This window comes from Bradyrhizobium sp. USDA3516 (assembly GCF_057651995.1).
On sequence record NZ_JBYGYN010000009.1, the window covers coordinates 54,021 to 109,999 of the forward strand.

The 55,979-nt window shown below is 64.9% G+C and carries 53 protein-coding genes, 1 tRNA gene and 1 riboswitch (1 of these 55 only partly in view); of the genes, 27 read left to right on the forward strand and 27 right to left on the reverse strand.

All coding sequences use genetic code 11. The annotated features are described in order from the left end of the window. Positions 1 to 64 precede the first annotated feature (64 nt). The 4 genes from AC24YW_RS26040 (at position 65) to AC24YW_RS26055 (ending at position 5,492) form a co-directional block, all read left to right on the forward strand. Positions 65 to 1,795: a cation:proton antiporter domain-containing protein gene (locus AC24YW_RS26040; protein ID WP_487485405.1), complete on the forward strand. Its 1,731-nt coding sequence runs from the start codon at positions 65 to 67 to the stop codon at positions 1,793 to 1,795. Between the two features lie 187 nt (positions 1,796 to 1,982). Further along, complete coding sequence (gene ribB / locus AC24YW_RS26045; protein ID WP_487485406.1) at positions 1,983 to 3,059, forward strand: 3,4-dihydroxy-2-butanone-4-phosphate synthase; 1,077 nt, start codon at positions 1,983 to 1,985, stop codon at positions 3,057 to 3,059. Between the two features lie 144 nt (positions 3,060 to 3,203). Next, complete coding sequence (locus tag AC24YW_RS26050) at positions 3,204 to 4,418, forward strand: acyl-CoA dehydrogenase (protein WP_025034627.1); 1,215 nt, start codon at positions 3,204 to 3,206, stop codon at positions 4,416 to 4,418. A 150-nt stretch (positions 4,419 to 4,568) separates the two neighbouring features. After that, the gene (locus tag AC24YW_RS26055; protein ID WP_487485407.1) at positions 4,569 to 5,492 is read left to right on the forward strand and encodes an MBL fold metallo-hydrolase; all 924 of its coding nucleotides are present in this window, start codon (positions 4,569 to 4,571) and stop codon (positions 5,490 to 5,492) included. Positions 5,493 to 5,586: 94 nt separating this feature from the next. On the opposite strand, the gene AC24YW_RS26060 is transcribed toward AC24YW_RS26055, so the two are convergent. Both AC24YW_RS26060 and AC24YW_RS26065 read right to left on the reverse strand, forming a co-directional pair. After that, positions 5,587 to 6,441, reverse strand: a complete 855-nt coding sequence (locus tag AC24YW_RS26060) for a DUF1499 domain-containing protein (RefSeq protein WP_487485408.1) — start codon at positions 6,439 to 6,441, stop codon at positions 5,587 to 5,589. 215 nt (positions 6,442 to 6,656) lie between these two features. Then, entirely contained in the window at positions 6,657 to 8,285 is a 1,629-nt protein-coding gene (locus AC24YW_RS26065) for a fatty-acid--CoA ligase (protein WP_487485409.1), read from the reverse strand. Positions 8,286 to 8,350: 65 nt separating this feature from the next. Between AC24YW_RS26065 and AC24YW_RS26070 the strand changes: the two genes are divergently transcribed. Beyond that, a complete protein-coding gene (locus AC24YW_RS26070) occupies positions 8,351 to 9,436 on the forward strand; it encodes an extensin family protein (RefSeq protein WP_487485410.1) in 1,086 nt (361 codons plus the stop codon). Positions 9,437 to 9,489: 53 nt separating this feature from the next. On the opposite strand, the gene AC24YW_RS26075 is transcribed toward AC24YW_RS26070, so the two are convergent. Further along, on the reverse strand, positions 9,490 to 10,170 hold the full coding sequence (locus tag AC24YW_RS26075; RefSeq protein WP_487485411.1) for a L,D-transpeptidase: 681 nt from the start codon (positions 10,168 to 10,170) through the stop codon (positions 9,490 to 9,492). A 338-nt stretch (positions 10,171 to 10,508) separates the two neighbouring features. Between AC24YW_RS26075 and AC24YW_RS26080 the strand changes: the two genes are divergently transcribed. Further along, positions 10,509 to 11,486, forward strand: a complete 978-nt coding sequence (locus tag AC24YW_RS26080) for a magnesium transporter CorA family protein (RefSeq protein WP_487485412.1) — start codon at positions 10,509 to 10,511, stop codon at positions 11,484 to 11,486. 205 nt (positions 11,487 to 11,691) lie between these two features. Then, complete coding sequence (locus AC24YW_RS26085; RefSeq protein ID WP_487485413.1) at positions 11,692 to 11,910, forward strand: hypothetical protein; 219 nt, start codon at positions 11,692 to 11,694, stop codon at positions 11,908 to 11,910. A gap of 177 nt (positions 11,911 to 12,087) precedes the next feature. Here the strand turns inward: AC24YW_RS26085 and AC24YW_RS26090 are convergent, their stop codons facing one another. Both AC24YW_RS26090 and pdxH read right to left on the reverse strand, forming a co-directional pair. Further along, on the reverse strand, positions 12,088 to 12,840 hold the full coding sequence (locus AC24YW_RS26090) for an SDR family NAD(P)-dependent oxidoreductase (protein ID WP_487485414.1): 753 nt from the start codon (positions 12,838 to 12,840) through the stop codon (positions 12,088 to 12,090). 26 nt (positions 12,841 to 12,866) lie between these two features. Further along, complete coding sequence (pdxH, locus tag AC24YW_RS26095; protein WP_487485415.1) at positions 12,867 to 13,508, reverse strand: pyridoxamine 5'-phosphate oxidase; 642 nt, start codon at positions 13,506 to 13,508, stop codon at positions 12,867 to 12,869. 113 nt (positions 13,509 to 13,621) lie between these two features. On the opposite strand from pdxH, the gene AC24YW_RS26100 reads away from it, so the two are divergent. Beyond that, complete coding sequence (locus AC24YW_RS26100; protein ID WP_487485416.1) at positions 13,622 to 14,026, forward strand: RT0821/Lpp0805 family surface protein; 405 nt, start codon at positions 13,622 to 13,624, stop codon at positions 14,024 to 14,026. A gap of 187 nt (positions 14,027 to 14,213) precedes the next feature. Beyond that, positions 14,214 to 15,176, forward strand: coding sequence for a DnaJ C-terminal domain-containing protein (locus AC24YW_RS26105; RefSeq protein WP_487485417.1), 963 nt, complete (start codon positions 14,214 to 14,216; stop codon positions 15,174 to 15,176). A 314-nt stretch (positions 15,177 to 15,490) separates the two neighbouring features. On the opposite strand, the gene AC24YW_RS26110 is transcribed toward AC24YW_RS26105, so the two are convergent. Continuing rightward, entirely contained in the window at positions 15,491 to 16,261 is a 771-nt protein-coding gene (locus AC24YW_RS26110) for an anti-sigma factor family protein (RefSeq protein ID WP_487485418.1), read from the reverse strand. Positions 16,262 to 16,367: 106 nt separating this feature from the next. Beyond that, a complete protein-coding gene (locus AC24YW_RS26115; protein ID WP_487485419.1) occupies positions 16,368 to 16,856 on the reverse strand; it encodes an RNA polymerase sigma factor in 489 nt (162 codons plus the stop codon). A 171-nt stretch (positions 16,857 to 17,027) separates the two neighbouring features. On the opposite strand from AC24YW_RS26115, the gene fabI reads away from it, so the two are divergent. From fabI to AC24YW_RS26135, 4 genes are all read left to right on the forward strand, one after another. Then, positions 17,028 to 17,837 carry an enoyl-ACP reductase FabI gene (fabI, locus tag AC24YW_RS26120; RefSeq protein WP_487485420.1) on the forward strand — a complete coding sequence of 270 codons (810 nt, stop codon included), beginning with the start codon at positions 17,028 to 17,030 and terminating at the stop codon, positions 17,835 to 17,837. 75 nt (positions 17,838 to 17,912) lie between these two features. Then, positions 17,913 to 18,512 carry a histidine phosphatase family protein gene (locus AC24YW_RS26125; RefSeq protein ID WP_487485421.1) on the forward strand — a complete coding sequence of 200 codons (600 nt, stop codon included), beginning with the start codon at positions 17,913 to 17,915 and terminating at the stop codon, positions 18,510 to 18,512. A 160-nt stretch (positions 18,513 to 18,672) separates the two neighbouring features. Further along, entirely contained in the window at positions 18,673 to 19,761 is a 1,089-nt protein-coding gene (gene aroC, locus AC24YW_RS26130; protein WP_487485422.1) for a chorismate synthase, read from the forward strand. Between the two features lie 62 nt (positions 19,762 to 19,823). Next, positions 19,824 to 21,014 carry an adenylate/guanylate cyclase domain-containing protein gene (locus AC24YW_RS26135; protein ID WP_487485423.1) on the forward strand — a complete coding sequence of 397 codons (1,191 nt, stop codon included), beginning with the start codon at positions 19,824 to 19,826 and terminating at the stop codon, positions 21,012 to 21,014. 42 nt (positions 21,015 to 21,056) lie between these two features. Here AC24YW_RS26135 and clpS read toward each other — a convergent pair whose 3' ends face one another. The 3 genes from clpS to AC24YW_RS26150 all read right to left on the reverse strand — a co-directional run bounded on the left by clpS (position 21,057) and on the right by AC24YW_RS26150 (position 23,119). Next, a complete protein-coding gene (clpS, locus tag AC24YW_RS26140) occupies positions 21,057 to 21,362 on the reverse strand; it encodes an ATP-dependent Clp protease adapter ClpS (protein WP_036004073.1) in 306 nt (101 codons plus the stop codon). A gap of 142 nt (positions 21,363 to 21,504) precedes the next feature. Beyond that, positions 21,505 to 21,888, reverse strand: a complete 384-nt coding sequence (crcB, locus tag AC24YW_RS26145) for a fluoride efflux transporter CrcB (RefSeq protein ID WP_487485424.1) — start codon at positions 21,886 to 21,888, stop codon at positions 21,505 to 21,507. Positions 21,889 to 21,916: 28 nt separating this feature from the next. Continuing rightward, positions 21,917 to 23,119: an MFS transporter gene (locus AC24YW_RS26150; RefSeq protein ID WP_487485425.1), complete on the reverse strand. Its 1,203-nt coding sequence runs from the start codon at positions 23,117 to 23,119 to the stop codon at positions 21,917 to 21,919. 117 nt (positions 23,120 to 23,236) lie between these two features. After that, a riboswitch (Fluoride riboswitch) is annotated at positions 23,237 to 23,313 on the reverse strand. A gap of 218 nt (positions 23,314 to 23,531) precedes the next feature. Between AC24YW_RS26150 and AC24YW_RS26155 the strand changes: the two genes are divergently transcribed. Then, positions 23,532 to 24,395: a DUF1194 domain-containing protein gene (locus AC24YW_RS26155; RefSeq protein WP_487485426.1), complete on the forward strand. Its 864-nt coding sequence runs from the start codon at positions 23,532 to 23,534 to the stop codon at positions 24,393 to 24,395. Between the two features lie 195 nt (positions 24,396 to 24,590). Continuing rightward, the gene (locus AC24YW_RS26160; RefSeq protein WP_487485427.1) at positions 24,591 to 25,226 is read left to right on the forward strand and encodes a hypothetical protein; all 636 of its coding nucleotides are present in this window, start codon (positions 24,591 to 24,593) and stop codon (positions 25,224 to 25,226) included. Between the two features lie 3 nt (positions 25,227 to 25,229). Here AC24YW_RS26160 and AC24YW_RS26165 read toward each other — a convergent pair whose 3' ends face one another. Continuing rightward, positions 25,230 to 26,069: a nucleotidyltransferase domain-containing protein gene (locus AC24YW_RS26165; protein WP_487485428.1), complete on the reverse strand. Its 840-nt coding sequence runs from the start codon at positions 26,067 to 26,069 to the stop codon at positions 25,230 to 25,232. A gap of 110 nt (positions 26,070 to 26,179) precedes the next feature. Here AC24YW_RS26165 and AC24YW_RS26170 point away from each other — a divergent pair, with 110 nt between their 5' ends. Continuing rightward, positions 26,180 to 26,779: a hypothetical protein gene (locus AC24YW_RS26170; RefSeq protein ID WP_487485429.1), complete on the forward strand. Its 600-nt coding sequence runs from the start codon at positions 26,180 to 26,182 to the stop codon at positions 26,777 to 26,779. Between the two features lie 75 nt (positions 26,780 to 26,854). Here the strand turns inward: AC24YW_RS26170 and AC24YW_RS26175 are convergent, their stop codons facing one another. From AC24YW_RS26175 to AC24YW_RS26215, 9 genes are all read right to left on the reverse strand, one after another. After that, positions 26,855 to 27,910: an Acg family FMN-binding oxidoreductase gene (locus tag AC24YW_RS26175; RefSeq protein ID WP_487485678.1), complete on the reverse strand. Its 1,056-nt coding sequence runs from the start codon at positions 27,908 to 27,910 to the stop codon at positions 26,855 to 26,857. A gap of 122 nt (positions 27,911 to 28,032) precedes the next feature. Next, on the reverse strand, positions 28,033 to 29,280 hold the full coding sequence (locus AC24YW_RS26180; RefSeq protein WP_487485430.1) for a class I SAM-dependent RNA methyltransferase: 1,248 nt from the start codon (positions 29,278 to 29,280) through the stop codon (positions 28,033 to 28,035). Beyond that, complete coding sequence (locus tag AC24YW_RS26185) at positions 29,273 to 30,007, reverse strand: TlyA family RNA methyltransferase (RefSeq protein ID WP_487485431.1); 735 nt, start codon at positions 30,005 to 30,007, stop codon at positions 29,273 to 29,275. The genes AC24YW_RS26180 and AC24YW_RS26185 overlap by 8 nt, the downstream gene beginning before the upstream one ends. A 25-nt stretch (positions 30,008 to 30,032) precedes the next feature. Continuing rightward, the gene (locus tag AC24YW_RS26190) at positions 30,033 to 30,587 is read right to left on the reverse strand and encodes a nucleoside 2-deoxyribosyltransferase (protein ID WP_487485432.1); all 555 of its coding nucleotides are present in this window, start codon (positions 30,585 to 30,587) and stop codon (positions 30,033 to 30,035) included. A gap of 184 nt (positions 30,588 to 30,771) precedes the next feature. Beyond that, positions 30,772 to 32,700 carry a 1-deoxy-D-xylulose-5-phosphate synthase gene (gene dxs / locus AC24YW_RS26195; RefSeq protein WP_487485433.1) on the reverse strand — a complete coding sequence of 643 codons (1,929 nt, stop codon included), beginning with the start codon at positions 32,698 to 32,700 and terminating at the stop codon, positions 30,772 to 30,774. A gap of 616 nt (positions 32,701 to 33,316) precedes the next feature. Continuing rightward, on the reverse strand, positions 33,317 to 33,568 hold the full coding sequence (locus tag AC24YW_RS26200; protein ID WP_008132970.1) for an exodeoxyribonuclease VII small subunit: 252 nt from the start codon (positions 33,566 to 33,568) through the stop codon (positions 33,317 to 33,319). Positions 33,569 to 33,641: 73 nt separating this feature from the next. Further along, positions 33,642 to 34,571, reverse strand: a complete 930-nt coding sequence (locus AC24YW_RS26205; RefSeq protein WP_487485434.1) for a histone deacetylase family protein — start codon at positions 34,569 to 34,571, stop codon at positions 33,642 to 33,644. Between the two features lie 122 nt (positions 34,572 to 34,693). Then, positions 34,694 to 36,355 (reverse strand): bifunctional metallophosphatase/5'-nucleotidase, encoded by a 1,662-nt coding sequence (locus tag AC24YW_RS26210; protein WP_487485435.1) that lies wholly within the window; start codon positions 36,353 to 36,355, stop codon positions 34,694 to 34,696. 128 nt (positions 36,356 to 36,483) lie between these two features. Beyond that, positions 36,484 to 38,262, reverse strand: coding sequence for an acyl-CoA dehydrogenase family protein (locus tag AC24YW_RS26215; protein WP_487485436.1), 1,779 nt, complete (start codon positions 38,260 to 38,262; stop codon positions 36,484 to 36,486). Between the two features lie 242 nt (positions 38,263 to 38,504). On the opposite strand from AC24YW_RS26215, the gene AC24YW_RS26220 reads away from it, so the two are divergent. Further along, positions 38,505 to 38,579 (forward strand) — tRNA-Gln (locus AC24YW_RS26220). 138 nt (positions 38,580 to 38,717) lie between these two features. On the opposite strand, the gene AC24YW_RS26225 is transcribed toward AC24YW_RS26220, so the two are convergent. Continuing rightward, a complete protein-coding gene (locus AC24YW_RS26225) occupies positions 38,718 to 38,861 on the reverse strand; it encodes a hypothetical protein (protein ID WP_487485437.1) in 144 nt (47 codons plus the stop codon). Positions 38,862 to 39,260: 399 nt separating this feature from the next. On the opposite strand from AC24YW_RS26225, the gene AC24YW_RS26230 reads away from it, so the two are divergent. Further along, on the forward strand, positions 39,261 to 40,385 hold the full coding sequence (locus AC24YW_RS26230; protein ID WP_487485438.1) for an AI-2E family transporter: 1,125 nt from the start codon (positions 39,261 to 39,263) through the stop codon (positions 40,383 to 40,385). Between the two features lie 26 nt (positions 40,386 to 40,411). Beyond that, positions 40,412 to 40,867, forward strand: a complete 456-nt coding sequence (locus AC24YW_RS26235; RefSeq protein ID WP_487485439.1) for a potassium channel family protein — start codon at positions 40,412 to 40,414, stop codon at positions 40,865 to 40,867. Positions 40,868 to 40,924: 57 nt separating this feature from the next. Here AC24YW_RS26235 and AC24YW_RS26240 read toward each other — a convergent pair whose 3' ends face one another. Then, positions 40,925 to 41,608, reverse strand: a complete 684-nt coding sequence (locus AC24YW_RS26240) for a helix-turn-helix domain-containing protein (protein WP_487485679.1) — start codon at positions 41,606 to 41,608, stop codon at positions 40,925 to 40,927. A gap of 311 nt (positions 41,609 to 41,919) precedes the next feature. Here AC24YW_RS26240 and AC24YW_RS26245 point away from each other — a divergent pair, with 311 nt between their 5' ends. Beyond that, complete coding sequence (locus AC24YW_RS26245) at positions 41,920 to 42,543, forward strand: response regulator transcription factor (protein WP_487485440.1); 624 nt, start codon at positions 41,920 to 41,922, stop codon at positions 42,541 to 42,543. A 169-nt stretch (positions 42,544 to 42,712) separates the two neighbouring features. Further along, positions 42,713 to 43,081 carry a response regulator transcription factor gene (locus AC24YW_RS26250; RefSeq protein ID WP_487485441.1) on the forward strand — a complete coding sequence of 123 codons (369 nt, stop codon included), beginning with the start codon at positions 42,713 to 42,715 and terminating at the stop codon, positions 43,079 to 43,081. 14 nt (positions 43,082 to 43,095) lie between these two features. Here the strand turns inward: AC24YW_RS26250 and AC24YW_RS26255 are convergent, their stop codons facing one another. The 3 genes from AC24YW_RS26255 to AC24YW_RS26265 are packed head-to-tail and all read right to left on the reverse strand — an operon-like array spanning position 43,096 to position 46,289. Next, positions 43,096 to 43,680, reverse strand: a complete 585-nt coding sequence (locus AC24YW_RS26255) for an invasion associated locus B family protein (RefSeq protein WP_487485442.1) — start codon at positions 43,678 to 43,680, stop codon at positions 43,096 to 43,098. Positions 43,681 to 43,704: 24 nt separating this feature from the next. Continuing rightward, entirely contained in the window at positions 43,705 to 44,589 is an 885-nt protein-coding gene (locus tag AC24YW_RS26260; RefSeq protein ID WP_487485443.1) for an alpha/beta hydrolase family protein, read from the reverse strand. Between the two features lie 11 nt (positions 44,590 to 44,600). Further along, positions 44,601 to 46,289 (reverse strand): aspartate:alanine exchanger family transporter, encoded by a 1,689-nt coding sequence (locus tag AC24YW_RS26265; RefSeq protein WP_487485444.1) that lies wholly within the window; start codon positions 46,287 to 46,289, stop codon positions 44,601 to 44,603. Between the two features lie 163 nt (positions 46,290 to 46,452). On the opposite strand from AC24YW_RS26265, the gene AC24YW_RS26270 reads away from it, so the two are divergent. The 4 genes from AC24YW_RS26270 (at position 46,453) to AC24YW_RS26285 (ending at position 53,212) form a co-directional block, all read left to right on the forward strand. Then, positions 46,453 to 48,156: a SulP family inorganic anion transporter gene (locus AC24YW_RS26270; protein WP_487485445.1), complete on the forward strand. Its 1,704-nt coding sequence runs from the start codon at positions 46,453 to 46,455 to the stop codon at positions 48,154 to 48,156. A gap of 135 nt (positions 48,157 to 48,291) precedes the next feature. Beyond that, positions 48,292 to 51,045, forward strand: coding sequence for a decarboxylase (locus AC24YW_RS26275; RefSeq protein ID WP_487485446.1), 2,754 nt, complete (start codon positions 48,292 to 48,294; stop codon positions 51,043 to 51,045). Positions 51,046 to 51,062: 17 nt separating this feature from the next. Then, positions 51,063 to 52,763, forward strand: a complete 1,701-nt coding sequence (locus AC24YW_RS26280) for an aspartate:alanine exchanger family transporter (protein WP_487485447.1) — start codon at positions 51,063 to 51,065, stop codon at positions 52,761 to 52,763. Positions 52,764 to 52,777: 14 nt separating this feature from the next. Further along, the gene (locus AC24YW_RS26285) at positions 52,778 to 53,212 is read left to right on the forward strand and encodes a hypothetical protein (RefSeq protein WP_487485448.1); all 435 of its coding nucleotides are present in this window, start codon (positions 52,778 to 52,780) and stop codon (positions 53,210 to 53,212) included. Positions 53,213 to 53,254: 42 nt separating this feature from the next. On the opposite strand, the gene ppk2 is transcribed toward AC24YW_RS26285, so the two are convergent. Further along, a complete protein-coding gene (gene ppk2 / locus AC24YW_RS26290) occupies positions 53,255 to 54,055 on the reverse strand; it encodes a polyphosphate kinase 2 (RefSeq protein WP_487485449.1) in 801 nt (266 codons plus the stop codon). An 11-nt stretch (positions 54,056 to 54,066) separates the two neighbouring features. Beyond that, complete coding sequence (locus AC24YW_RS26295; RefSeq protein ID WP_487485450.1) at positions 54,067 to 54,519, reverse strand: hypothetical protein; 453 nt, start codon at positions 54,517 to 54,519, stop codon at positions 54,067 to 54,069. A 162-nt stretch (positions 54,520 to 54,681) separates the two neighbouring features. Between AC24YW_RS26295 and AC24YW_RS26300 the strand changes: the two genes are divergently transcribed. Together AC24YW_RS26300 and AC24YW_RS26305 are read left to right on the forward strand one after the other, a co-directional pair. Further along, the gene (locus tag AC24YW_RS26300) at positions 54,682 to 55,107 is read left to right on the forward strand and encodes a hypothetical protein (RefSeq protein ID WP_487485680.1); all 426 of its coding nucleotides are present in this window, start codon (positions 54,682 to 54,684) and stop codon (positions 55,105 to 55,107) included. Beyond that, a protein-coding gene (locus AC24YW_RS26305; protein WP_487485451.1) for an HlyD family secretion protein crosses the window boundary here: on the forward strand, positions 55,100 to 55,979 show its 5' portion. The gene runs 356 nt beyond the window's last position; only the first 880 of its 1,236 coding nucleotides appear in the window; the start codon lies at positions 55,100 to 55,102; its stop codon lies off the right edge, out of view. Before AC24YW_RS26300 ends, AC24YW_RS26305 begins: the two co-directional genes overlap by 8 nt.

A 55,979-nucleotide genomic window follows, 5' to 3' on the forward strand; every position in this document is an offset into this window, starting at 1 on the left:
ACGAATTGCTCGCTTGCCGCACCGCAACCCGTCTCTAGGGTGCGGCAAAACGGACCAATTTGGCATGCACGAGCTCATTCGCGACATCACACTCTCTATCCTGTTTGCCTGGATGTTGGGCCTGCTCGCCCATTTCTCCCGGCAACCGCTGATCCTGGCCTACCTTATCGCCGGCTTCTGCATAGGTCCATTCGGCGCCGGCTGGGTCCATTCGCAGGAATCGATCAGCGTCATCTCCGAGCTCGGCCTGATCTTCATGCTGTTCATGATCGGGCTCGAGATCGACCTGAAGAAGATCGTGCGGGCCGGGCGGGTGATCCTGTTCGCGGCGGGCAGCCAGCTGCTCGGCGGCTGTCTGCTCGGGGTTCTGTTCTTCGTCGGAATCGGCCTGTCGCTCGGCGGCGGGCATTTCGATGCGGTCTATCTCTGCGTCGCCTGCGCGCTGTCGAGCACGGTCATCATCGTCAAGGTGCTCTACGAAAAGCGCGAGCTGGACACGCTGCCGGGCCGCATCACGCTCGGCGTGCTGGTGCTCCAGGACATCTTCGCCATCCTGTTCCTGGCGGTGCAGCCGAGTCTCGCCAATCTGCAGGTCGGCGTCATCCTGCTGTCGATCGGCCGCGTCGCGGTGCTGGTCGCCGCCGCGCTGCTGGTCAGCCGTTACGTGCTGCCGCGCCTGTTCCACCAGATCGCCCGGCGGCCCGAGCTGATCCTGCTCGGCGCGCTCGCCTGGTGCTTTCTCGTCGCCGAGACTGCCGAGCGGCTGTCGCTGTCGCGCGAGATGGGTGCGCTGATCGCCGGGGTCTCGCTCTCGACCTTCCCTTACGCGCTCGACGTGACCGCCAAGGTCACCACGCTGCGGGACTTCTTCATCACGCTGTTCTTCGTCGCGCTCGGCATGACCATTCCCGTGCCCGGCCTCTCGGTGATCAGCCTTGCCTTGATGATCGCAGCGTTCACGGTGGCAAGCCGCCTCGTCACGACGTTCATGCCGCTCTATCTGATGAAGCAGGGCCTGCGCGCCAGCCTGCTGCCGGCGCTCAACCTTGCGCAGATCTCCGAGTTCTCGCTGGTGGTGATCCAGACCGGCGTCAGCGCCCGCCACATCGCAGCCGAGACGGCGAATGCGGCCTCTTTCGCCTTCGTGGTGCTGGCGGTGCTCTCGACCTTCGTGATGACCCGCAGCGACGAGATCACCCGCTGGGCGATCGGCCCGTTGAAGCGGATCGGCCTGCGCGATCTTGACCACGGCGACGGCCATGCCGAGGAGGGCCACGAGGGCGGCCATGGCGAGGCCCGCCGCATCGTCATCCTCGGCTTTTTCCGTGCGGCGAGCGCGCTGTTGGCCGAGATCGAACGGCAGGCACCGGTGCTGCTGGAGCAGATCACCGTGGTCGATTTCAACCCCAATGTGTACCAAACCCTGCTTTCACGTGGTCTGCACGTGATCTATGGCGACATCAGCAGCGCCGACACGCTGCTCCATGCCGGCGTCGGCAAGTCCGAGATGATCATCCTCAGCGTGCCGGATTCGCTCTTGAAGGGCGCCACCAACGAGAAGCTGGTCCGTCACGTCCGCGCGCTCAATCCGACTGCCCTGATCGTCGCCACGGCCGACCTGTTGGCCGACGTCGGCGCGCTCTACGAGGCCGGCGCCAGCTACGTCACCGTGACCCGGCTCAGCGATGCACATGAACTGTTTACCGTGATCGAAGCCGCCCAGGCCGGCCTGCTCGCGGACAAGCGCGCCGAACTTGATCAGCGTCTCGGCGAGCGCCGCGAGGTGTTGCCCTGACGGCGTCGAGACGCCTTCCTTGCCGCCTTCCTTGCGGGCAATCTGCGCCTATATCGCTGGTATGCCCGGTGCAAGCCTGAAACCATCGGCAGGCCCGCCCTCGGGCATATGTGGTTGCGCTGGGGAGACTAGCGCCCCGCCCCAAGTCCGGCTAAGCCTCCCGGCCATAACCGATAGAGATTGGGAAATGCCCGATAGCGTTCAGGAAGTCTTGCAGGCCTTTGCCCGGGGTGAGCTCGTGGTCGTCACCGACGACGAGGACCGCGAGGGCGAGGGCGATCTGATCGTCGCCGCCTCGCTGTGCACCGCCGAGAAGATGGCCTTCATCATCCGCCATACCTCCGGCATCGTCTGCGCGCCCGTGACGACCGAGGACGCGCGCCGGCTGCGGCTCGATCCGATGGTCGCCCACAACGATTCCGCGCACACCACCGCGTTCACGGTCTCGATCGACTATAAGCCCGACGGCGGCACCGGCATCTCCGCCGAGGAGCGCGCCTCGTGCTGCCGCGCGCTCGCCAATCCCAATGTCGGCGCCAACGACTTCGCCCGGCCCGGCCACATCTTCCCGCTGATCGCCAAGGACGGCGGCGTGCTGCTTCGCTCCGGCCATACCGAGGCCGCGGTCGACCTCTGCAAGCTCTCCGGCCTGCCGCCGGTCGGCGTCATCAGCGAGCTCATGAACGACGACGGTAGCGTGATGAAGGGCGAGCAGGTCGCGCAATTCGCGGTCAGGCACAAGCTCAAGCACGTCACCATCGCGGACATGATCGCCTACCGCCAGGCGCGCGAGAAGCTGATCGAGCGGGTCTCGACGTTCGTCACCGACAGCCCGATCGGCCCCCTGCAGGGCTACGCCTACCGCTCGCCGTTCGATTCCATCGCTCACGTCGCCTTCGTCTACAACGGGGTCGGCGACGGCAAGAACGTGCTGACGCGCTTCCACAAGCCGAACATCGTCAAGGACACCTTCACCGGCCACAAGCGCATGGCCGCCGTGCTCGAGCATTTCAAGAAGACCGGCCGTGGCGTGCTGGTCTACCTGCGCGACGGCGCAGCCGGCGTGCCCGTTTCGCCGCTGCCGGACGAGACCTCGACGGAGGCCGACCGCAACCGCCAGTGGCGCGAGGTCGGCGTCGGCGCGCAGATCCTGCGCGACCTCGGCGTCACCTCGATCCGGCATCTCACCTCGTCGGTGCACGACTACAAGGGCCTGTCGGGCTTCGGCATCGAGATCGTCGCCAACGAGCAGCTCGAAAACTGACATCGTCATTCCGGGGCGGCTCTGAAAGCGCCACGCTTCGCGTCACCCCGGAATGACCGAAACCAGGATGCAATTGAACTTGTTGCCGCGGCGCCTTACTTTGTCGGGCAATTATCGACGGAACCAGACGCGAAAGGACGTTTCATGAGCGTGCGCCCTCAGGCCAAGGACAAGCCGGCTGCGGCTTCTTTCCAGTGGGACGATCCGTTCCTGCTTGACGAGCAGCTGACCGAAGACGAGCGCATGGTGCGCGACACCGCCCGCGCCTATGCGCAGGACAAGCTGCTGCCGCGCGTCTCCAAGGCCTATCTCGAGGAGAAGACCGACCGCGAGATCTTCAACGAGATGGGCGAGCTCGGCCTGATCGGCATCACGCTGCCGGAGGAATATGGCTGCGCCAATGCGAGCTACGTCGCCTATGGCCTCGTCGCGCGCGAGATCGAGCGGGTCGATTCCGGCTATCGCTCGATGAACTCGGTGCAGTCCTCGCTGGTGATGTACCCGATCTACGCCTATGGCGATGAGAACCAGCGCAAGAAGTACCTGCCCAAGCTCGCCAGCGGCGAGTGGGTCGGCTGTTTCGGCCTGACCGAGCCCGATGCCGGTTCCGATCCGGCCGGCATGAAGACCCGCGCCGAGAAGGTGTCGGACGGCTATCGCCTCACCGGCAGCAAGATGTGGATCTCGAACGCGCCGATCGCCGACGTCTTCGTGGTCTGGGCCAAGTCGGCCGCCCACGACAACCAGATCCGCGGCTTCGTGTTGGAGAAGGGCATGAAGGGCCTGTCCGCGCCGAAGATCGGCGGCAAGCTCTCGCTTCGTGCCTCCATCACCGGCGAGGTCGTGATGGACGGCGTCGTGGTCGGCGAGGACGCCCTGCTGCCCAACGTCTCTGGCCTCAAGGGCCCGTTCGGCTGCCTCAACCGCGCCCGCTACGGCATCTCGTGGGGTGCGCTTGGCGCCGCCGAGGACTGCATGCATCGCGCCCGTCAATACACGCTCGACCGCAAGCAGTTCGGCAAGCCGCTCGCCGCGACCCAGCTGGTGCAGAAGAAGCTCGCCGACATGGAGACCGAGATCGCGCTCGGCCTGCAGGGCTCGCTTCGCGTCGGCCGTCTGATGGACGAGGGCAAGTTCGCGCCCGAGATGATCTCGATCATGAAGCGCAACAATTGCGGCAAGGCCCTCGACATCGCCCGCACCGCCCGCGACATGCACGGCGGGAACGGCATCTCGATCGAGTATCACGTGATGCGCCACGTCCATAACCTCGAGACGGTCAACACCTACGAGGGCACCCACGACGTCCACGCCCTGATCCTGGGCCGCGCGATCACGGGCATTCAGGCGTTTTTCTAGCCGCCGCGATCTTCGGCTGTAGGATGCGAAGACTCTCGAATTGCGTCATGGCCGGGCTTGTCCCGGCCATCCACGTTCTAGTCGGAGAGAAGAACGTGGATGCCCGGCACAAGGCCGGGCATGACGAAGTCAGCAAGGTATAAACAAGCCATGTCCGACAACGACGACGTCCCGTTCAACCGCAACTTTCCGCTGAAGCCCGGCATCGTCGAGGAGGTCCGCCCCGGCGTGCGGCGCGTGCTCTGCAACAATCCGAGCCCGTTCACCTTCACGGGCACGGTCAGCTACATCGTCGGCAAGGGCAAGGTCGCGATCATCGATCCCGGTCCAGACGATGCGGCGCATGCGGCGGCGCTGCTCGATGCCGTGCGCGGCGAGACCGTGACGCACATCTTCGTCACCCACACCCATCGCGACCATTCGCCGAACACCGCGCGGATCAAGCAGGCGACGGCTGCGCCGGTCTATGCCGAAGGCCCGCATCGCGCCTCGCGGCCGCGATTCGAGAGCGAGAAGCACAATCCGGAATCCGGCGTCGACCGCGATTTTGCCCCGGACGTCAATCTCGCGCACGGCGACGTCGTGGAAGGCGATGGCTGGCGGCTCGAGGCCGTGGCGACGCCCGGCCACACGGCCAATCATCTGGCATTCGCCTGGCCGGAGCGGAAGTTCAACTTCGTCGGCGATCATGTGATGGGCTGGTCGACCTCGATCGTGGCGCCGCCGGACGGCTCGATGATCGACTACATGGACTCACTCGACCGGCTCGCGGCCCGCGAGGAGGAGCTCTATTTCTCGGGCCATGGCCCCGAGATCCCCGAGGGCCAGCGCTTCGTGCGCTTCCTGATCCGGCACCGCAAGGCGCGCGAGGCCTCGATCCTGCACCGCCTCGCCAAGGGCGAGACCGACATCCCGACCATGGTCCGCGCGATCTATATCGGTATCGATCCGCGCCTGACGACAGCTGCCGGCTATTCCGTGCTGGCGCATCTCGAAGACCTGGTCGCGCGCGGCGTGGTCGCGACGGATGGCGATCCCGTGATCGGCGGGACCTATCGGATGGCCGGCGCGTAGCTCTCCGCCGTCATCCGGGGCTCGCGAAGCGAGAGCTATGGTGGCAATTGCGCACCATAGTTCGTGCTTCGCACGCCCCGGAATGACAGCGAGGCTATTTCTTCACCGTCTTCGCCGGCGCCTTGGGCGGTGCCACCGGGGTCTTCTTCACCGGCTTGAGCGCGTCGGCATCGGCGGCGGTGTTGAGGTCCTCGATGAACCTCTTGACACGCGCGGCGTTGCTGCCGAGGTCGCTGTCGAAATTGCGCGACGCAGAGCGGATATCGACGCGGGAATCATCGCCATCCGGCACGACCCTGATCGAAACGTCCTCGCGGAAACCCATGATCGGCGTGCGCGCCACCGCCTCGATGCGGCCGATGCGGCGCGGCGGCTGCGGTGCGCGCTCGTCGATCACGATCCATTTGCGCTTGTGGACGAGCTGGAGCGCGATCGCATAGGCGCGGTCGGCCGAGATCTCGAGCTCGACAGGCTCGATATCGGGATAGAAGTGGCGCTGCTGCTCCGCCGAATAGAGGCCGGCATAGACCGCAGTGTTGGTGCCCTCGCCGGTGCGCAGGCGCGCCAGCGCCTCGAAGCGCGGCGGATCGATCGGATCCGTGGTGATGTCGTAGATCGACGGCAGCTTGCGATATTGAAAGGCCAGATAGGCGGGGTAGGCGAGAATCGCCCCGTCGATCAGGAAGGCGAGCAGGATGCGCGCCATGCCGCGCGAGCCGTTCTGCCAGATTGCGGCAAAGCCGGCGAGCCCGAACAGGATCGAGAGGCCGGCGATCGCGAGCCCGCCGATGAACGTCGCAAGCGCCGGCTTCGGCTCCAGGAAGTCGAAGCGGACGATGATGATCGACACCACCACCGCCAGAACCGCGAACACGGCCAGATTGCGCGCCCAGCTCGCGAGGCTGGACACGGGCTCCGACTGGTAGGGAGCGGAAAACCTGCGGGCCATCGGGTGCGCTCTGCCGGGGTTGGCGATGCCGGCCGATTTGGCGCGACGATAGGCCGTTGAGACCACGGCCGAGGGGCAAATTCAAGGGAGACCGGACTGATACTGCCGTTACAGCCCGTCATTCCGGGATGGTCCGAAGGACCAGACCCGGAATCTCGAGATTCCGGGTTCGATGCCGTTGGCATCGCCCCGGAATGAGTTTGCTTGCAGTGCCGCTACGCTGCCGCGTTCGGGAAGCGGTAATCCCTGAACTGGTCGCGCAGCGCCGTCTTCAGGATCTTGCCGGTGGCGGTGTGCGGAATGCCGTCAACGAAAGCGACGTCGTCGGGCATCCACCATTTGGCGATCTTGCCTTCCATGAACTTCAGGATGTCCTCGCGCGTGGCCTGCTGGCCCTGCTTGAGCTGCACGATCAGAAGCGGCCGCTCGTCCCATTTGGGGTGGAACACGCCGATCACGGCGGCTTCCGCCACGGCGGGGTGGCCGACCGCGAGGTTTTCGAGGTCGATCGAGGAGATCCACTCGCCGCCGGACTTGATCACGTCCTTGGAGCGGTCGGTGATCCGCATATAGCCGTCCTCATCGATGGTTGAGACGTCGCCGGTGTCGAAGAAGCCGTCCTCGTCGAGGATGTTGCTGTCGACGCGGTAATAGGCCTTGGCAACGGCGGGCCCGGAGACCTTGAGGCGGCCGAAGGTCTTGCCGTCCCAGGGCAGCTCCTTGCCGGCATCGTCCGTGATCTTCATCTGCACGGCGAACGGCGCATAACCCTGCATCTGCAGCACGTCGAGCCTGGCATCGCCGGTCGCATTCTGGAACGGCGGCTTCAGCGCCGCGACGCTGCCGATCGGGCTCATCTCAGTCATGCCCCAGGCGTGGCGGACGTTCGAGCCCATGTCGAGGAAGGCCTTGATCATCGAGCGCGGCATCGCCGAGCCGCCGCAGATCACCATCTTCAGATCCGGCAGCTTGAGATTGTTCGCCGTCATGTGCTGGAGCAGCATCAGCCACACCGTCGGCACGCCGGCGGTGTGCGTCACCTTCTCGGTCGAGAGCAGTTCGTAGACCGAGGCGCCGTCGAGCTTGGCGCCTGGCATCACCAGCTTGGTCCCCTGCGAGGGCGCGGAGAAGGCGATGCCCCAGCTGTTGGCATGGAACAGCGGAACGACCGGCAGCATTGTCTCGGACGCGCTGGTGCCGAGCGCGTCGACGTTGTTGGCCATCAGCGCGTGCAGCACGTTGGAGCGATGCGAATACAGCACACCCTTGGGATCGCCGGTCGTGCCGGAGGTGTAGCACATCGCCGCCGCCGTGTTCTCGTCAAAGTCCTTCCATTTGAATTTGCCGTCGGCCTGCGCAATCCAGTCCTCGTAGGCCACCGCGTTCTTCAGCGTGGTCTCCGGCATGTGAGCCTTGTCGGTGAGCACGATGTAGCGCTCCACGCTTGGCAGCTTGTCCGCGATCTTCTCCAGGATCGGAACGAAGGTGATGTCGGTCATCACGATGCGATCCTGCGCATGATTGATGATCCAGGCGATCTGTTCGGGGAAAAGGCGGGGATTGACGGTATGGCAGATGGCGCCGATCCCCATGATGCCGTACCAGACCTCGAGATGGCGCCAGGTGTTCCAGGCGATCGTCGCGACACGATCGCCGAGCTTGATGCCGTCGCGCTCCAGCATCTGCGAGACCTTCAGCGCGCGCTTGTGGATCTCGGCGTAAGTGGTGCGATGGATCGGTCCCTCGACCGAGCGTGTGACCACCTCCTGCTTGCCATGAATCCTGGCGGCGTGTTCGATGATCCGGTGGCAGAGCAGGGGCCAATCTTGCATCAAACCAAGCATTCCGACGTTCCTCCGAGAAGTCGCTGGGCGCGTTATCGCTCTCAGCGTTGGGCCAAAGAATTGACATGACTTTTAGCCTGCCGGAGTTTCGCCGCAAATGGTCTTGTCGTGGCTATAGGTCCGCCGGCGCGGCAATGGTTACCGCTGCGCTCGGGCTGGTGCTCGTGCCTGCGGAAACGGCAGAGGCGCGGAAATACCCTGCGCCGCTCGATATCTTCAGCCTTGGCTCGCCAAAGCCGCGTGCAGTGGTTCGGGCCGCCAGGATTCCACTGCCAAAGCCGCGCCCGGAAGAGGCCCCCAAGGCATCGGAGGAGGCCCCGCCACAGGCCGACGGCAAGCCGGCTCCTGACAAGCCGAGCGCGGACAAGCCTGCCGAGGCGGCGCCGCCGCCCGAGAAGCAGGCCTCGGCCTGCCGGCTGGCGCTGACCGAGGAGATCGCGATCGCGCCGTCCGTTCCGGATATCCGCGGTCCCGGTGCCTGCGGCGGCGAGGATCTGGTGCGGCTGGAGGCCATCGTGCTGCAGGACAAGCGCAAGGTGACCGTCAAGCCGGCGGCGGTCCTTCGCTGCACCATGGCGTCCGCGCTCGCCGATTGGGTGCGCAAGGACATGGCGCCGCTGGCGACCAGCCTCGGCTCCGCCGTCAGCGAGCTCGACAATTTCGACAGCTTCGAGTGCCGTGGCCGCAACCGCGTCGCCGGCGCGATGCTGTCCGAGCACGGCAAGGCCAATGCCATCGACATCCGCGCCCTCAAGCTCGCCAACGGGCAGTCGATCGGCCTAACCGACCGCACCACCTCGCGCGAGGTGCGCGAGCGCGTGCTGCACTCGGTCTGCACTCGCTTCTCCACCGTGCTCGGCCCGGGTTCGGACTGGTACCACGAGGACCACATCCATCTCGATCTCGCGCAGCGGCGCAACGACTACCGGATTTGCCAGTGGAACGTGTGGGATCCGCTGCCTCAGGTCGCTCCGCTGCTGCCGGCGGAACGTCCCGAGGAGGCACCGCCGCGCGAGGTCGCGGCCAAGCCCGAGGCAAAGGAGCGCGCCGACGACGGTGGGGCGGAGACGCCCCCTGCGCCTGCGGGCAAGCCGGCGGCGGATGGCAACAAAGCCCGATCGCACCAGCCGGCAACAAAAAAGCGCCGGTGAAACCGGCGCCTTTGAAAAGCCTCGGGCAAGACCTGCTTAGTAGCAAGGCCTGTTTAGTAGGATGAGTTGGAACCGCCCTGGAGCGCGAGGCGCGGCTTGTAGGGCGAATCGCCGTGCTTGGGCTCGAGCACCACGACGAGGGTGCCGAGCTTGACGCGATCATAGAGATCGATCGCGTCCTCGTTGGTCAGGCGGATACAGCCTGACGAGATCGAGGCGCCGATATATTCCGGCTGGTTGGTGCCGTGGATGCGGAACAGCGTGTCCTTGCCTCCAGAATGGAGGTATAGCGCGCGGGAGCCCATCGGATTGTCCGGTCCGGGTGCGACATAGGTCGGCACGCCCAGGCGCGAGATTTCGCCGGGGGTGGGGTGCCAGGCCGGCCACTCGGTCTTGCTGGCCACCTTGGCGATGCCCGACCAGGCCATGGCCTCTTCGCCGACGGTGATGCCGTAGCGGATCGCTTTGCCGCCCTCCAGCACGTAATAGAGGTAATGGTTGTCGGAATCGACCACGATCGAGCCCGGCGCTTCCTTGCGGTGGAAGTCGACAATGGCGCGGCGGAACGGTTCTGCGACCGCGGTATTCTCGTATTTCACCTTGGCAAGGAGTTCCTTGTCCTTTGGCTTGAACGCCTTGGTGTCCGTCGCCTCGTAACGCGTGGTGGCCTGCATGCAGCCCGACAGCATCAGGCCAGCGGCCAAAATCCCAAACATAATTTTCAGCGACGACATGGTTTGGTTCCAATCAAAACAATACCGTGCGGAAGGGCCTGAGCGTAGCGCTCAAGTTCCTCGACTCCGTTAAGGCCATTATCGTCGAAATCTGCCACAATTCCAGCGCTGAAGCCATTTTCCGGGGCTGTAAGCCCGCAGCTGTGGCTTTTCTGCCGCAAATTTTGGGGTGTCCTGCGGGTTTTTCTGGTAAGAGGCGCCAAGCTGTGCCTCCGGCGCCACAGTTGAGCCTTGGGGCCGCCGCAGATGCAAACGCTCCGTTAATGTTGTTGTCATCGTGAACCTGTCAGAATCGCGCTAAGGGCTGTCGTTCTGTCGCAGGATCTCTGGAGCTTTTGATGTATTCGGTGTTCGTTCCCTCCGAGACCTCCCTCAAGAAGGCGGTGGTCGAGGATCTCACAGCGCTGCCGGAGAACGCAGTCTGGATCGACCTCGTCAACCCCACGGCTGTCGAGGACAAGGCCGTGGAGCGGCTGGCGGGCATCGCCATCCCGACCCGGGAAGACATGCAGGAGATCGAGATCTCCAGCCGCCTCTATATGGAGAATGGCGCGCGCTACATGACCGCGACGCTGATGTGCCACTCCGATACCGACATGCCCCGGACCACGGCGGTGACCTTCATCCTGGCCGACCACCGCCTGGTGACGGTGCGATACGACCTGCCGAAGCCGTTCGCCCTGGTTGAGGCCAAGCTCGCGCGATCCTGCACGCCTTCCATCACGGGGGAGATGGTGCTGATGGAGCTGCTGGACGCGGTGATCGACCGCTGCGCCGACATTCTGGAGCGTTGTGGCGCCGAGATCGATCAGGTCTCGCACGACATCTTCGAACCCGAGAGCGAGCGCCACGGGCAGGCAAAGAGATATTCCCAGATCCTGATCTCGATCGGCCGCAAGGGCGATCTGACCTCGAAGGTTCGCGAGAGTCTGGTATCGATCGGTCGCGTCGTGACGTTCCTGTCCGCGGTGGTCGAGGGCGTGAAATGGTCGAAGGACATGCGCGAGCAGCTGAAGACCATGCAGCGCGACGTCGCCTCGCTGACGGACCACGCCTCCTATCTCTCCAACAAGATCACCTTCGTGCTCGACGCCATGCTCGGCGTCGTCAATCTCGAGCAGAACAACATCATCAAGCTGTTCTCGGTCATGGCCGTCGTCCTGATGCCGCCGACGCTGATCGCCTCGGTCTACGGCATGAACTTCAAGGTGATGCCGGAACTCGAATGGGTGCACGGCTATCCGATGGCGATCGTCATGATGCTGATCGCCGCCATCGTCCCGTACTGGATCTTCAAGTGGAAGAAGTGGCTGTAGGAACCGTGCGCGAGCAAAGATGGCTACCGAGACCTTACGCCGCTCGCACAGACACGATGAATGGTGTCGCAGAATCGATCGAGATTGCGGCGCCGCGGTGATGTGCGAATCACGCCGCAATTCCTCCGGTAAAATTTGAGCGGTGGGCTGAACGTTTGCGCGAAACTTGTCTGCGATAAGCAGGACGTAGCCGCGAGGAACAGCCATGGTTGAGAAACACATAACGTCGCCCCGCAACGTCATCGATCTGGCGAACTATCGTCAGGCGATGACGAGCGGCAAGGCGCCGGCGATGTCGGCGCGCATGTGCCGGCACTGTGGTGCTCCGCTGCTCGATGGTGAGAACGACGACGACTGCTCGACTGCATTCAGCACGGCCGCTCCGCGGCCGCGCGAGCGGTCACGTCGGATTCGACTCGATTGAGGAACGGAAGTTAAGGGCGATCCAGGTCTTGCGGCGGCGTTGTCTGGATCGCCTTGCTTCCCTGAGCGGCCATTTCCACTTCCGTCATTGCGAGGAGCGAAGCGACGAAGCAATCCAGACGGTCTCTGCGGAGGCAGTCTGGATTGCTTCGCTTTCGCTCGCAATGACAGTGCCCGCCTACACGTGCTGGCCGCCGTTGATGTGGATCTCGGCGCCGTTGACGTAGGACGAGGTGTCCGTGCACAGCACGTAGATGATCTTGGCCACTTCGTCGGGCGTGCCGAGGCGGTGCATGGGGATCTGCTGCTCGACGATCTTCTCGGTCCCCGGCGACAGGATCGAGGTGTCGATCTCGCCCGGGGCGATCGCGTTGACGCGCACGCCGATGCGGCCGAAGTCGGAGGCCATCTCGCGCGTCAGCGAAGCAAGGGCCGCCTTCGAGGTGGCATAGGCCGCACCTGCGAAGGGGTGCACGCGCGAGCCCGCGATCGAGGTGACGTTCACGACCGACCCCTTGGCGGCCTTCAATTCCTCGATCAGCCCGCGCGCCATCATGATCGGCGCGAAGAAGTTGACATGGAAGACGTGCGTCCAGGTGTCGAGGTCGGTGTCGACCGAGCCCAGCCGCGAGCCGCCCGGGCCCTTCGGCGAGATTGCCGCGTTGTTGACCAGCGCATGCAGCGTGCCGTCCTCGAGCCGGCTGCGGATCTCCGAGATCGCGCGCGCGGTGTCCTCGGGGTTGCCGAGGTCGACCTGGATGTGGTCCTCCGGCCCGGCGTCCCAGGGGCAGTCCTCGGGGAAAGGATGCCGCGAGCAGGTGATGACGCGCCAGCCCGCCGAGGAGAAGCGGATCACCGTGGCGTGGCCGATGCCGCGGCTGGCACCGGTCAGGAGCAGCGTACGGCGCGGCGCATTGGACGAATGCGGCATGGACATCTTTCAGGTCGGCCCAAAGCTTATGGATACATCCGCGTCTTGGACCACTTCTGGCCGGCGGCGTCACGGCGAAATTCGATGCGGTCGTGCAGGCGGAACGGGCGGTCGTGCCAGAACTCGATCCGCACCGGCGTGATGCGCCAGCCGCTCCAGCCCGGCGGCCGCGGCACTTCGCCGATGACGTATTTGGCCGCGACCTTGGCGATGGCCTGCTCGAACGCGAACCGGCTCTCCAGCTCTTGCGATTGCTTGCTCGCCCAGGCGCCGATCTGGGCCTGCTTCGGTCGCGTCGCGAAATACGCATCGGCTTCAGCGTCGCTCACCGGCGTCACGTTGCCGCGGATGCGGACCTGACGGCGCAGCGACTTCCAGTGAAAAAGTAACGCTGCCTTAGGATTTGCGGCGAGTTCGCGGCCCTTCTGGCTGGCGATGTGGCTGTAGAAGACGAAACCCTCGGTATCGAAGCCCTTCATCAGCACCATGCGCACATCGGGCATCCCGTCGGGATCGACGGTTGCGAGCGCCATGGCGTTCGGATCGTTCGGCTCGCTCTTGACCGCTTCGTTCAGCCAGGCCTCGAACAACGCAAATGGCTCGTCGGCGGCGGTGAAATCACCGGATGTTAAGGGTGTCTGGTGTTTCATCGAGGTCGTGTCGGTCATGTCCGGAGTCCGAGTTGCGTCCCGCGGCCCAAAACGCGTTGTTGTCCGCTACCGCCCTATATAGGGCATGGGGACGCGTTGGCCTATCGGCGATCCGGCCGTCCGGCTTCGTCATGACGATGATTCTGATCGGGCTTGGCGCCGGCGGCTGCAGCTTCTCCCGCAACGACAGCAGCGCCTATGCCAAGGCCGACGACAGCGACCTCACCGGTTCGATTGCGCGGCCGAAGGACGCTCCCCCGACCGAGACCGATCTCGCCTTCACCCGCAACGCCGCCTCCGACGTCCTCAGCAAGGGCGACAAGGATGCCAGCCAGCATTGGGAGAATCCGGAGACCGGGGCGCGTGGCTCGGTGACGCCCATTGCCCAGTCCTACGCCGCCGAGGACGGGCGCAAATGCCGCGATTTCCTGGCGAGCTATGTCAACGGCAATACCGAAAGCTGGCTCCAGGGCGCCGGCTGCCAAAGCGGCCGTGGCCGTTGGGAGATTCATACGCTAAAGCCGTGGCGGAGCTGAGCATGATCGGGACCCGAAGGGCCGCGTTCGCGAAAAGTGGGAACCGGTTCTCCGATAAGACCATGCTCCAAAGATAGAACTTCAGCTCGCGTTCCTAGTTGCAAAAATGCCACTCTCTCCCCACATCACCGGCAGGTGGGGCGGGGAGCCCTCTGAACAATTCGATTTCTTGAAGGAGACGTGACGAATGCGCGACCCCTATGAGGTCTTGGGGGTGCCGCGGAGCGCCAGCGCTGCCGCGATCAAGAGCGCCTATCGCAAGCTGGCCAAGAAGCACCATCCGGACAGCAACACGGGTGATCCGAAGGCGGCCGAACGCTTCGCCGAGATCAACTCGGCCAACGAGATCCTCGGCGACGAGGACAAGCGCAAGCAGTTCGACCGCGGCGAGATCGACGCCGACGGCAAGCCGCGCTTCCAGGGCTTTCCGGGCGGCGGCGGCCCGCGCGGCCGCGCCGGCCCTGGCGGATTCGAGAGCTATACGTTCCGAAGCGGCGGTGCGGGCGGTCCGGGCGGCGGCGCGTTCGAGGACATCCTCAACAGCATGTTCGGCGGCGGGATGCGCGGCGCGCGGCCCGGAGCCGGCGGCGGTGCCCAGTTCGAGTTCGACACTGGCGGCATCGGGCTCGATCTCGACGTCAACGTCGCCATGAGCGTCTCGCTGGAAGAGGCGGTCAAAGGCGGCGAGAAGCGGGTTCGGTTGCCGACGGGCAAGGAGCTCAACGTCAAGATTCCGGCCGGGGTGACCGAGGGCCAGCAGATCAGGCTGCGGGGGCAGGGAGAAAGTGCGCAGGGCCATCCGCCCGGCGATCTTCTGATCACCATCAACATCGCGCCGCACCCATTCTTCAAGGTCGAGGGGGCCGACCTCAGGATCGACCTGCCTGTCACGCTCTACGAGGCGGTGCTCGGCGGCAAGGTCCGCGTGCCCACCCTCGGCAATGCCGTCGAACTCTCGGTCCCCAAAAACACCTCCAGCGGCCGGACCTTCCGCCTCAAGGGTAAGGGCCTGCCGAAAGCCGGCGGGACCGGGGATCTCTTCGTCACCGTCAGGATTATGTTACCGGACGGGAACGACGCCGAGCTTGAAGCATTGATGGAGAAGTGGCGGGACCAACACCCCTACAATCCGCGTAGCGGGCTTGGTTAGGCGATCGAACTGAAGGGGTTCTCCTAAAGGACGACGGCATCGTCGTGGAGATGATGCCCATCATACGTCTGAGGCGTGGTAGCGCTTCATGGTTTCGACGTATCGGCTGTCCGGCGGGGCAGCCGATGAAAAGGTGCGGCCTCGAGAGGGGGACCAGCGCGGTACCAAAAACCCCAATCGAGGCCGCCCGCGTCGATCGGCGGATCGAACGCCACTCATAATCGCGTGAACACCCGGTGCGATAATGAGACGCGTCGATGTCCTGATTCCAAATTTTCGATGACGGAATCTTGGCACCGCGCTTGTGCGGTTGTCTAGGTGCCATTCTTCTCTGCTTGGTCGTAGACGGCCTGCGCCACCTTGGTCAGCCGCTCGCGATCGCCGCTGCCGCTGACGACGTAGCCGACGCCGCGCTCGGCCCAGAACAACGCGCCGTCCTTGTCGGTCTTGGCGTAGCGCATTTGCGTCGCACCATTCTCGGCCTTGGCGCTGTAGATCGTGTACCGCTCGCCCGAGGCGCTCTCGTACATCAGGAACGACGCCGGACCGTTCGGTCCCGGCAGAAGCCGGCCGCCGACCAGCTTCAGCCCGCTCGCCTCCAGGTTCGGCGCGAACACGGTCCAGCCGCAGCGCCGGGTCAGCCAGGCCTGCAAGTGATCGCGCTCGTTGCCGCCGACCTCCACGGGGTGGCGGACCTCGACGACATAGAGGCGGTGGGCGTCGAGCGCGTCCGCCGTAAAGCTCCGGAACGTCGAGGGCGCGTTGGCGGCGCCATGCGCCACCCAGCCGGCGGTGCCGCCGGCGACGAAGGCAACCAGCACGGCCGCCGCGGCGCCATAGAGCCATTGCCGCGGGCGGCGCTCCAGCCGCTCGAGCTCGAGCCGCGCGGGCACCGGCTCATGGGCGACCACATCGTAGCGGGCGTGCAGCATCTCGGCCATGGTCCGCCAGGATTGCACCCGCTCGGCGTCCTCGGGGTGGGCGGCAAGAAACGCCTCGACGTCGGCGCGCCGCTCGGCCGGCAGCTCGCCGTCGACATAGGCGTGCAGTTCGTCCTCGGTCACTGGGATCTTGCGGTCGTTCATGTCGGTCGTCTCTGGCTCTGCGGCCCAAAATGTCTTCTGCGAGTTGGCTTCGCGCAGCTCACTGTCCGGCTGCGGGCGGACGTCGTTCGATGCATCGACCCGGCCATCATTTCACCCGCCTGAGCGCCGTACGCTCGCCCTCCAGCGAGGCTTTGACGTGGGCTCTTGCACGCGCCAGGCGCGACATCACGGTGCCGATCGGCACGCCCTGGATGTCGGCAACCTCGCGGTAGCTCATCCCTTCCAGCATCACCAGCAGCAGCACCGAACGCTGCTCCTCGACGAGGGTGGCCAGCGCCTTCTCGATGTCGCGTCCTTCGGCCTCGGTCCCGCTGGCATCCGGGTTGTTATCCGTCAGCGGCATGAATTGCGGCCGCCTCGCCAGCGAGCGCCGCCGGTTCTTGTTGAGGTTGGTCAGGATCGTATAGAGCCAGCTCCTGACGTCGCCTCCGAGAAACAGCCGCTCCGAACGTAGCGCGCGTACGAGCGTGTCCTGGACCAGGTCGTCGGCCACATCCGCATCGCGTGTGAGCGCGCGGGCGTAGCGGCGCAACGCCGGGATCATGGCCTCCACACTCTGGCGAAACGCACTCATTGCAGTCCTGACGTCCCTGGCGTTCGGCGCGCCTATAGCAATCATAACACCCGATCGGAACGGCTATTCCGGCACTCGAAACAGCGTTAACGCTGCGGATTTGGGCTGTACCGCGGGGGAGGGCTGGTGTACCTCCAGACCTCAACGAGAGTTCGACGGGACGTTTCAAAAATGGCGCAGAATTCGGGTCTGATGCAAGGAAAGCGCGGGGTTATCCTCGGCGTCGCCAACAACCGCTCGATCGCCTGGGGCATCGCCAAGGCATGCCACGCCGCCGGCGCCGAGCTCGCCTTCACCTATCAGGGCGATGCGCTGAAGAAGCGCGTCGAGCCGCTCGCCGCCGAGATCGACGGCCTCGTGCTCGGCCATTGCGACGTCACCGATGCCGCGACCATCGATGCCGCCTTCGCCGTGCTGAAGGAGAAATGGGGCAAGATCGACTTCCTGGTGCATGCGATCGCCTATGGCGAGCAGCTCGATGGCCGCTACGTCGACACCACGCAGGAGAATTTTTCGAAGTCGATGCTGATCTCCTGCTATTCGTTCACGGCGGTGGCGCAGCGCGCCGAGAAGCTGATGACGGATGGCGGCTCGCTGATCACGCTCTCCTATTACGGCGCCGAGAAGTGGATGCCGCACTACAACGTCATGGGCGTGGCCAAGGCGGCGCTGGAAGCCAGCGTGCGCTATCTCGCTGCCGATCTCGGCGAGAAGAACATCCGCGTCAACGCGATCTCGGCAGGTCCCATCAAGACGCTGGCGGCGTCCGGCATCGGCGACTTCCGCTATATCCTGAAGTGGAACGAGACCAACGCGCCGTTGCGGCGCAACGTCTCCACCGAGGACGTCGGCGGCAGCGCGCTGTATTTCCTCTCCGACCTCTCGCGCGGCGTCACCGGCGAGGTGCACCACGTCGATTCCGGCTATCACGTGCTCGGCATGAAGCGGCCGGATGCGCCTGATATCTCGCTTGGCGGGTAGAGCATGATCCGGAAAAGTGGGAACCGGTTTTCCGACAAGATCATGCTCAAACAAGAGGACTAGCCTTGAGCTGAAATGCCCAGGCCGACGATCTACTATCTTCGCCACGGCGAGACCGAGTGGAATGCGCTCGGCAGGCTTCAGGGCACCAGGGACATTCCGCTGAACGCGCGCGGCTGCAGCCAGGCCGTGCAGGCCGGCGCCATTCTCGCCGAACTGTTCAAGCGCGACGGGCGCGACAAGGCCGCGCTGGCCTACGTGTCGAGCCCGCTCGGCCGTGCGCGCCAGACCATGGAGCTCGCGCGCGGCAAGCTCGAATTGCCGCCTGCCGATTATGCGCTCGACGATCGTCTGCGCGAGATCGGCTACGGCACCTGGGAGGGGCTGACGCTGGCCGAGAGCGAGGCGAAGGATCCGGACATCTATGCAAGGCGCCTCGCCGACAAATGGACCGTGGGGCCTGCGGGCGGGGAGACCTACGCCGACGTGCAGATCCGCGTGCGCGCCTGGTACGACCAACTCCGGACCGACACCGTCGCGGTGGCCCATGGCGGGACCTGCCGGGCTCTGATGGTATCCCTGGGGCTGCAGACCCCCGCCAGCGCCGCCGAGCTCTATATCGAGCAGGGCGCCGTCTACGTGTTCGGCGACGGGCGGCTGGAGAAGTTCAGCTAGGCTTGAGTTCTAGTCATTCCGGGGCGCCCGAAGGGCGAACCCGGAATCTCGAGACTGCCGGTTCGATGCTGCGCATCGCCCCGGAATGACCGGAACGGGGTTGAACGCGCTGTGCTCGGGCGCTACCACAAGTCAGCACTGATTAACGAGCCAGAGACGAATGTCCTTCAACACCTTCGGCCACATGTTCCGCGTCACCACCTTCGGCGAGAGCCATGGGGTGGCGATCGGCTGCGTGGTCGACGGCTGCCCGCCGATGATCCCGCTCACCGAGGCCGACATCCAGCGCGATCTCGACCGACGCCGTCCCGGCCAGTCGCGATTCACCACCCAGCGCCAGGAGCCGGACCAGGTGAAGATCCTCTCCGGCGTGATGGCCCATCCCGAGACCGGCGTTCAGGTGACGACGGGCACGCCGATCGGCCTTCTGATCGAGAACACCGACCAGCGCTCGAAGGATTATTCCGAGATCAAGGACAAGTTTCGCCCCGGTCACGCCGACTTCACCTATGAGGCGAAGTACGGCCTGCGCGACTATCGCGGCGGCGGGCGCTCCTCGGCGCGCGAGACCGCGATGCGCGTTGCCGCCGGCGCCATCGCGCGGAAAGTGCTGCCCGACGTCAAGGTGCGGGGCGCCCTGGTGCAGATCGGTCCGCACAAGATCGATCGCGACAAGTGGGACTGGGACGAGGTCGGCAGGAATCCGTTCTTCTGTCCCGACAAGGACAAGGCCACGTTCTTCGAGACCTATCTCGACGGCATCCGCAAGAGCGGCTCCTCGATCGGTGCGGTGATCGAGATCGTCGCCGAGGGCGTGCCGGCAGGTCTCGGCGCGCCGATCTACGCCAAGCTCGATTCCGATCTGGCGGGCGCGATGATGACCATCAATGCGGTGAAGGGCGTCGAGATCGGCGCCGGTTTCGGCGCGGCAGAACTGACGGGTGAGGAGAACGCCGACGAGATGCGCTCCGGCAATGACGGCACGCGCTTCCTGTCCAACCACGCCGGCGGCGTGCTGGGCGGCATCTCCACCGGACAGCCGGTGGTGGTGCGTTTCGCGGTGAAGCCGACCTCGTCGATCCTGCAGCCGCGTCTCACCGTCGATCGGCAAGGCACCGAGACCGAGATCTTCACCAAGGGCCGCCACGATCCCTGCGTCGGCATCCGCGCCGTCCCTGTCGGCGAGGCCATGATGGCCTGCGTGCTGGCCGATCACTTCCTGCGTGATCGCGGGCAGGTGGGACGCTGAACTCGCGGTACTAGTCCACCGCGCAGCTTGACGGCTCCACAACTTCGTCCGCAAATGCGGCCATGAACAGCTCCGAGCTTCAGCGCATCTGCAACTGGCTGATCGACGGCACTTGGGCGGCTCAGGAGCCGGCCGTAGGGATTGCCGATTTCTGCGAACGTCTGGTCGCGGCGGGCCTGCCGCTGTGGCAGTTCGGCATCTTCATCCGCACGCTGCATCCCGAAGTCTTCGGCCGCAACTTCATCTGGCGGCAGGGCCAGGGGGTCGAAGTCGGCAGCGTCGATTTCGAGGTCCTGGACACGCCCCAATTCGCCCGCAGCCCGCTTCGCGTCGTGTTCGAGCAGGGCATCGAGGTCCGGGGCCGCGCAAGCGATCCCGACAGCAAGCGATTTCCGTTCCTCGAAGAAATGCAGACCAAAGGCGCCACCGACTATTTCGCGGTGCCGGTGCCATTTCTCGACGGCTCCATTCACGCGACGAGCTGGATCACGCAGCAGTCCGGCGGGTTCAGCGACGACGACATCGCGGCGATCCGAACAATCATCGCACCGCTGGCCCGTATCAGCGAGATCATCAGTCTGCGCCGCACCGCCGAGATGCTGCTCGACACCTATGTCGGCAACCGCGCCGGCGCGCGCATCCTCGGCGGCCAGATCCGCCGCGGTCATCACGACACCATGCAGGCCGCGATCTGGCTGTCGGACCTGCGCGGCTTCACCGCGCTGTCGGACCGGCTGCCGGCCGAGACGGTGGTCGAGATCCTCAACCAATATTTCGACTGCCAGGTGGCCGCGATCTGCGGCCATGGCGGCGAGGTGCTGAAGTTCATGGGCGATGGCCTGCTCGCCGTGTTTCCGATCGACGAATATGTCGGCGATGCCGCTCATGTCTGCGCGCGGGTGCTGGAGGCGGCGCGCGAATGCCGCGCCAGCGTCGAGGCGCTTGCCTTTCCGGCCGGCGAGGCCGTCGAGCGCTTCCGCTTCGGCGTCGCGCTGCATGTCGGCAACATCCTTTACGGCAATATCGGCGGCGGCAACCGTCTCGACTTCACTTGCATCGGCCCGGCGGTCAATCTCGCCGCAAGGCTGGAGAAGATCACCGGGCGCCTGGGGCGGACCGTCGTCGCCTCGGAAGGTTTTGCCAATGTCTGCCGCCATGATTGGCACCAGCTCGGCGAGTTTCCGATCGCGGGATTCTCCAAGGCGCAGCGTGTGTACGGGCTGGCGGAGGAGACGCCGGTGGTGATGGCGTGATGTGCACTGAGCGGAAGGTCATTCATCGTCGCAGGATGAAGCCTATTCCTCCGGCTCCGTCGTGAACAGCAGCGGATAGCCCTTGGCGCGGCCGGCGTCGGTGGCACGCGTCGCCTTGGTTTCGGCGACGTCCTTGGTGAAGACGGCCACCACGCAGGCGCCCAGCTTGTGCGCGGTGATCATCACCTTGTAGGCCTGATCCTCGGTCATGCGGAATTCGGCCTTCAGCACCATGGTGACGAATTCACGCGGCGTGTAGTCGTCGTTGATCAGGATGACCTTGTGGAGCTTCGGCCGCTCGACCTTGGTCCTGGTCCTGGTTTTCGGTTTGGTGACGGTGTCGTTCATCGTGTCCCGAAACGCCCTGGCCCCGAATGAGCCACCAGCGAGCGCATCATACCGCAGGAGCGGGCAGCGCTCCAAGATACGCGGCCGCTCGCCACCATGCCGTCGCGGCTGGGCAGGAATGCACGACTTGCGCCTGCTCGGGTTACGGAAGCGCGCGAACGAGCTGCAGTGCGGCGATCAGAGCGCCCACCGACAGCACGACCGACGCAAGCATGTAGGCGGCGGATGCCCAGGTCTGGCCGCGCTCGATCAGATACCAGGCATCCAGCGAGAACGTCGAGAACGTCGTGTACCCGCCACAAATTCCGACCGTCAGAAAGATCCGCGCGGCCTGCGGCAGGTTCCATCTGGTCGCGAACAGCGCAGTGAAGATGCCGATCAGGAACGATCCGGTGACGTTGATGATCAGCGTGCCCCACGGAAAATCCGTGCCGAATGCGCGGCCCGACCCGATCGCAACGAGATAGCGTATGACCGCGCCGAGCGCTCCGCCGCCGGCGACGGCGAGAATGTATTGAATGTTCAATGTTTCGCTCCCCACTTCGCCGTTTGCTTCACTTGCCCTCCGTGGCCAGGCCCTTGCCGACGGCGAGCAGCCCCAGCAATGAAACCAGCGCGAATCCAAGCCCGGCAAGAAACGTTCCCGTCGGTCCACAGGCGTCCCACAGCGCACCAGCGATCACGCTCGCGGCCAGCAAGGCAAGGCCCGTGAACAGGTTGAAATAGCCGAATGCGGTGCCGCGCAGGCTTGGTGGCGCCGCGTCGGCGACCATGGCCGAGAGCAGGCCCTGCGTCAGTCCCATATGGAGTCCCCACAGCACGACTCCGAGCGCGAGGCCCGCAAGGCTCGGCAGCAGCGCCAGCGCGAGGTCGGCCGCGGCGAGGAAGACGAGGCCGAGCGCGAGCAGGCCGGTCCGGTTGAGCCGGTCCGACAGCACGCCGGCCGGATAGGCGGAGAGCGCGTAGGCGACATTCATCAGCACCAGCACCGCCGGCACCCACATCACATCGAGTCCGATGTTCTGCGCGCGCAGGATCAGGAAAGCCTCGCTGAAGCGCGCGAGCGTGAAGACGATTCCGATCGCCACGACACGCCAATAGACCGCTCCGAGCTGCCGCATGGCGGCGAGATTGAGCGGGTTTTTTGCACGTGTCCGGCTTGGATCGGGCTCCGGCTCCTTCACCGCGAAGGCGATCAAGCCAAAGGACAGGAATGCCGGCAGCACCGCCACCCAGAACACGAGGGCAAAATTGTCGGCCGTCCACCACATCAGGCCGATCGCGACGAGCGGCCCGAGGAACGCGCCGATGGTGTCGAGAGATTGCCGCAGGCCGAAGCTCGCGCCGCGCAGGCCGACGGGGGCGATATCGGCGATCAGCGCATCGCGCGGCGCGCCGCGAATGCCCTTGCCGACGCGATCGATGAAGCGCGCGGCCACCAGCCATCCGACGCTGGGCGCGAGCGGGAACAGCGGCTTGGTGAAGGCGGCCAGCCCATAGCCGAGCGCGGCGAGCAGCTTGCGGCGGCCAAGCCAGTCCGACAGCGCACCGGAGAAGATCTTGGTGATCGAGGCGGTTGCCTCGGCAATGCCCTCGATGAAGCCGACGGTGAGCGTGGAGGCGCCGAGCACGGTGACGAGATAGATCGGCAGCAGCGCGTGGATCATCTCGGAGGAGATGTCCATCAGCATCGAGACGAAGCCGAGCACCCAGATCCCCCTGGGCAGCGTGGTACGTGCGGTATTCGGTGTCGTCATCGTCACGTCTTCGTTGTCCCTCGCATTCGCCCGCCGTCCGTCATCAGGCAACAAAAAACCCGCCATCGGCGGGTATGTCCATGCTCCCGCCAAAGGCAGAGGCCCAAGATTGCCTCTCCTCGAGCAGGAGTCATCAGCCCATGAGGTCATCGACCGCCGGGCGGTTGTCGGGGGACTCCATCCCCATCTGTGCGACCAACCTAACATGGAAATCGTGCCGGACAAGTGGGCGCGGGCGCGGGTCTCCGCCATCAGCTGTCATTCCGGAAATACGCAGCATCGAACCCGGGAACATGGCGGCAGACTCGCACAACGTGTGAATTCCTAACTCGATTGTGAAGCGCAAGCGATCTTCGGCCTTTGCGGCAAGCCGATTGCATGTCACCATCGCGTCATACGATGGGAGACTGCGATGCGTTTGCTGTTCTCGATCGGGGCTGTGCTGGTGGCCGGCATGCTTGCCGGAGGGGACGTCGCGGGCATCGCGGCACCAGGACCCAAATTCGAATCGCCCAGAACTCAACCGCAGCGGCTGGCGGCCGACAAGGACGCGCAGACCGTCGATGTCGAGCTGATCCTCGCGGTCGACGTGTCCTACTCCATGGACATGGACGAGCTCGCGATCCAGCGCGAGGGCTATGCACAAGCGATCCAGTCGAAGGAGTTCCTGCAGGCGCTCAAGCTCGGCCCGAATGGCCGCATCGCGGTGACCTATTTCGAGTGGGCCGCCTCCAGCGACCAGAAGATCATCATTCCCTGGCGGCTGATCGATGGTCCGGAGACGGCGGACGCCGTTGCCGCCGAGATCATGAAGACGCCGATCCGGCGCGCTTCGCGCACCTCGATATCAGGCGCGATCAACTTCGCGATGCCGCTGTTCGACGAGGATCCCTATCGCGGCCTGCGCCGTGTCATCGACATTTCCGGCGACGGTCCGAACAACAATGGCGGCCCGGTCACGATGGCGCGTGACGCCGCGCTGGAGAAAGGCATCGTCATCAACGGCCTGCCGATCATGGTCAAGGAGCCGTCCTATTCGACCATGGATATCGACAATCTCGATCTCTATTACGAGGACTGCGTCATCGGGGGGCCGGGGTCCTTCGTCATCACGATCAAGGAGCGCGACAAGTTCAAGGAAGCGATCCGCACCAAGCTGCTGATGGAGGTCGCCGGCCGCACGCCGGAGCGCCCGGTGGTGCGCGTCGCCGACAAGGAGCCGCGCGTCAATTGCCTCATTGGCGAGAAGATCTGGTCCGATCGCTGGGGACGGTGAGGGGGACGGGCCTTTCCGGTGGGATCATGCCCGCTGGCTCCGGCTGAGACCTTTTGCCCGCCCGTCCGATGCGCGCGCTTAACGGCTCGTTAACGGGTGCGTGGCCCTAATCGCATCGCTACTGTTCGTTCCCGCCGGCATCCTGACCTGCCCAAGCCAGCGAAAGCGGTTTGTCAGGCCCGTCCGAGCAATCCAATGGCCATCGTCACATCGAGCACCAGCCAGATTTCGCCCGCCAACGAGCGGCTATATCGCCAGAGCGCACTGCTCGGTGACTGGAAGGGCAATTGGGTGGGCAACAACCAGCCCGTCGGCTTCAAGGTCGTCAACATCCGCGGTGCCCGGGCGCAGGTCGAGTACACCCACAACGGACGCACCGAGCGCGGCTTCGGCGAGGTTCAGGGGACGCTCATCACATTCGGCGGCATCACGGTCGGCACCAAGGACGGCAAGAACATGGTGATGCTGTTCTCGTTCGGGGGCGCTGGCAAGCAGACCGCCAATCTCGAGAAGCAGGCTCCGCCGGCGTCCGACAGTCGCCTGATGGGAAGCTGGGGCGGCTATTCCAGCGAGAACGGCAAGAGCGCGAGCTTCAAGGTGCTTGCCGTCAACGGCAAGGAAGCGCAGGTCAGCGTCACCACCGACGGCGTCACGCGCCAGGGTACCGGCTACGTCTACAAGAACGTCATCATGTTCGGGCAGACGCAGATCGCGACCGACGACGGGCAGAACGGCAAGATCATCTACCAGGTGGGCACCAAATCCTTCATGGTGCCGGTGACGAAGTACCCGCCGGCGGATTCGTCGTCGTCCGTCGACAAGACGGCATAGCGTTCACGGCGCGGTCCCGCCCGGTCGCGTCAGCGCCTTCAATTGCTGGTCGACCTGCCGCAGCATTGCGCAGGCCTGCGTGAACCCACCGTCGGCGACGAGCTGCCAGATCCGGTCGGACTGCTCCACCAGGTGCGGGATCGTCAGCGGCAAGCCGGCTGCCTCCTGCAGCGCCCCCTTCTCGTTGATCAGATAGCGCTCGTTCAGTGCGAACAGCACCTGCGCGACACAGGCGAGCGACCTGTAGAGGCATCCCGCGACATGGGTCCGCTCGTTGCGCGCGGCCGCGAGCTCGGCATTTTCGATGCTGAACAGGACCTCCCATTGAAAACGCCGGATCAGGGCGCTGCGCAGAGGCTCCGGATAGGGAAGCGCGATCGATTTGAGCCGGGCGATCAGGCCGTTCGGATCGTGCAGCGGCTGACAATATGCGATCTCGCCCATCCATATCGCCGAGCAGAAGCCGTGCGGATGGCCGGGCTGGTAGTCCATGGCAACCACGCCGGCGCCGCAGGATTCCATGATGGCCTCGACCGCGTCGGCGTCGCGGTAGAGCAGGTCGACCTTACGGCCTCCCACAGAAAGCCAGGCGCCGCCGACGATCCACTGGCCCCATTCTCCGACGGGCGTCACCGTCGTGGCGGTGGGATCGTCAGCGATCGTCTGCGCGGCGGCCAGCAACCGTTCGGTGTCCAGCGTTGACTTGAAATAGAGACCGATGTCGTGGTCCGAGGCCGCGTGCGCGCGGCCTCGCGCGCGCGAGCCGCCGAGCACGACAGCTTGAACGCCGGGTACATCGGCAAGAACGGATGTCAGGCGGGTGAGCAGCGGATCGTGCGGCATCAGGTGCGGTTCCCCGAAAGACCTGCGGCCGCGAGGGCCGTGCAGTCGCTCCGCTGGCATTGATGATGGTCGAGGAGTATAGTTTTACAGGGTTTTAGACGGTAGCCGGAATGTTCGACCTTGCACGCTCATACGCTCTTGCAGCTCTCGCCGTGCTCTGCCTCGGCGGAGCGCCGGTTCATGCACAAGTGGCGCCGCTGCGATACTGGATTCCCGGCGGGCCTTTCGGCCTTGGCGGCGCTGCCGGCCTGAGCTCCGACACCTATGGCAACTTTGCGGGCTTCAACGCCGGAGAGGCCGATTGGCGTGCGAGCTCTGCGAACGGCTTCTTCATCGGCCGCGAACGCGGCGATCTCGGATTGAGCGGCTTCAACCAGGCGGGCTCGCTCGGCAATTTCAGCGCGCTGTCTTATGACAGCACCCAATTCGGCTATCAGATGAAGACCGGCGGCGGCATGCCCGTCACCTTCTTTGCCGGCTTCGACACGCTGAAATACGGCAACGGCATCGGCAGCTCGCTGGCGCCGCTCACCTCCGGCGTCGGGTCCGGCTATGGCGGGTTTGCGGGTGTCGAATTCAAGCCGACCTCAAATCTCAGCCTGTCGTTCGGCGTCGGCTACACCCAGCAGGATTCGGGCCGCATGGACAGCGATATCAGATCGAACATGCTGCCCGGCGAATCGCCGGCGCTGAGCGGCCTACGACGCTAAAGCCTGATCCGGACCCGAAGGGCCGCGTTAGCGCAAAGTGCGAAGCGGATTTCCGGAAGGATCACGCGCCAGCGTTTACGGTCGCATCACCAGCTCCGGTGGACGCCGCAGCGATTTCGGCAGGCTTGGGCCGGTGCCGAAGCGCATCACGATGTCGGGGCGCCGTTCGCCGAGGCCGAGCCGGGTCGCGAATTGCTGCCTCAGTGCTGCGACCTCGACCGGCTGATTGACGAAGGAATATTTCAGTCCCAGCGCGGTCGCCTGCAAGCCGAAGCGCTGGCAGGCGCGGCCGACCGCGATCCAGTGCGAGGTGTCGCTGCGATCGGCAGCAAGCACGACGACACCGGCGGAGCTGTCGAGCTGCTCGCGGTATTTCTTGTTTTCTCCGCTCTCGGTGAAGAACAGCTTCAGAAGCGGCCGTGCCATCCAGGACGGCAACGCGGGATTTCCCGATGCGGGCGCGAACAATCCGTCCATGGTCGCGACCGCCTCTGCCTCGTTGAAGCGGATCCAACTGGCGAGCTCGCGCATGAAGGCCTTGTCGCGCATCTGCGCCGAGTTGCCTTCGAGCACATAATCGGTGACCTCAGCCATCCCGGCACGCTCGGTGATCAGGATCGCCGCGACGCCGGGCTCGCGGCAGGCGTTCTCGAGCTGGCGCAGGATCTCGGGCGCGGCAGGCTTGCCGGCGAAGGCCGCGCGGGTGCATTGCCTGACGGGAATTGCTTCAGTGAGGGTCGATGCGGCAGGAGCGGCCCCGTCGAGCGTGATCACGATGCGATCGCCGTCGACGACCGGATCGGCGCGCCAGCCCAGCGTGGCCGCGGCGAGGATGAGGTTTTCGGCGGCACAGCCGAGACTGACGAAGAGATGATGATCGTCGGGATCGACGGCCGGACAGCGCCGCGCGACATCAGGCGCAATCGTGATGACATTGCCACGGACGGAGAAAAGCCATGGCTGGGTGTTGTGGCTGTTGGCCGCGAGCGTCGCAAACCGGACGAGCTCGCGATCCCTTAGGCCTGCTCGCAGCGGAGCCCGTGACGAGCTGACGGCTTCGTCATAGGTTGTCGCCGCCAGCGCGGCAGACGGATGGCCGATCGCCGCCGCAGAAAGCCCGAGTGCGCCCATGATGAATTCTCGCCGGTTAGCCACGCCTGACGCTCCCGCTTCGATTGCGCAGGGCATTGTTAGCGCCGCCCGGTGGCGGAGCGATTGACCAGCATCAAGGCTGGCGGCGGCGAGTTTGCAGCCTACCGCACGAACCGCGCCACCAGCTCGACATGCGGCGTGTGGCGGAACTGGTCCACCGGCACTACGGCCTCCAGCCGATAGCCGCCGTCGATCAGGAGCCGTGCGTCGCGGGCGAAGGTCGCGGCGTTGCAGGACACGGCGATCACGACCGGCACCTTGCTCGCCGCAAGCTTCAGCGCCTGCGCCTGCGCGCCCTGACGCGGCGGATCGAATACCACGGCGTCGAAGTCGCGCAGCTCCTGCGGCACCAGCGGGCGGCGGAACAGATCGCGCGGCTCGCATTTGATCGGCTTCAGGCCAGGTGCGCGCGCAGCTTTCGCCAGCGCCGCGATGGCGCCGGCGTCGCTGTCATAGGCGGTGACGCGCGCCTTCTCCGCGAGCCTCAGCGCAAACGGGCCGACGCCGCAGAAGAGGTCGAGCACCTCCTTGGCCTTGCCGATGCGCTCGGCGACGAGGGCCGCGAGCGTCTCCTCGCCCGCCACCGTCGCCTGCAGGAACGAGCCCGGCGGCAGCGTCACTTCGGCGCGGCCCATCCTCACCGTCGGCGGCAGGCGTTGCAGCACCAGCTCGCCATGCCGTGTCAGCCGCGCCAGGCGGTGCTGCTCGGCGACGCGCGACAGCGCGGTGACCAGCGCCGTCGGCAGCGGGCCGGAGCCGCGCACGTCGACATCGAGCCCGCCTGCGGTCGCGGTGACCTGGATGTCCAATGGCTTGGTCACCGGCATCCTGGACGTCAGCGGCTCGGCCAGTGCCCAGGCGGCATCGAGTGCGCCCTCGAGCGCGGGATCGAGGATCGGACAACGATGGATCGGGATGACGTCGTGCGAGCTCGCAGCCGAGAAGCCGACCTTGAGGATATCGTGCGTGCCGAACCGGCCGTGCAGCGTGATGCGCCGGCGCCCGGCGCCGTGGGCGTCGACCAGCGGCGCCACCTCGCAATCGATGCCGGCCTGCGCCAGCGTTTCGATCACGATGTTGCGCTTCCAGGCCCGATACGGCTCGGTCGCCCAATGCTGGATCGCGCAGCCGCCGCACACGCCGAAATGCGGACAGAATGGCTCGACGCGTTCCGGGCTTGCGACCTCCACCGCCAGCAGCTTGCGGCGGTCGGGATGATGGCCCGCGACGTGATCGACCTCGACGGTTTCGCCGCCGAGCGTGTAAGGCACGTAGATTGCGTCGCCGGCGGCAAGGCAGACGCCGTCGCCGCGATGGCCGACATGATCGATCTTGATGCGCTCAACCACGACGCGCGCCCAGGAAGAATTCGATGTTGCCGTCGCCGCCCGTGATCGGCGAGGGGAATATGTCGATCTCGGTGCAGCCGAGCGATGCCGCAAAGGCCGCGATGTCGTCGCAGATCTCGCGGTGCACGGCGGCATCGCGGATGATGCCCTTCTTGTTGTGTTTCCGGTCCGCCTCGAATTGCGGCTTGATCAGCGCCAGCAGGCTCATCGGCGCGGCCGCCAGCGACAGCGCCACCGGCAGCACCGACTTCAGCGAGATGAAGCTGACGTCGATGACGACGACATCGGGGCGCGCCGGCAGGCGCTTGCCCTCATAGCTGCGGATGTCGGTCGCCTCCATCGACACGATCCTGGGGTGATCGCGCAGCGAGGGATGCAGCTGGCTGGTGCCGACATCGATGGCGAACACCAGGCTCGCGCCGTTCGCCAGCAGCACCTCGGTGAAGCCGCCGGTGGAGGCGCCGACGTCGAGGCAGACATGGTCCTCGATGTCGATCCGGTACCGCTCCAGCGCACCGGCGAGCTTGACGCCGCCGCGGGAGACGTAGGGGTGGGCGGGCTCGGCCTGGATTACCGCATCCTCGGCGATCGTCTCCGAGGGCTTTGCGACCTGCTTGTCGTCGGCTGTGACGAGGCCGGCCTCGATCGCAGCGCGGGCCCGCGCCCGGCTCTCGAACAGGCCGCGCTCGACCAGCAATACATCCGCGCGCTTGCGGGCAGGGGGCATCGGCTTTCTCAAGATGGACCGGCGCTTATGTAGCAACCAATCGCGCGGCCGCCATCCGGACGCAAGTCTCGAACGCTGTGAGGTCGTGCCAGACGTCGATCGGCATCGCGGCTGGTGTCACCAGCGGGCAGCCGTGCAGCTCCAGCGCATGGATCATCATGAGGTTGTCGACAAGGCCGAAATCTTCGACCGTCAGCCCCTGGGCATCGACCAGCCGTCCCTCTTCGGAGGTGATCTCCATGAAGCGCGAGACGCGGTCGGCATAGGCGGCGCCGTCGTTGGAATAGGCGAGACAGAACTTGCCGCGGCCGGCCATGTAGCCAAGCTCGTAGACGGTGCCGGGATCCGCGCCGGCGCCGCGGAACGGCGTCAGGTTCGCAATGATGGCATCGGCCGCGTTCATCATCGCCTCGTTGCCGCAGAAAATCTGCCGCGAGGCATCGCGCGCGGTGAGGTCGATGGCATTGTCGAGGGGATAGAGCCCGGTGAGGCCATGAGCGGCGCAGATGTCGATCTTGCGCCGGCCGATCTCGGTTGCATCCGGCAGGAACACGTCGGGGCCTGCCAGATAGATGTTCATGGAATGGAACCGGAGATTTGGTCGAGGTGCAAGCACCAGCCTGCAGTCTGCTCCCTCCCCCGCTTGCGGGGGAGGGTTGGGGAGAGGGTGTCTGCGCAAGCGAGAACCCCCAAGAGGCGAAAGCCCTCACCCGGATCGCTTCGCGATCCGACCTCTCCCGTGCATGCGGGAGAGGTGAACCAGATCAAGCCAGCTTGACCGTCTCGGCCTTGACGTCCTTGCCGAGTGCCTCGAACACCTTGGCGACGATGCCCTTGGCGTCGAGGCCGGCGCGGGCGTACATCGCGGCCGGGGTGTCGTGATCCTGGAACACGTCGGGTAGCACCATCGTGCGGAACTTGACCATGCCGCTATCGAGCACGCCCTGGTCGGTCAGGTACTGCGCGACATGCGAGCCGAAGCCGCCGATCGAGCCTTCCTCGATCGTGATCAGGATCTCGTGGTCGCGCGCGAGCTTGAGCACCAGCTCGGTGTCGAGCGGCTTCATGAAGCGCGCATCGGCGATCGTGGTCGACAGGCCGTGAGCGGCGAGCTCGTCGGCGGCCTTCTCGCATTCGGCGAGGCGGGTGCCGAAGGAGAGCAGGGCGATCTTGCTGCCCTGGCGGATCACGCGGCCCTTGCCGATCTCGAGCGGAATGCCGACTTCGGGCATCTCGATGCCGCGGCCTTCGCCGCGCGGATAGCGCAGCGAGCTCGGACGGTCGTTGATCGCAACCTGGGTCGCCACCATGTGCACGAGCTCGGCTTCATCGCTAGCTGCCATGATCACCATGTTGGGCAGGCAGCCGAGATAGGCGTTGTCGAACGAGCCGGCATGGGTGGCACCGTCGGCGCCGACGAGGCCGGCGCGGTCGATGGCGAAGCGGACGGGCAGGCTCTGGATCGCGACGTCGTGGACGATCTGGTCGTAGCCGCGCTGCAGGAAGGTCGAGTAGATCGCGCAGAACGGCTTGTAGCCTTCGGTCGCAAGGCCCGCGGCGAAGGTCACAGCGTGCTGCTCGGCGATGCCGACGTCGAAGGTGCGGTCGGGGAAGGCCTTGTTGAAGATGTCGACGCCGGTGCCCGACGGCATCGCCGCGGTGATGGCGACGATCTTGTCGTCCTTCTGCGCTTCCTTGACGAGGCTCTGGCCGAACACGTTCTGATAGGCCGGCGCATTCGGCTTGGCCTTGGCCTGCGTGCCCGTCGCGACGTCGAACTTGACGACGGCGTGGTACTTGTCGGCGGAGGCTTCGGCCGGGCCGTAGCCCTTGCCCTTCTGCGTCACGACGTGGACCAGGATCGGGCCGGTCTCCATGTCGCGGACGTTCTTCAGCACGGGCAGGAGATGGTCGAGGTTGTGGCCGTCGATCGGGCCGACATAGTAGAAGCCGAGCTCCTCGAACAGCGTGCCGCCGTCCATCATGAAGCCGCGGGAATATTCCTCGACGCGATTGGCGCGGTTGGCGAGGATCTTGGGCAGGCGCTTGTTGATCTGCTTGGCCGCATCGCGCAGCGTGCGGTAGGTCTTGCCGGAGTAGAGGCGCGACAGATAGGCGCTCATGGCGCCGACCGGTGGCGCGATCGACATGTCGTTGTCGTTGAGGATGACGATCAGGCGCGAGTTCATCGCACCGGCATTGTTCATGGCTTCATAGGCCATGCCGGCCGACATCGCGCCGTCACCGATCACGGCGATAACGTTGTTCTTGCCGCCGGAGAGGTCGCGCGCCACGGCCATGCCGAGGCCGGCGGAGATCGAGGTCGAGGAATGCGCCGCGCCGAACGGATCGTAATCGCTCTCGCTGCGCTTGGTGAAGCCGGACAGGCCGCCGCCGGTGCGCAGCGTGCGGATGCGGTCGCGCCGGCCGGTGAGGATCTTGTGCGGATAGGCCTGGTGGCCGACGTCCCAGATCAGCCGGTCGCGCGGCGTATCGAAGACGTAATGGATCGCGGTGGTGAGCTCGACCACGCCGAGGCCCGCGCCGAAGTGACCGCCGGTCACCGAGACGGCATCGATGGTCTCCTGCCGCAGCTCGTCGGCAACCTGGCGAATCTGCTCGACCTTGAGCTTGCGCAGATCTTCCGGTGTCCGGATGGTGTCGAGAAGCGGCGTCTTACTGTATGCGTTCACGGCGATTTCCAATTTGTCAGCACCGGAAGGTCATTCCGGTGCGCGATGGGTTTGCACAATATCGGCGCAGCGCGAATCCTATAACCGTCGGAGCCACCTGCACGGGGCAAGGCCCCGCCTTCAAGCTTAGGTCAGCTTAAGTGTGCTCCGGTTCAGTCTCTGTGATCCCTGTCACTTAGATCGGCTTCGTCCGTCCCAAGCCAATTTATTAGCAGTTTGAAGCACTTGCCGTCGGTAATCGGTGCCCACGCAAGGCTTGCAAAAAGCCACACTCCGCGCAGCTTTACACCAAAGCTTGGGCCAAAGCCAACCCGCTGGGCCGATTAGGGGTATGCAGGTGCAACTCGCGGGCCAGAGTGGTTAACCTTGGCTGGGGTCAGTGGGTTCCGGCCTTGCTCGGTTCCTTGGCAGGCTGTTCGCCTCAACAGAGGCCTTTCTCGGCCTCAACGCCAGTTTGGGCGGGGGAACGTACCGATCCACTGCCAGGGAACCGCGATGCCTGCCGGGAACTGCGCCGTGCGAACCGGAATCGATCCGGCGGCCACGCGCCCCGCGAAGATCTCTTGTGCGGCCTTGCGGCCTAGCGGGGTCAGAAGACTGAGGGGGAGAGCACTCTTTACTGGACGTCGAGTGGCGCAGTGCCGGTGGCCTGGCCGCTGGCATCGGTGGTGATCTTGTCGACGCGCGCCTCGGCCTGGCGCAGCAATTCCTCGCAGCGCCGCTTCAGGGCCTCACCCCGCTCGTAGATTGTCACGGATTCCTCGAGCGGCACCTTGCCGTCCTCGAGCCGCTTTACGATCGTTTCGAGTTCCTCGATCGCGCGCTCGAAGGTGAGCCTGGAGACGTCGACTTGCGTATTTTCGGCCATATCCGTTTCCGATTGCCCGATTCACTTCACCGTGGAGAAAGCAGAGTTTTGCGGGCGTAATGTGGCGGGTGGGTCAAGCGCCCATCAGGGCGCCGACATGCGCCGTAACAGATTCTTTCAGTCCCTGCAGGTCATAGCCGCCCTCGAGCACCGACACAACGCGGCCGCCGGCGGTCTTGTCGGCGAGATCCATCAGCTTGCGCGTCACCCAGGCATAGTCCTCCGCGCGCAGGTTCAGCGAAGCCAGCGGATCGCGGTAATGCGCGTCGAAGCCGGCCGAGATGATCAAGAGCTCGGGGCTGAATTTCTCCAGCTGCGGCAGGATCAGATTCTCGAACGCGGAGCGGAATTCCGGGCCGCCGTCCTCGGAGGCGAGCGGCGCGTTGACGATGGTGTCGTGATCGCCGCGCTCGCTTCTGGCGCCGGTGCCTGGAAACAGCGGCATCTGGTGCGTCGAGCAGTACATCACGGTCGGGTCCGACCAGAAGATGTCCTGCGTGCCGTTGCCGTGATGCACGTCGAAGTCGACGATGGCCGCGCGCTTGATGCCGTATTTGCGCTGGGCGTGGCGCGCCGCGATCGCGACGTTGTCGAAGAAGCAGAAGCCCATCGGCTTGCCGATCTCGGCGTGATGTCCGGGCGGGCGGACCGCGACGAAGGCGTTGCGATGCTCGCCGGCCATCACCGCTTCGGTCGCCGCGACCGCGCCGCCGACGCCGCGCATCACCGCCTCCCACGTGCCCGGGGACATCGAGGTGTCGCCGTCGATGTAGACCTGACCGCTGGTCGGAGCGATGTGGCGCAGCTCGGTGACGTAATGCTCGTTGTGGCACAGCGTGACGAGATCGAGATCGCCCTCCGGCGCCTCCTCGCGCGCCAGGAACTGGAAGCGCTCATGCGACAAGGCTTCTTCGACCGCGCGCAGACGATCCGGCCTCTCAGGGTGTCCCGGCGGCGTGACATGGTCGAGGCAGGCCTTGTGGGAAAGGAGAAGCGTGCTCATCAGGTCGGCCTCACGGAAAACGGGCTTTTGCCGTCGTTGGCGCATCCGGCGCCAAAACGCAATGCAAAACCCAATCTAGGCGCTTGGCCGGGAATGGCAAAGGGCTGCCGGTTTGATCCGGATCAATTCACCCGCAGGATGCGCCTGGGCGGCAGCGGACCGACCGGCCCGTGCGCCCGGAAGAACGCGAACAGCGCGTCCGCATCGTAGCCGCCATATTGCAAGGCTGTGCCCTGCTTGGCGACGGTAAATCCGTCTCCGCCGACGGCGAGGTAATCGTTGAGCGTGACGCGGTAGCCGCTTCCAGGCTCGATCGGCCTGCCGCCCAGCGTCATCCTCTCGAGGCTGACGCGTTCGCCGAACGGCTTTGAAGCATCCCAGGTGTAGCTGAAGCCGTTCGACACCTGGAGAATCCGCGGCCGCTTCGGGTCCAGCCATTGCTGCTCGAGCATGTTCTTGAGCTGGCTGCCCGTCAGCGTCATGGTGACGAGACGGTTGCGGAACGGCTGGCTGGCGAAGACGTCGCCGAACGTGATCGCGCCATTCTCCTTCGGAACGATGTCGGTGCGGATGCCGCCGGGATTGGTGAGCGCGATGACAGCGCTGCCATCTTTGGCATCGCGGGTTGCGAGCAATTGCGCGTCGGCAATGATATCGCCGAGCGCGCTTTCGCCGGCCTCGTTCGGCACCCGCGACAATGTCTGGGTGACCGAGCCGGCGGGCCGGTTGGCGATCGGCGCGGAGAGCTTGTCGTAGGCCTCGATCAATGCGGTCTGCTCGGGATCCCTGGCCAGCGAAGCATTGGCGACGATGACGTTCTCGGCCTTGGCGCTGACGATGTCGCGCGTTGCGGGATCCAGCTTGAGGTCGATCGCGGTGACGAGCGTGCCGTATTTGTCGCCGCTGGTGACGAGGCGCCCGTCGATATCGCAGATATAGGCGCGATGGGTGTGGCCGCTGACGACGACGTCGACGGCACGATCGAATTTCCTGACGATGTCGACGATAGGCCCCGTGATCGCAGGGCATTCGTTGTAGTCGCCGGCGGGTTCGCCGCCCTGGTGGATCAGCACCACGATCGCTTCGACGCCGCGCGCCTTCAGCTGGGCGACCTGCTCGTTCACCGTCTCGGCCTCGTCGCGGAATTCGATCCCGGCGATGCCCGCAGGCGAGACGATGCCGGCGGTCTCCTTCAAGGTCAGGCCGATGAAGCCGACGGGGATGCCGTCGAACTCCCTGATCTCGTAGGGCGGCAGCACGCTCTTGCCGGTCGCGGTCTCGACGGTGGAGGCTGCGAGATAATGGAATTTGGCGCCCGTGAACGGATGCGGTCCCTGGCAGCCGTCGACGGGATGGCAGCCACCGTTCTGCATGCGCAGGAGCTCGGTCGTGCCCTCGTCGAATTCGTGATTGCCGACCGAGCTGATCGCAAGGCCCATCATCGAGAGCGCCTCGATCGAGGGCTCGTCGTGAAACATTGCTGAGAGAAACGGGCTCGCGCCGATCAGGTCGCCCGCGGCGACGAAGATGGTGTTCTTGTGTCCTTCGCGCAGCTGCTTCACCAGCGTCGCCACGTACTCGGCGCCGCCGGCCGCCACCGTCACCTTCCTGGACTGGTCCTCGGGGTCATTGATGCGGATGCCGCCCGGCGGCGGCCGCAAATTGCCGTGGAAATCGTTGATGGCGAGAACGCGCAACTCGACGGGGGCCGCGCTCTGGGCCGCAGCGGGGAGGATGCTGGTGAGAGCGAGGGCGAAGCAGGTCAGGTGGAGCAGATGTCGCATGGAATGAGACTATTCGTTCGGCGCGAAGATTTCACGAAGGTTTCTCTTCGTCATTCCGGGGCGCGCGGAGCGCGAGCCCGGAATCCATTCATCCCACCGAACGCCGCCGCCTCGTCCGGATCAGCCATTCACCCCAGCAACGCCGCATCCGCCGCTGCGACCGACTCCGCGCTCTCGGTCACCGTGCGCTCGAGCGCGCCGGCCTGCACCGCGATGTTCTCGGCGAAGAAGCGCGCCAGCGCGACGTAGCGCGGCGCATCGCCGAGGCCTTCGGCCTTGGCGGCGAGCGCCTCGGAGGCGAGCAGGCAGCCGCCGAGCGTCGCGCCGAATTGCTGCAGATAGGGCGTCGCGCCTGCAAGCGCCTCGTTCGGAGCGGAGGCAATGCGCTCGAGCAGCCATTTGCTGGTGCGCGCCGACGCGTCGAGCGCTTCACGCAATTTCGCGCCCGTGGTGCCGAAGGCGGGATCGTTGGAGGCCTCCACTTGGCTGACGGTCGCCGAGAGCTCGTCGAGCAGCGCCCACACCGACGCGCCGCCGTTGGCCGCGAGCTTGCGGGTGACGAGATCGATCGCCTGGATGCCGTTGGTGCCCTCGTAGATCGCGGTGATGCGGGCATCGCGGTAGTGCTGGGCCGCGCCGGTCTCCTCGATGAAGCCCATGCCGCCATGCACCTGCACGCCGAGATAGGCGACCTCGTTGCCGATATCGGTGGAATAGGCCTTGGCCATCGGCGTCAGCAGCGCCGCGCGCGCGGCTGCTTCAGTGCGCACCTTCGGATCCTTGGCGCGGGTCGAGACATCGATCGCGACGGCCGTCGCATAGCAGATGGTGCGCGCGGCCGCGGTCTGCGCCCGCATCCGCATCAACATGCGCTTGACGTCGGGATGCACGAAGATCGGATCAGAGCCGTCACCCATCTTGCCCACCGCGCGGCCTTGGCGGCGCTCCTGCGCATACGACAGGGCCTGCTGGTAGGCGCGGTCGGCGACGCCGACACCCTCCAGGCCGACGCCGAGCCGGGCTTGGTTCATCATCGTGAACATGCAGCGCATGCCCTGGTTCTCTTCGCCGATCAAATAGCCGATCGCGCCGCCGTGATCGCCCATCGTCATCGTGCAGGTCGGCGAGGCATGCATGCCGAGCTTGTGCTCGACGCCGCTCGCATAGATGTCGTTGCGCTCTCCCAGCGAACCGTCCGCATTGACCATGAACTTGGGAACAAGAAAGAGAGAAATCCCCTTGGTGCCGGCGGGCGCATCGGGCAGGCGCGCCAGCACGAAATGCACGATGTTGTCGGTCATGTCGTGCTCGCCGTAGGTGATGAAGATCTTCGTCCCCTTGATGCGATAGGTGCCGTCGGCCTGCTTCTCGGCGCGGGTGCGCAGCGCGCCGACATCGGAGCCGGCCTGCGGCTCGGTCAGTTGCATCGTGCCGGTCCATTCGCCGGAGACGAGCTTTTCGAGATAGATCGTCTTCAGCTCGTCGCTGCCATGGGCATCGAGCGCCTCGATCGCCGAGGCCGTCAGCAGCGGGCAGAGGCCGAAGGCGACGTTGGCCGCGCTCCAGATCTCGGTGCAGGCGGCATTGATCGCGAGCGGCAGGCCCTGGCCGCCGAAATCCTCAGGCCCGGACACCGCGTTCCAGCCGCCCTCGGTCCAGCGCTTGTAGGCGTCAGGCCAGCCGGGCGCGGTCGTGACCTTGCCGTCCTCGAGCTTGATGCCGTGCTCGTCGCCGACCTTGTTGAGCGGCGCCAGCACATCCGTTGCGAACTTGCCGGCTTCCTCCAGCACGGCCGCGGCAATATCGGCGTCGAAATCGCCGTAATGGCCGGCCTCCACGGCGGCCTTGAGGCCCGCGCCATGGTTGAGCGACAGCAGCATGTCAGAAATCGGCGCGCGGTAGGTCATGGCTCACTCCCCGAGAACAGATCTTGGCGCCGTATTCCCATGAAACGGGGGCGGTCTCAACTGCCGGGATGCCGATGGCCTGGCCGGAACGGGGCGCGCTGTTGGGGGCCCAGTATAGAGTGTCGGCCGCCGGGCCCTTTTTGCCCCTCCAGGCGGTTGAAATGCCGCGCCGCTCCCTATAGACCGGCTGCGACCGACGGGAATCTGCGGGTGCCGGTTTACCCGTTCCGTTCGTCGTCTGTTGGGGCGTAGCCAAGCGGTAAGGCAGCGGATTTTGATTCCGCCATTCGGAGGTTCGATCCCTCCCGCCCCAGCCAGAGCTCCCGCTCTGCCTGAAATCACTCACGAAACCGGCCTGGCTGGGGAGCTGCTGCACAGCTCTGCGACATACTGCTACTGCTGCACAGGGTGTGTTTTGCAATGGCCGTCCACATCTTTCGCCGTGATGCCGTGTATTACTGGCGGCGCCGACGGCCCCGCGCGCTTGCCAATCCAGGATCGCCAGCATGTTTTTTCTGAGCCTCCGAACGACCAGCCCAGGAATAGAGCCGGCCGAACTCCTCGCCGGCGAGGCTTTCGCAGAACACGTTGTTGGCCATCACATGCTGCGGCACCGCCTGCGCCCACCGCCTTGTCCTCGAGGCCGAGATCGCGCAGCACCTCCATCGCACGCTGGTTGGTGATGTGGGCGCGCAAGTACAGCATGGTGATCACGGAGAACAAACTGGCGCCTCAAATTCCGCTCGGCGGCGACATGCAGGCGCTGAGTTAGCCCAAGCATCGAAGGCAGAAGATGCGTGGCGTTGCTGCGCATCTCCTCTCCGCCGAAACCAGATGTGGACGACCATGACTTGGCGAGAAAAACCGTTTGAGCAGGTGATTTTTCAAACGGGCTTTTGAGCAGCCGAACGCCAAGCCTTGATCTGGATCAAGCCTCCGCGGTGGGCCGCCCCCACTAGCTGCTGAGCAGTAGTCCGTCCGCCTGGAGGCAACGAGCCTTGAAAACGCTTCGTCAGCTTCTGTCCGCGGAGAATGTTGTCCAGCTCGTCATCCGGGTAGGCTTGCTCGGGCTGCTGATCTTCTGGACCTTCCTCGTGATCCGGCCGTTCGTGCCGATCCTGAGTTGGAGCGCCGTGTTGGCGGTGGCATTTCATCCCGTCTTTGCCTGGCTCGCCCAACGCCTCGGTGGCCGGCCCCGGACAGCCTCAGCCGTTCTCACGCTGATCACGCTGGGCGTCGTCATCGGTCCCGCCGCCTGGCTCGGCCTCAGTGCAGTCGAGGGCATCCGGGACCTTGCGGGCCAGATCGGCAGTGGCGATCTCGCGGTCCAGGCCGCACCGGAGCAGATCAGGAGCTGGCCGTTGATCGGCCCTCAGCTCTACGCGATCTGGAACGAGGCCTACACGAACATCCGTGCGGCGTCGCGCGTGGTGGCGCCGTACTTGAAACCGCTCGCCGGCATGATGCTGTCGTTTGCTGGTGACACCGGAATGGGAATGCTCCAATTCCTGCTGTCGGTGATCGTTGCGGGGTTTCTGCTTCCGCACGGCGCGCAGCTCGTCGCCGCGCTCCGCGGCTTCCTTTTGCGCGTCGTGCCCGGCCAGAGCGAGCACTTCCTCGAGCTCGCTGGTGCCACCATACGCGCCGTCGCGCAGGGCATTATCGGCGTCGCCATCCTTCAGGCCTTGCTGGCGGGCATCGGCTTCAAGCTCGCAGGGATCCCAAGCGCGGGACTGCTCGCGGTCGTCGTGCTCTTACTGTCGATCGTCCAGATCGGCGCCGGCCTCGTCCTTCTCCCCGTGCTGGTCTGGATCTGGATGGACAAGGACGTGACCGTCGCCCTGCTATTGACGGTCTATCTGGTCGTCGTCGGGCTGCTCGACAACGTTCTCAAGCCGCTCCTCATGGGGCGGGGCCTGACGACGCCGACGCTCGTCATCCTGATCGGGGTCATCGGCGGTACGCTCGCACATGGGATCATCGGACTGTTCATTGGGCCGATCATCCTGTCGGTGGCCTGGGAGCTTGCGACCGCATGGATGGGAATCGGCCGCGCTGCTTCAGCGCCTGTCGATCAGGCGAGGGTTGTCGCAAAGGATACCATCGAGGCACGATTGACCTAGGTCGAAATGAGGTTGGGTTCATCCCGATGATGCTCCAATTCCTTGTCGGTACGCTCGTCAGCGTGATCAATATCGGAATCCACGCGCTCGTGACGGTGGTCGCCGTCACCATCGCCCGCAGTGCCGTCCCGCACCATACCAGGCGGCCGCGATTGCACCTCATGAGCGTCATGATCGCGATCGCCGTCGTCTTGAAGATCGCCCACATGCTCGAAATTCTGGTGTGGGCGGCGACTTATCACATCATTCAGGCAGCCGCCGCCGAGACGGACATGCTCTACTTTGCCTTCGTCAACTACACCACGCTCGGCTACGGCGACATCACGCCGGTGCGCCAATGGCGGCTGATCGGCCCGCTCACTGCGATGAACGGTGTTCTTCTGTTCGGCTGGTCCGCCGCCATTCTGTTCGAAGTCCTGCTCAAGACGCTCGAACATCTCGGGCTCACGGAAAAACCCGGCACGAACCTGCCACGCACCTAATCCTGTCGCCTCGATTGATCGCGGCCGTTGCGGATTGTGAACCGGCCTTTCGCCGGCTCAGGACTGCAGATCGAGGCTTGCGAGCTGGTGCCGGTCGAGCAGCACGATCTGACGTTGGGTGTTGCCGATGAAGCCTAAAACCCCAAGCTCATGCAGACGCGACAGAGCGCGCGACACGGTCTCCAGCGTCAGGCCAAGATAGTCGGCAATGTCGCGTCGCGACATCGGAAGTGCCATAACGCCGGCGGCGGTCAGACGTTTGTCCATCTCGAGCAGAAACGCGGCGACGCGCTCCAGGGACGTCTTGCGGCCGAGAAGCAGCATGTGGTCTTCCGCATGCTGGAGGTTGCTCGTGGTCATGCTGAGCAGGTTTCTCGCGACCAGGGCATCGCTCTCGGCCACGGTTTCCAGGCTTTGGCGTCTGATCAGCCGTACCGTGGTGTCGACGATGGCTTCCGTCGTGAACCGATGCTCGCTGCCGTTCTCGAGCCCAAAGATGTCGCCGACGAGGTGAAATGCGCCGATCTGCCTGCGGCCGTCCGACAGCAGCTTGTAGCTTCGCACTGCGCCGGACTTGACCTGGTAGACATATTCGGCCGGCTCCTTCTCGCCGTAGATCTCGGAGCCTTTTCGGTAGGAAAATTCGCTTAAATTGACCAGTGCATTTGAATGACCTGCCATGCCGAGGTCGCGGAGAGTATTGGGGCGAAGCGTGGAATCCGTCGTGATGCGAACGAACATAGGCCAACTCCTCAGCTTTCCGCCGAATTGGTCTGTCAGACGAAATACTTTGCCGGAAATGCGCCGCGCAATCCCACTCCCGCCGAAGTTGATTTTCGGCCAAGGAAATATTCTTATCCATTGTCCCAAGGTTCATTGTACCATGGGACAGCACTGGCGATTGCTGCGCTGGATGAGAAGCCCAGCACAGGGAAGATGCGACAGCGAAGCAGATATTCTTGCGAAGCAGATATTCCGATCATCAAACATGGAAATCGCTTTGAAGAACGAGAAGGACGTCGAGCCTCATTGAGTTGGGCGAGAGGTAGAAGTTGCCGGGCCTTGTTCACGTTGTTGATGACGATGAGTCGTTTCGGACCGCGATCGAGCGCCGGCTGAAGCTCGCGGGATACGAGGTCGCGACCTACGCCTCAGCGCTGGAGCTCCTGGACTCGGCGCCGGATGACGGGCAGGCGGGATGCATCCTGCTCGACGTGCGGATCCCGGGCCTGAGCGGTCCCGACCTGCAAGCGCGGCTGGCTGCCGCCGGATCGATGCTGCCCATCATCTTCCTGACCGGTCATGCCGACACGCCGACGACTGTGCGTGCGATCAAGGCCGGTGCGGAGGACTTCCTGACCAAGCCGGTGTCGTCCGAGCAACTGCTCGATGCAATCGAGCGGGCGCTGGCCAGTCAGCGGACGGCCCGCGCCCAAGCCAGCAGGCTGGATGCGTTTCGTGGCCATCTGGCCACGCTGACGCAGCGCGAGCGGCAGGTGTTTGACCTGATCGTGCGGGGACGGATCAACAAGCAGATCGCACACGAGCTGGGGACCACCGAGCGGACGGTGAAGGCGCATCGCCATCAAGTGATGGAGAAGATGCAGGTGCATTCCCTGGCGGAGCTGGTTTCGATCGCAGAGCGTCTCGGAATGCTCGATCCGGACGAACGCTGAGGGCTCCGGAAAGAGGCGCGGTTCCCTTGACGTGCCTGTCCCAAAGGACAATGCCAGGGCGTGTTGACAGTGCGCGACGAGCTATGTGCAATAATGCACATACGCACGCGCGAAAGCGCGGAGCTATCGTATCCGATATCCACTGTCGTCTTCCGGAAAGGCAATCGCCTTGCCCCTGCGCGAGTCCGTCTTCGTCGTCGATGACGATCCGTCCATGCGCACCAGCATGGACAGGCTGCTGCGAGGATACGGCTTCGCCACAACCCTGTTCGACACAGGAGGGGCCTTGCTCGATCATGGCCGGTTCCACACCGCGATCTGCATCATCCTCGACATCAATCTGGGTGCAAGGTCCGGCATCGAGGTGCGGCGACACCTGGCCGAGAAGGGCATCGCAACGCCGGTGATCTATATCACCGGCAATGACAGCCCGGCAAACCGCGCCGCGGCGATTGCCTCAGGCTGCATCGCCTATCTCACCAAGCCCTTCGCGGCGCGGTCCTTGATCGAGTCGGTCGAGCGCGCCCGCGTCTTGTAGCTCCGCAGCGACCGTCATTCGTCGACATATTGCTCGAGCGTCCTGGTCGGCGCGCCCTTGTGGGCGGAAGCAAATTGCGCGAGCGGGATCGAGGTCGTCACGGCGAGGAGATTGGAATCGACGAGCTCGAGCAGCAGCGTCTGACCGTTTTCCATCTCCGCGATGATTGTTGGCGCCACGACGTCCGCCGCGACGCAGAGATTGGTGAGACACCAGGTATAGGGAATGCGAAACGCGGCGCCGTGGTCCACAGCCAATTTCGGTGATTGTTGCAGGTACATCCCGACCGGTACGAACAGCTGCAGGCGGGCTGTGGGCGAGTCCTTCCGCTCGATCAGATCGATGCGTACGGCCGTCTGCCCGGTCGGAAATCGGCCGGTGATCGAGGTGCGGCAGAGAGTGGGCGCGCCGCCGGCCTTGAAGCACAATTTTTGCCAGCTGCCATAGGTGATGTCGTTGGCTTCGCGCTGGCCACGTGTTGCGACCTCGGGGGGCTTTTCGGATTGCGCCGCCTTGGGCGGAGTGACACTCGAGATAGTGGAACCCCCAATTGCTGCAACCATCAGGAGGCCAGAGAGACGATCAAGAGGACGGGCCATGGCTGCAACTCCGAGATCGGGGCCTCAATTCTGCGCATCGAGAAACTTGGAGACCAAGGGTGACCAGAGCGGGACCGCGTCCGGGGAACCGAGGAGGAAATGCCCCTCGTTGCCGAACGGCGGCATCAGGTGATACTCGGCCCGGCCGCCGGCGGCGAGGAAGGCCGCGTGCATGCGCTTCGACAGGTCGGGCCCGAAATACGTGTCGTTGCCGGTGTAGATCCACAGCATCGGCACACGCGATGTGCGCCCGAAATCGGCCGTGGCCTCGACCAGGCGGTCGGGGGCGCAATTGTTGTTCGGCTTGCCGTCGACGCGTCCGCCGCGGCCCCCCGCAAAGACAATGATCGCCTTCACTTGCGGCGGGTTCACGCTCGACAGGGCGATCGCGCCCCAGCCGCCGGCGGACTGGCCGACCACGATCACGTCCTTGGGGATGATCCGCCTCTCGGCGGCCAAGTAGTCGATGATCCAGAGATCGACCTGGGCGACCGCGAGGCCCGCATCACGGAAATTGGGATTGGTGCACTTGCCGATCTTCGAGAAGAACGGGCCGAACAGCCCGCGCTCAGGGATGTCGATCGCCTGTGCGCCATAACCGCTGCCCACCGGCGCCACCACGAGATAGCCGCGCCTCGCAAACCATTTGGCGGCGTCGCGAAACTCGACCAGCGGGAACAGGCTGCGCTGGGTCGCGTCGAGCGACACGCCGTGATTCATGATGGCGAGCGGAAACGGACCGTCGCCGACCGGTCGCACCAGATAGGCGAACATCGGCAGCGGCAGGGTCAGCGCCCAGATTTCCTCCTGGATGCGGACCTCCTCTGCGGCGCGCGTGGGCGATGCGGCCACGAAAAGGGCGAGCAGGGTGATCGCGAGAGAATGGAGCAAGGCAGGTCCAAGTCGCATCCGAGTCTCCCTCAACCTGCGTAGGTTGCGGCCACGACGATCGGGCCCAGCACGGTGAGAACGACATTGCCGACAGCATAGGGCACGGCAACACCGAGGACTGGCGTCTGGCTCTCGGCAACGTCGCAGGCGCCCGTGACGGCGGCATCGACCGTCATGGCGCCGGCGAGCGCACCGCAGGTCACGACGGGGTTCATGCGCAGCAGATAGAAGGCAACGAGCGTTCCCACCGTCATCGGGACGAGCGTGACCACGATGCCCATGCCGACCAGCAACAGACCATGCGCCTGGATCGCCGACCAGGCCGCAAGCCCGTTGCCGAGTCCGATCGCCGCGATGAAGCCGCCGAGGCCAATGTCGCTCAGGGTCTGCTGCGCGGCCGGCGGCATTGCGCCGATACCGGGCCGGCGCGTCCGCAGCCAGCCGCAGACGAGCCCGGCGATCAGCGCACCGCCGCCACCACCCAGCGTCAATGCAACGGTACCGAGTTTGAAGCTGGCAAGTCCGGCCAGAAGACCTGCTGCGATGCCGACGGCAAGATAGGCGATGTCCGTGCGGTCGCTGGTATTCAGGGGCTGTCCGACTTGCGCCGTTGCCCGCGCGATATTGCTGCTGCTGCCGACCAGCGTCATGACGTCGCCGAGATAGACCCGCGTATCGGCCCCGAGCGGCACTTCCCGCCCCATGCGCGTGAGCGCGCGCAGGAATACGCCGCGCGCATCGGCTCCGAGCCGGTCGACGATCTCGCGAATTGAGCGGCCGTGCAACTTGCGGTTTTCAACGAGCACCTCGATTACGTTGCCCGGCAGGTTGCGCAGCAGCTCTCCCGCGTCGATCTCGGCCCCGAGGATGGGCTTGGCCGCGACGATCGCGGCGGTCGGACCGGCAATGACGATATCGTCGCCGGCCTCGAGCACCGTGTCCTGATGCGGCTTGATGTCGGCCCCGCCGCGTACGATCCGCTCCACGACCGTGCGGCTGCCGATCTCGGCCTCGATCGCACCGATGGTGTGACCGGCGCCGGCCGAGACGCGATAGGCGCGGGCCTGGAATTTGCGATAGGACAGGTTTTCCGTCTTTGGCGGTGCACCGCCGGCGAGCTCCGCCTCGAGCTTTTTCGCCTCCGCTTTCAGGTCGATCCGCATCAGCCGTGGCGCCACGAAGGGAACGAACAGCAGCGTCAGGATGTAGCCGAGCACGTAGGTCACCGCATAGCCCGCCGCGATGTTGGCTTCCTGCTGCTTCAACGACTCGGCCGGCAGACCGAGCTGCGCCAGCGCGCCGGATGCGGTGCCGATCACCGAGGATTGCGTCAGTGCGCCGGCGGTCAGTCCCGCCGCCGTCCCCGTGTCCAACGTGAAGACACGCGCGAAGATGAGCACCAGGACGAGCCCCGTGGCTCCGATCACCAGCGCCAGCACGACCTGGGCCAACGTCCGCACGCTCAGGGAGGCAAAGAACTCCGGTCCCGAACGGTAGCCGATCGTGAACACGAACAGGCTGAACAGGATCGCCCTGAGGATCGGCGGGAAGGTGAAACTTCCGAGCTGTCCGATCAGCACGGCGACGATCAGGATGCAGGCGGTGGTTCCGATCGAGAAGCCGCGGATTCTGATGCGGCCGAGGAGGGTGCCGATCGCGATCGCGAGCAGCAGGAATATTTCCGGTGCGGTGGCGATGATCCACCTGACGGTTTCCATGGCATTCCCCCGGCGCTTTGGCGTGATTTGATTTGGCCCCGACGGGACGTTGCTTGATCCAGATCAAGCCTTCGCGGCGACGTGGCGGCGGCTATGACGCGATGGAATGTTCGCGACAGCTGATCGTGCTGCTGCGCGAAGCGCTGCGTTCGCAGGAGGGGAGATGAGTGCGCCAACCGCTCCGACCTGGACACGATTCTTTCCACCGGCCGAATGGCTTGCGGCCTACCGGCGCGAGTGGCTTTCCTCCGACGTGGTCGCCGGCATCACACTCGCCGCTTACGCCATCCCGGTCTCGCTCGCCTATGCCGCGCTGGCCGGTCTGCCGCCGCAGATCGGTGTCTACGGCTACATGCTCGGAGGCATCGGCTATGCCTTGTTCGGAGCGTCGCGCCAGCTCGCGATCGGCCCGACCTCGGCGATCTCCCTGATGATCGCCGGGACCGTCGGCGCCCTCGCCGGGGGCGATGCGGTCCGCTATGCGCAGATCGCAAGCCTTACGGCCTTTGCGGTGGCCGTGCTGTGCTTCATCGCCTGGCTGTTCAAGCTCAGCGTGCTGGTCCGCCTCGTCAGCGACAGCATCCTGGTCGGCTTCAAGGCAGGCGCTGGGCTCACCATCATCATGAGCCAGCTGCCGAGCCTGCTCGGCACCGCCGGCGGCGGGCACAATTTCTTCGATCGCGCCATCAAGCTGTCCGGGCAACTCGGCGGCATCGATCTATTGGTGCTTGGCATCGGCGCCGTCGCGCTGCTGTTGCTTCTGCTCGGCGAACGGCTTTTGCCGGGAAAACCCGTCGGCATCACCGTCGTGGCACTCGCGATCGCATTGGCAACGCTCCTCGGCTTGCCAGCCCTCGGTGTGCCCGTCACCGGGAAGATACCGGAAGGGCTGCCAGAGCTGGCAATCCCGACCTTTGGCCTTCTGGAGTTCGATGATCTCTTCCCACTCGCGGCAGGCTGCGTGCTGCTGGCCTATATCGAAGGCGTGTCGGCGGCCCGAAGCTTTGCCGCCAAGCACGGCTATCCGCTCGATGTCCGCCAGGAGTTCCTGGGATTGGGCGCGGCGAACCTCGCCGCGGCCTTCGGGCGTGGCTATCCCGTCGCGGGCGGCCTGTCGCAATCGGCCGTCAACGACAATGCCGGCGCGCGGACGCCGCTGGCGCTGGTGATCTGCTCGGTCGCGCTTGGGCTGTGCCTGCTGTTCTTCACGGGGCTGCTGACCAACCTGCCCAAGGCGGTGCTCGCGGCGATCGTCATCGCCGCCGTCTACAGGCTGGTCGACGTCCGGGCGCTGCTGCGGATGTGGCAGGTCAGCCGGATCGACTTCTATGCGGCGGCGATCGCCCTGATCTCCGTTCTGTTGCTCGGCATCCTGCAGGGCGTTCTGCTGGCGTCGATCGCCTCGATCTTCCTGCTGCTGGCGCGGGCCTCGCAGCCGAATGTCGCGTTCCTCGGCCGCCTGCCCGGCAGCGGCCGCTATTCGGATAGCGCCAGACATGAGGGCATCGAGCCGCTGGTCGGGATCATCGCTTTTCGGCCCGAAGCCTCGCTGCTCTACATCAATGCCGAGACGATCCTGGACACCGTCCTGACTGCGCTTCGGAGGTCGCCCGGCGTCCGGCTGGTCGCCTGCGACCTCTCGGCCTCGCCCTATATCGACCTGGCCGGCGCGCGCATGTTGCATGATCTCCACGACGAACTTGCGTCACGCGGGGTGACCTTCTGCATCGTCGGCGCGCACGCGCAGCTCCGCGACCTCCTGCGCGCCGAAGGGCTCGCGGACAAGACCGACAGCGGCCAGTGGCTGCGGTCGCTCGACAGCCTGCTCGGCGATGATCAGGCGAGCATCGCACAACGGATGGCGTGATGTTCTCGTGTTGCGCTGCGAACGGCATCGCATCGGCTCGCAGAATGCACGCGACCGTTGACTTGGATCAATGGAGCCACTCGCGCCGAACCCACGATCCTGCCTCACCTTCGATAAAAGGACCGGGAGAGACAGATGTCCAAGGACGCCAAGCCCGCACAGAAGCGTATCGACCAGTTCTTTTCCGGCCCGGGCGCGCGGGCAGACGACTGGCGCGACCTTGTGGAAGCAGCAAAGACCTGGTCGCGTGTGGGCAATCGCACAGGCTATGACGCGGCGCTGGCCGATCTTTCGATCACCGAAGAATTTCACGGCTATCCCGGTATGCAATTGATGGCGGTGCTGCGGGAAGCAGCAGCCGCCGGCGACGGTGCGTCATCGTTCGCCCTTGCGACGCGAATTGCCCAGGCGCTGGCGACACGATCATTCCGCCAGCATGCAGGCGACTGGAACGCCAAGGACGACGGCAATGGCGAAGCGCCCGAATTGGTGCCGCCTGCCTTTGGCGCGCACGGCGCGCGCAGGCCGTATTTCGAGACCCTGATCGTCACAGGCGTGTCATCCAGCCAATGGCCGGTGCTGGCGGCGGAATGGCGCAAGCTGAGGCGGCCGGTCGATGCCTTCATCTATGAGCCTGTCATCGTCGGCAGCCTGGAGGACGCCTTCTGTGCGACGATGCTCAATCCGAACATTGGAGCCGTCATCATCAACGAGGGCTTTGGCCTGCGTTCGCGCCACGATGCGCCGGTGTTGCGCTCGATCATGGCCGGGGCCGGTCTCGGCGACGAAACCGACGCCTCGGCGCTGCGGCTCGCGCAAATCATCAAGCGCGTCAGGCCCGAGCTCGACCTTTACATGATCTCGAATCGGGACGTGGAGGAATTGGCCGGCAATCCCGAGGCGGACGTCGTCCGCCGCATCTTCTATTCCGTCGAGGAGCTGCTGGAGCTGCACCTGTCGATCCTCGAAGGCATCCAGGATCGCTACGACACGCCGTTCTTCGACAATCTCAAGAAATACGCCCAGCGTCCGATCGGTACCTTCCATGCACTGCCGATCGCGCGCGGCAAGTCGATCTTCAAGTCCGACTGGATCCGCGACATGGGCGAGTTCTACGGCCCGAACCTATTCCTGGCCGAGAGCAGCGCCACCACCGGCGGTCTCGACAGCATGCTGGAGCCGACCGGCAACATCAAGAAGGCGCAGGAGAAGGCGGCGAGGGCGCTGGGCGCCGACCGAGTCTTCTTCGTCACCAACGGCACCTCGACGTCGAACAAGATGGCGGTGCAGGCGCTGCTCGCGCCCGGCGACATCGCGATCGTCGACCGCAATTGCCACAAGTCGCACCACTACGGCATGGTGCTGGCCGGCGCGCAGCCGCTCTATGTCGAAGCCTTCCCGATGACGGAATATTCGATGTACGGCGCGGTGCCGCTGAAGACAATCAAGCAGGCGCTGCTGGGCGCCAAGGCCGACGGCCGGCTCGACCGCGTCAAGATGGTCGACCTGACCAACTGCACCTTCGACGGCCACATCTACAACACGAGGCGGGTGATGGAGGAATGCCTCGCCATCAAGCCCGATCTGATCTTCCTCTGGGATGAAGCTTGGTTCGGCTTCGCGCGGTTCTCGCCGTTCCTGCGCCGCCGCACCGGACTTGGCGCCGCCAACGAGATCGAGGCGTGGATGCGCAACCCGAAGTCGGTCGAGGCCTATGAGAAGCAGCAGGCCGAGCTCGGCAAGAACCCATCCGACGAGGTGCTGCTCAAGACCCGGCTGATCCCGGACCCCAGGCAGATCCGGCTGCGCGTCTACCAGACCAACTCGACCCACAAGTCGATGTCGGCAATCCGCCAGGGCTCGATGCTTTCGGTCAAGGACGTCGAATTCCACACCGTCGAGCAGCAGTTCAAGGAGGCGGTGTTCACCCACGCCTCGACAAGTCCGAACCAGCAACTGATCGCGAGCCTCGACATCTCGCGGCGACAGATGGAGCTGGAGGGCTATGGCCTCGTCGCCAATGCGATCGAGATTGCGTTCGCGATCCGCCAGGCAGTCAATAACAATCCGCTGATCTCGAAATATTTCCGCATCCTCGGTGCCGACGCCATGGTGCCGGCGCAATACCGCCAGAGCGGCTTCACCGACTTCCTCGCCCCCGGCGTCAACTGGGCGAATACGCTGAAGAGCCTGGACGAGGACGAATTCTGCCTCGACCCGACCCGCATGACGCTGGTGTGCGGCATGGCCGGCTATGACGGCACGCAGTTCAAGGGCATTCTCGCCAACGAGTACAACATCCAGGTCAACAAGACCTCGCGCAACTCGGTCCTGGTCCAGTCCAACATCAACAACACCCGCAGCGACGTCGCGCATCTCGTCCGCGTGCTCGCCGAGATCGCGGGCGAGATCGACCGCGGCCTCGCCCAAGGCGGCGCCAATGCGCGGAAGACCTTCGAGGCACGGGTGACGAGCCTGATGAAGGACGTGCCGGACCTGCCGAACTTCTCGCATTTCCATCCGAGCTTCCGCGGCGATGCCGGCACCAAGACCAATGAAGGCGACATCCGCTCCGGCTTCTACGCGGCCTATGACGTTGCCGGCTGCGAGCACATCCGCCTCAACGACCCCGAGATCGACCGGCGCCTGAAGGCCGGACCCGAGCTCGTCTCGGCAAACTTCGTGATCCCGTATCCGCCGGGCTTTCCGATCATGGTACCCGGCCAGGTCATCACCCAGGAGACCATCGACTTCATGCGCAAGCTCGATGTGAAGGAGATCCATGGCTACGACGCCAAGGAAGGGCTGAAGCTCGTGCGGACCGAAGCCTTGGCCAAGCTCGGCAGGCCAAGGCCCAGCGCGCAGCCGAAGCTCAAGGCCGCGTCATAGGTCGGGAGGGGACGAACATGCAGGCATTTTTCGAGTTCTTGCGGCAGTACCCGTATCTGCTGCTGTTCTTCGTGGTCGGTCTCGCCGTCTATATCGGCCGGGCCAGCATCAAGGGTTATGGCCTCGGCATGGTCGCCGGCGCCATCGTGGTCGGCGCGGGTATCTCGGTCTGGGCATCCAGCTATGGCGTGAAGCTCGAGCTGAACAACTTCGCCAAGAGCCTGTTCTACTATCTCTTCATGTACGGCGTCGGCCTGCGTGTCGGTCCGTCCTTCGTCAACAGCCTGCGCGGTGACGGCATCAAGTTCCTGTTCCTCGCCGTGGTGTCGAGCGTGATCGGCCTTGCGCTGGTGGTGATCGGCGCAAAGCTGTTCGCACTTCCGCCGGGGGCGGCCGGCGGCATGCTGGCGGGATCGCAAACCATGTCGGCGGCGATCGGTTCGGCCGAGCAGGCCGTCACGTCAGGTGTCGTGAAGCTGCCAGAGGGCATGAAGCCCGAGGAAGCCTCCGGCATGATCGCTCTGTCCTACGGGATCACCTATATCTGGGGCACCGTCGGCATCATCCTGATCTGCAAATATCTGCCGCGCTGGTGGGGTGTCGATGCCAAAGCCGCGGCGAAGAAGTATGAGCAGGAGTTCGGCGTCAAGGATCTCGAAGGCGCCGGCCTCACCGGATACCGCCAGTTCGGTCTGCGGGCCTACCGGCTGGAGAATCCAGCGACGGTGGGGATGAGCATTGCCAAATTCCGCGCGATCAATCCGGAATACCGGATCGTCAACGTGGGGCGCAATGGCGAGCCGCAGGGCGCTGATCCCGATCTCGTGCTGCAAAAGGGCGATATCGTCGCGCTCGGGGGCTCGACCGAGCATCTCACCGAGAAGATGGGCCTGATTGGTCCGGAGGTCGCCGATTCCAAGACGCTCGGCATACCCATGGACCAGGCCGAAATCGTCGTCTTCAACAAGGATGTCGTCGGGCGTACCTTCGAATCCTTCCGCGACACGGCCATCGCCGGCCAGCTTCAGGTCACCAAGGTCGAGCGTGGCGGCGTGCAGATCCCGGCCGGTCTCAAGACCAAGCTGGAACGCATGGACATCGTGTCGGTGGTCGGCTTGAAGTCGGCGGTCAACGAGCTCGGCGAAATGTGGGGCCGCATCGCGCGCGCCAATACCTCGACCGACCTGCTGACCCTGTCGGTCGGCATGATCATCGGCTTCCTGATCGGCATGATCGAATTTCCCGCCTTCGGCGCCAAGGTCGGCCTCGGCAACGCGGGCGGCTTGCTGTTGTCGGGCGTGATCGTGTCCTCGGTCGTGTCCCGTTTGCGCTTCTTCGGCAACACGCCGAATGCCGCGCGAAACGTGCTCGAGGATCTCGGCCTCGTCGTGTTCGTCGCGATCGTCGGCGTCAATGCCGGCGCAGGCCTGTTGGCTCAGCTCACCGGCGCGCTCGCTCTCAAGATCTTCATCGTCGGCTTCATCGCGTGCACGATCCCGCCGTTCATCGTCTGGGCGATCGGATTCCACGTCTTCAAGATCAATCCGGCGGTGCTGATGGGCGGCGTGGCCGGCGCGCGCTCGCATTCCGGCCCGTGCCGTGAGGCCGCGGTCGAGATCCAGAGCTCCGTGCCCTGGATCGGATTCCCGGTCGGCTACGCCGTCTCGGGCATCCTTCTCACCATCTTCGGCTACTTCGCAATGATCCTGGCTCAATAAGGGGACAAGACGTCATGAGAAAACTGACCTTCGGCGCCGTCCTGGTCGCCTCGCTCGCCGCCGTTGCCGGCTTCAGCACGTCCGCGCGTGCCGACACCGGCCAGGTCGCGGTCGTCTTCACCAAGGGTGGCTTCATCGTCGGCGCCGGCGGCGGAGAGGGCGTTCTGCAATACCGGGGCAAGAAATATCCATTCACGGTGTCCGGCATGAGCGTTGGCCTCACCATCGGAGCGTCGACGACGAAGTTCGTCGGCCGGGCGCTCAATCTGAAGGGACCGGCGTCGATCGAAGGCTCCTACGCGGTGGGAGGAGCGGGCGGCGCCATTGCCGCAGGCGCCGGTGCCGTGCAGTTGCAGAACGCCAATGGCGTCATCCTTCAGCTCAGTGGTCCCAGGGTCGGCGCGGAAGTGTCGGCCGCGGTTGGCGGGGTCACGATCCGTCTGAAGTGATCGGAGCAGGCGGCGGGCTGCCTCACCGCAGCCCGCTCGCGTTCAATATCGTTCGGCGACGAAATTCATGCCCTTCAGGCCAGCCTGGTCGTTGTAGCGACCCCTGTCGGATCGTTTCGGCAGCTTGATCTTGTCCTTCTTGATGCGCTTGTAGGGAATGGCGCCGAGAAGGTGGGCGATGCAGTTCAGCCGTGCCCTTCGCTTGTCGTCGGAGCGGACGATGGACCAGGGCGCCTCCTTCGTGCTGGTCTTCTTCAGCATCAGGTCGCGCGCCCGCGAATAATCGTACCACCGCCGGAAGGATTCCAGGTCCATCGGACTGAGCTTCCACTGCCGGACCGGGTCGTCGATGCGGGCCTTGAAGCGGCGCTCCTGCTCGTCCATGCCGACCTCGAGCCAGATCTTGACGAGGATGATGCCGCCATCGATGACGTATTTCTCCATCTGCGGGCACAGGTTGAGGAAGCGCTCGTGCTCGGCGGGGGTGCAGAAGCCCATGACGTATTCGACGCCGGCGCGGTTATACCAGCTCCGGTCGAAGATCACGATCTCGCCGCCGGCCGGAAATCGCTCCATGTAGCGCTGGAAGAACAACTGCGTCTTCTCGCGATCGGACGGCGCGGGGAGGGCGACGACCCGGAACACGCGGGGGCTGACCTTCTCGGTGATCGCCTTGATCGTGCCGCCCTTGCCGGCGGCGTCGCGGCCCTCGAACAGGATGATGACCCGGAGCTTGTTTTCCCGCACATAGTCCTGCAGGTGGCAGAGCTCGACCTGGAGCTTCTCGAGCTCCTTCTCGTAATCCTTCCGCTTCATCCGCTCGGCCGCTGCATCCTTGGCCATGCCGATCCTTCCTACTCGTCCCAGGATATGGTCACGCCGATGTCGCCGGGCACGCCGCCCGGGAAATCGATGATCTGATAGGAGATGCGGTAGCCGCGCGGCTTCAGGTAGTCGGTCCAGAGCTGGAAGATCTCCTTGGGGATTCCGGTCAGGGTGTTCTCCCAGCCCTTTTCCATCTGGTTGATGGCGCGGCCCTTGTCCGTGCAGAGCGAGTTGGGAAAGCGATAGACCAGCACTTCCGTGAGGCCGTTGCGCACTGCGCGCTGGATGACGGTCGAGGCGAGCTTGATCTTCTCCTCCTCGGTCTTGCCCGACGGCTTGCTCAAACGCTCGATCAAGGCACGCTTCTCGGCCTCGGCCGCGGCGGCAAGACGTACATATTCCTCCGCCTTTTCGGCTTCCTTGAGGGCGGCTTCCTTACGAATCTGGTCGGCGCTGGGGATGAGATCGTCTAGGCCGGGCATGGCAGGCGGCTCCTGATGGTTGTCCAATCAGCGTGCGGCTGACGCTAGGTTGGCCCAAATGCGCTCCCTTGACTCAAATCAAACAAGCGCGAACATTCCCGAACACAGTGCTGCCCAGTACGGCTTGACCGGGAGAGACGTTTGAGCGAGCAGCTGCATCCGATGGCACCGCACCATTTGCCGTTCTATCTCGCACCGGGCAGCGGGACCGACACGCTGATGGTGGTGATGGGCGTATTCCTGATCGGCACCGTGCTCTGGGTCGGCACGCTCTACTGGAAACTGCACAGCCTGCCCGAGCGGATGGCGCACAAAACGCACAAACTGCAGTTCGAGTTAGTCGCCGTGCTCGGCCTGATCTCGCTGTTCACGCACATGCACATCTTCTGGATCGCAGGCCTGCTCCTCGCGATGATCGATCTGCCGGATTTCGGCACCCCGCTGCGCAGCATCGCAGGGTCCGTCGAGAAGATCGCCGACGCGACGCCGGTCTCCGATGCGGAGGAAGTCCCGGCCGAGGCAGCCGTCGCGCCACCTCCCGCGGACAAGCCGGGACCCGCCAGGGAGAAGGAGCACAGTCATGCTTGAGCTGCTGATCTGCTCCCTCGTCACGATCCTGCCGGACTATCTCTACAGGCGCTACGCTCAGGGCAAGCGCTTCGGCAAGGAAATCACCTTCTTCTCGGTCTGGTACGAGCTGCGCTGGGGCATCACCGCCTGCCTGATGCTGACGGTGTCGCTGATCACGATGATCTTCTACTTCCACCCGGCGACATCGTCGGCTGCGCTGTACTTCCGCACCGTGCCGATCCTGCCCGAGGGCTCCGGTCGGGTCGCGGACGTCAACGTCGGTTTCAGTGCGCCCGTAAAGAAGGGCGACGTGCTGTTCACGCTCGACAGCTCGAAGCAAAAAGCCGCGTTCGAGACGGCCAGGCGAAAAGTTGCAGAGGTCGATGCCGCCATGCAGACGGCGCAGGCCGATGTGGTCAAGGCCGAGGCGCAGGTCGGCGAGGCGAAAGCCAACTACCAGCAGGCCAAGGACGAGCTCGAGGTCAAGACCGAGCTGCAGCGCCGCAATCCCGGCATCGTTCCGCAGCGCGACATCGACAAGCTCCAGGTACTGGTCGAGCAGCGACAGTCCGGTATCGACGCTGCGACGGCAGCGAGGCAATCGGCGTTCTTGCAGGTCTCGGTTCTGCTGCCGGCGCAAAAGGCCAGTGCCGAAGCCGCGCTCGATCAGGCCCAGGTCGATCTCGACAAGACCCTGGTACGCGCCGGCGTCGACGGGCGCGTCGAGCAGTTTCTGGTTCGGCCCGGCGACGTCGTCAACCAGTTGATGCGCCCCGCCGGTGTTCTCGTTCCGGAGGGGGCGGGCCGAAAGGCGCTCCAGGCCGGTTTCGGCCAGATCGAGGCGCAAGTCATGAAGGAGGGCATGGTCGCGGAAGCAACCTGCATCTCGA

Coding starts and splice junctions, on each gene's coding strand:
- AC24YW_RS26040 (WP_487485405.1), top strand. CDS start 65: ATGCACGAGCTCATTCGCGACATCACACTCTCTATCCTGTTTGCCTGG.
- ribB (WP_487485406.1), top strand. CDS start 1,983: ATGCCCGATAGCGTTCAGGAAGTCTTGCAGGCCTTTGCCCGGGGTGAG.
- AC24YW_RS26050 (WP_025034627.1), top strand. CDS start 3,204: ATGAGCGTGCGCCCTCAGGCCAAGGACAAGCCGGCTGCGGCTTCTTTC.
- AC24YW_RS26055 (WP_487485407.1), top strand. CDS start 4,569: ATGTCCGACAACGACGACGTCCCGTTCAACCGCAACTTTCCGCTGAAG.
- AC24YW_RS26060 (WP_487485408.1), bottom strand. CDS start 6,441: ATGGCCCGCAGGTTTTCCGCTCCCTACCAGTCGGAGCCCGTGTCCAGC.
- AC24YW_RS26065 (WP_487485409.1), bottom strand. CDS start 8,285: ATGCTTGGTTTGATGCAAGATTGGCCCCTGCTCTGCCACCGGATCATC.
- AC24YW_RS26070 (WP_487485410.1), top strand. CDS start 8,351: ATGACTTTTAGCCTGCCGGAGTTTCGCCGCAAATGGTCTTGTCGTGGC.
- AC24YW_RS26075 (WP_487485411.1), bottom strand. CDS start 10,170: ATGTCGTCGCTGAAAATTATGTTTGGGATTTTGGCCGCTGGCCTGATG.
- AC24YW_RS26080 (WP_487485412.1), top strand. CDS start 10,509: ATGTATTCGGTGTTCGTTCCCTCCGAGACCTCCCTCAAGAAGGCGGTG.
- AC24YW_RS26085 (WP_487485413.1), top strand. CDS start 11,692: ATGGTTGAGAAACACATAACGTCGCCCCGCAACGTCATCGATCTGGCG.
- AC24YW_RS26090 (WP_487485414.1), bottom strand. CDS start 12,840: ATGCCGCATTCGTCCAATGCGCCGCGCCGTACGCTGCTCCTGACCGGT.
- pdxH (WP_487485415.1), bottom strand. CDS start 13,508: ATGACCGACACGACCTCGATGAAACACCAGACACCCTTAACATCCGGT.
- AC24YW_RS26100 (WP_487485416.1), top strand. CDS start 13,622: ATGACGATGATTCTGATCGGGCTTGGCGCCGGCGGCTGCAGCTTCTCC.
- AC24YW_RS26105 (WP_487485417.1), top strand. CDS start 14,214: ATGCGCGACCCCTATGAGGTCTTGGGGGTGCCGCGGAGCGCCAGCGCT.
- AC24YW_RS26110 (WP_487485418.1), bottom strand. CDS start 16,261: ATGAACGACCGCAAGATCCCAGTGACCGAGGACGAACTGCACGCCTAT.
- AC24YW_RS26115 (WP_487485419.1), bottom strand. CDS start 16,856: ATGAGTGCGTTTCGCCAGAGTGTGGAGGCCATGATCCCGGCGTTGCGC.
- fabI (WP_487485420.1), top strand. CDS start 17,028: ATGGCGCAGAATTCGGGTCTGATGCAAGGAAAGCGCGGGGTTATCCTC.
- AC24YW_RS26125 (WP_487485421.1), top strand. CDS start 17,913: ATGCCCAGGCCGACGATCTACTATCTTCGCCACGGCGAGACCGAGTGG.
- aroC (WP_487485422.1), top strand. CDS start 18,673: ATGTCCTTCAACACCTTCGGCCACATGTTCCGCGTCACCACCTTCGGC.
- AC24YW_RS26135 (WP_487485423.1), top strand. CDS start 19,824: ATGAACAGCTCCGAGCTTCAGCGCATCTGCAACTGGCTGATCGACGGC.
- clpS (WP_036004073.1), bottom strand. CDS start 21,362: ATGAACGACACCGTCACCAAACCGAAAACCAGGACCAGGACCAAGGTC.
- AC24YW_RS26150 (WP_487485425.1), bottom strand. CDS start 23,119: ATGACGACACCGAATACCGCACGTACCACGCTGCCCAGGGGGATCTGG.
- AC24YW_RS26155 (WP_487485426.1), top strand. CDS start 23,532: ATGCGTTTGCTGTTCTCGATCGGGGCTGTGCTGGTGGCCGGCATGCTT.
- AC24YW_RS26160 (WP_487485427.1), top strand. CDS start 24,591: ATGGCCATCGTCACATCGAGCACCAGCCAGATTTCGCCCGCCAACGAG.
- AC24YW_RS26165 (WP_487485428.1), bottom strand. CDS start 26,069: ATGCCGCACGATCCGCTGCTCACCCGCCTGACATCCGTTCTTGCCGAT.
- AC24YW_RS26170 (WP_487485429.1), top strand. CDS start 26,180: ATGTTCGACCTTGCACGCTCATACGCTCTTGCAGCTCTCGCCGTGCTC.
- AC24YW_RS26175 (WP_487485678.1), bottom strand. CDS start 27,910: ATGGGCGCACTCGGGCTTTCTGCGGCGGCGATCGGCCATCCGTCTGCC.
- AC24YW_RS26185 (WP_487485431.1), bottom strand. CDS start 30,007: ATGCCCCCTGCCCGCAAGCGCGCGGATGTATTGCTGGTCGAGCGCGGC.
- AC24YW_RS26190 (WP_487485432.1), bottom strand. CDS start 30,587: ATGAACATCTATCTGGCAGGCCCCGACGTGTTCCTGCCGGATGCAACC.
- AC24YW_RS26200 (WP_008132970.1), bottom strand. CDS start 33,568: ATGGCCGAAAATACGCAAGTCGACGTCTCCAGGCTCACCTTCGAGCGC.
- AC24YW_RS26205 (WP_487485434.1), bottom strand. CDS start 34,571: ATGAGCACGCTTCTCCTTTCCCACAAGGCCTGCCTCGACCATGTCACG.
- AC24YW_RS26210 (WP_487485435.1), bottom strand. CDS start 36,355: ATGCGACATCTGCTCCACCTGACCTGCTTCGCCCTCGCTCTCACCAGC.
- AC24YW_RS26215 (WP_487485436.1), bottom strand. CDS start 38,262: ATGACCTACCGCGCGCCGATTTCTGACATGCTGCTGTCGCTCAACCAT.
- AC24YW_RS26225 (WP_487485437.1), bottom strand. CDS start 38,861: ATGGCCAACAACGTGTTCTGCGAAAGCCTCGCCGGCGAGGAGTTCGGC.
- AC24YW_RS26235 (WP_487485439.1), top strand. CDS start 40,412: ATGATGCTCCAATTCCTTGTCGGTACGCTCGTCAGCGTGATCAATATC.
- AC24YW_RS26240 (WP_487485679.1), bottom strand. CDS start 41,608: ATGTTCGTTCGCATCACGACGGATTCCACGCTTCGCCCCAATACTCTC.
- AC24YW_RS26255 (WP_487485442.1), bottom strand. CDS start 43,680: ATGGCCCGTCCTCTTGATCGTCTCTCTGGCCTCCTGATGGTTGCAGCA.
- AC24YW_RS26260 (WP_487485443.1), bottom strand. CDS start 44,589: ATGCGACTTGGACCTGCCTTGCTCCATTCTCTCGCGATCACCCTGCTC.
- AC24YW_RS26265 (WP_487485444.1), bottom strand. CDS start 46,289: ATGGAAACCGTCAGGTGGATCATCGCCACCGCACCGGAAATATTCCTG.
- AC24YW_RS26270 (WP_487485445.1), top strand. CDS start 46,453: ATGAGTGCGCCAACCGCTCCGACCTGGACACGATTCTTTCCACCGGCC.
- AC24YW_RS26275 (WP_487485446.1), top strand. CDS start 48,292: ATGTCCAAGGACGCCAAGCCCGCACAGAAGCGTATCGACCAGTTCTTT.
- AC24YW_RS26280 (WP_487485447.1), top strand. CDS start 51,063: ATGCAGGCATTTTTCGAGTTCTTGCGGCAGTACCCGTATCTGCTGCTG.
- AC24YW_RS26285 (WP_487485448.1), top strand. CDS start 52,778: ATGAGAAAACTGACCTTCGGCGCCGTCCTGGTCGCCTCGCTCGCCGCC.
- ppk2 (WP_487485449.1), bottom strand. CDS start 54,055: ATGGCCAAGGATGCAGCGGCCGAGCGGATGAAGCGGAAGGATTACGAG.
- AC24YW_RS26295 (WP_487485450.1), bottom strand. CDS start 54,519: ATGCCCGGCCTAGACGATCTCATCCCCAGCGCCGACCAGATTCGTAAG.
- AC24YW_RS26300 (WP_487485680.1), top strand. CDS start 54,682: ATGGCACCGCACCATTTGCCGTTCTATCTCGCACCGGGCAGCGGGACC.